A 55,949-nucleotide genomic window follows, 5' to 3' on the forward strand; every position below is an offset into this window, starting at 1 on the left:
GGCACTTCGGGTACTTCGGGTACTTCGGGTACTTCGGGTACTTCAGGCACTTCGGGTACTTCAGGCACTTCGGGCACTTCGGGCACTTCAGGCACTTCAGGCACTTCCGGCACTTCAGGCACTTCCGGCACTTCAGGCACTTCCGGCACTTCAGGCACTTCCGGCACGTCCTCCACCCCCATAGGCCGCGTGGTCACCAATGCCAGCAACCTCATTACCGCCGTCGGCACGACAGTCGCCGACACCGGCAGCAAAGTCACGGGCACTTCCGTGCCCGGGGTCGACAGCGGCACCACAGCAGGTCTGGGTAACGCGATCAGCGACCTGGGCAATGCCGTAAAAGCGCTGGGCAACGGCACCGCCGCGGGCCTCGGTAACCTGGGCAGCACGGCCAATCCGCTGGACCCGACGCTCGCGTCTACGTCAGGCGTAGTGTCGAACACGGCCGCCGCAGTGACGTCGCTTGGCGGCGCAGTCACGAGCCTCGGCAGCGGACAACTGGCGCCGCTTGCGCCGCTCACGTCGACAGTCGGCACGGTCGTCGGCGGCGTCGGCACTGGCTTGAACGCCGTGGGCTCGGGACTGAACCAGGTTGTCGCCAGCGCCCCTGTGCAGCAGGTCGAGAGCCAACTCAGTTCGGCGATCAATCCCATTACGCTCGCCGTCTCGAACACTACACAGACCATCGGCACGGCAACCGGGCTCGGCACGCCACTCAACACACTGCTGGGCAGCATCGGCCACGGACTGGATTCCGCCGGCGTCAGCATAGCCGGGGCCACTGGCGATCAGGTCGGCAAAGACGTCGGCACAATCGTGAGTCAATTGGGCAAGACCGTCACGAGTACCGGCGGACTCTTGACGGGAGCGACGATCAATCCGCTCGCGCCGCTCACAGGCATGCTCGGCCCCCTCGGCAGCGGCAGCGCAAGCGGCGGCGTCGTGGCCATTCCGCCCTTGACCGGCCTGATAGGCAACCTCGGGGCGCTGGGCGGCGGCACGGGCGCAGGAGCGGGCGCGGGCAGCGCAGGCGGAGTCACCGGCCTCCTTGCGCCGGTCACCACGCTTCTCGGCAATGTTCGGTCATTGCCCGGCGCGGGCGGGACGGGCGGCGCGGGCGGCATCGGCGGGACCGGCACCGCAAGCGGCCCGCTCGCCCCCGTCACCACGCTGGTCGGATCGCTGACTTCGGCGGTGAGCGCGGTCGGCGCGGTCGGCGCGGTGGGCGCGGTGGGTGCGGTGGGCGGATCGCAAGGCGGCACAGCGGTCAATCCGGTCACCGGCCTCATAACCGGATTGACTGGTGGCTCGCGCAGCAGCTCGTCGACCAGCACCAATCCGCTCGCGCCGGTGACAAACCTGGTCGGCGGATTGCTCGGCGGCGTGGCGCCCGCGAAATAAGTCGCATCCCTAAACAGTTTGATCCAGAAGCGAGCCACGCCCGAGCGTCGCTTATGTCATGACGACGAGGATGACATGACCCCCAGCATCGACACACTCGCCCGCGTCGACGACCCGGCTCCGCCATCGGCAACGCCGTTTTGGGTCGGCATATCGGGCATGCTGGCCGGTCTCGCGACGCTGTGGCTGGTGCGTGACAGCGCCGCGCTGGGCGGCGCTGCCCGCAGCGCCGTCGCCTGTCTCGCGATCATCGCAACAGTGGGCGCTTACGAGCTGTTTGTCGCGCGCGTCTACCTGCGGCCAAGCGCCGGCTTGGCGAATCGCGCACTGCGCTCGTTCAGCATCGCGCGTGTCGCGATGCGTCTCGCGGCTCTCGCCTGCGTCTATGCGGGCATAGGCGCACTCTACTGGCTATTGCCCGAATACCACGGTGCGTTCTACAGCCCGTTCTGGTCGCTGATCGCGACACTCGCGCCTTGCGTGACAATGGCAGCGCCTTTCTATTTCGCATGGATGGATACACACCAGCGCGAAATAAACGATGCCTACCTGGTGCTCGCACGTCTCCTGTTTCGCGGCGAACGCCCGTCCAACTGGCGGCCCCTGCGCGAAATGCTGGCGGGCTGGATGGTCAAGGCGTTCTTCCTGCCGCTGATGGTCGTCTATCTGTCCACCACTGCCACGCAACTCGAGGCATCGCTTCGCGACGCGCTCGCCGCGCCGTTTTCTCTCGCAACGTTTCGCTTCATGTACGACCTCTCGTTTGCAATGGACCTGATGTTCGGCACGGTCGGCTACGTGTGCACCCTTCGCATTCTGGACAGCCACGTGCGCAGCACGGAACCCACCACGCTCGGCTGGCTGGTTGCACTTGTCTGCTATCAACCGTTCTGGTCGCTGATTTCCAGTCAGTACATCCGTTACGAAGGTTCAATGTTCTGGGACAGCTGGCTGATCTCCATGCCGTTACTGCGGATCATCTGGGGCACCGCGATAGTGGCGCTCTTGTTGTGTTACGCCTGCGCCACGCTCTCATTCGGTTTGCGTTTCTCCAATCTGACCAACCGGGGCATCGTCACCTCGGGACCCTATCGCTTCACGAAACATCCCGCTTATATTGCCAAGAACCTGTCGTACTGGATGGTCTCTGTGCCGTTCATCGAGCCTCTGGGTTGGCGAGTTGCACTCATGCATTGCGCGGCGCTCGCCGCGGTCAACATGCTCTATTTCCTGCGGGCAAAGACGGAAGAAAGACACCTGATGAACGATCCGGATTACCGCGCGTACGCGCAATGGATCGCTAGAAACGGCCTCTTCGCGAAGATGGTTCGCGCGCTCCGCCACAAAAGAAACGCTAAAGCCGAAGCCTCTGCCAGCTCGAGGCTTCATTGGGACGAATAGGTCATGGGGAGGCAATTTGACCATGCAAAAAACCTTGGATAGCGTCGACAGCTACCTGGCTCAACTGTTGGGCCTTGCGCATAGTCACTCGAGCCAGCCGGCGCTACAGATTCCCCTCTCGGATGCAGACTGGGAGCGAGTCCAGAGCCTATTTCCGGAGCATACCTGCAAGCGCGGACGCCCCCGGCGCAGCGACCGCCAAATTCTCAACGCGATACTGTGGTTGCAGCAAACCAATGAAAAGTGGCACAGACTGCCTGGCACATTTCCGCCGCAGCAGACCTGCTATCTCCGCTACATGGGCGTGGAAGAAGTCGGGCGTGCTCGCTCAGGTGAACGAGCGCCTGCCTCATTGCAATAGCGGGTACGCCACCGGCTGCAAGAGCTAGCTCGATGTGAGCGGTGTGCATGTGTGCCTCACATCGCCCCGAGCTTGTCGAAGTTCGCCACGAACTCAGGCGCCACCTTGCCGTGGCGATTTATCTCAATTCCAGCAACGAAGTTTACCGATTTGCGCCATTACTCTCTCCAGTTTGCAAACCTACAATGCAATCACTGGCTGCGAACAACAAGGTCCGCAGCGCAATCAAGACGAAACTGGAGGTAGTTCATCATGAAATCACTTATTCAAGCCGTTGTTATCGCCACTGTGCTGGCCGCTCCTGTCGCTTCTTTTGCGCAGTCCAATCAGCCTGTGACCCGTGCCCAGGTGCGCGCAGAACTGGTACAACTCGAAAAGGCCGGTTATCAGCCGGGCCGCGCAGATCCCTACTATCCGCAAGATCTGCTCGCCGCACAACGCCGTGTCGACGCGCAAAACGGCACCGCGCAGCCCGCGGTGTCGAGCTACGGCGGTGTAGCAGCCGGTTCGAGCGAATCAGGCCGTGCAGTGAGCACTAGCGGTGCAAAGTCGATCTACTTCGGCAATTGAGGCACAACGACCCGCCGCTGGTCGCGCCGCCAACGCATAAGCTGTTTGATCCGCTGCAAATAAAACTGGCCCGCGACCGGTGGTTCCGGTTGCGGGCCAGTTCGTTATGTATACCTCCGTCATCGGCTGCCGATGACTTCGCCTGGATCTCATGGGTCCAGGCGCTTTTTGCCGCTCGCAGTGCCGGTCGTTGCGCGTGCAACGGTCTGATCCGCCGCTCAGTCGCGAGCAATCAGATCGCCCACTTTGCCACGGCCCGTGACCAGACAGCTCGACAGGAAATTCTCGCCCTGGCTGCTGGCGCCGGCTTCACCAAAGCCTTTCTTGAGCGCGTTCGCCTTGACGAGTTCCGCGCCCTGGTGGCAAGTGATGGTCCCCACTTCACCCGCCTGCGCGCGCATGAGCGCCCGGTCTGCCATCAGATAGCCGAGCAGCAGCACCACTGCAATATTGAACGCCTGTCTCATGGATTGTCTCCTCCTTCGAGGAGACTAACGCGAACCCTCCACGCGCGGTCTTAGGGGTTTCCCGATCGAGCACGTCTGCAGCGCCTCGGGGAGCACGTTCAGAGCACCTTTGCGCCCCCGCGGACCGGGTCAGAATCTCGCTTCGATGTCGCGGATACGGCGCTCTACCGATCGGCGCACCAGCGCATTCGACGGCACCAGCAGTAGAGAAGACCCAATGATCCGATACACCTGGTTTCGCGACACCTTGGAGACCTCTTGCGGATCGAGCCACGCAGCGTTGTCGACGAGCAGCACTAGCGTGTCCAAACCGATGAGAATCGGCCACAAGCAAGCCAGCCGCAAACGCACGGCAAACGCGGGAATCGCGAGCGTGTACTCGAGTGCCTCGCGGAAATGATCGAGCGTCTTGCGCAACAGCTCGACCATGAGCGCACGCGCGCGCTGCGAATTGGCCGGCAGCAGAAGATCCTGCGCGCTCAGGCCATGCTGAGCCAGCATCGTTTGCGGAAGGTAACAGCGGCCAATCCGCAGGTCCTTGCCGCAATCGCGCAATACGTTGGTCATCTGCAGCGCCTTACCGAAACGCACGCCGCGTGCCTTCATGTCCGCCGGCTGCGCCTTCAGCGTGCCGGGCATGTGAGCGTATGTCATGGTGGTCCAGAACTCGCCGACGCATCCCGCCACCAGATACGTATAGCGGTCAAGCTCGCCATATTCGCGCAGTGCGGCGAGGCGGCCCGAGCGTTCGTCCGGGAACGTGCGCAAGTCGAATTCCATGCCTTCGGTCAAGGTCGAAACGATCTTGCGCACGGCTTTGCGGTCGGACTCGCTCAACTGCGCCAACACGTCGAGCGCGGGGCCGAGCGATTCGAGCAGCACCTTTTCGTCCGACTGGCTTTGCTGGTCCGCCACTTCGGCGGCCATGCGCTGAAATAGCGCTCCGTCGCTTACCACGCCGTTGACCTGGTCGCGCAACGACAGCAGCAATTCAAGCCGCCGCGCGGGCGCAATCAGCGACGTATCGGCGATCGTATCGGCCGCACGCGCGAGCAGATATGCGAGGCCAATCGGATCGCGCATGCCTGCCGGCAACACGCGCAGCGTAAGGTAGAACGAGCGTGATACGCCTTTCAGGAGCGGGCCGAGAAGAAAGGCCCGGGTCGGAGTCGGCATGGTTGCGATGTCAGTATTGGCAAAATTCAGAGGGTGCCGAATTGTATACGGCAAGCCGCGCTAAGATGCGGCATAGCCCGAATCTCGCGCCGACAATGACCCGAAACCAGAACTCGACTCTCGACACCACCACCACGCGCACTCGCAGGCCTAGCCTGCGGCTCACCTATGTGATCGGCAGCCTCGACCGCATTTTGCGGCGCCGAATGAGCGAGGCACTCGCGCCGCTCGGTCTGACGCTCGCTCAATTTACCGCGCTGTCCGTGCTCGAAGCGAAGGGACAAGCTTCTAATGCGCAGCTCGCCGAGCGCTCGTTCATCACACCGCAATCCGCCAACGAAGTGATGAACGCGATGGCAAGCCGCAACTGGGTGAGCCGCGAGCCGGACCCCACGCATGGTCGTATCGTGCTGCTGCAACTGACCGACGAAGGGCGCACCGTGTTGCGTCAATGCGAGCAGGCGGTCAAAGCAATCGAAAAGCAGATGCTGGAGGGCATCGACCTGGAAGCCGCCGGTACGGTGCAGCGCCACCTCGAAACTTTCGTCCGTAATCTGCGCGGATAATCGCGGCACATGCATGAAGTCCGGCGACGACGCCATATGCAACTCACGGCACTACTCCTACGGAGTCGCACGCACGCTATCACTGATTTCGTGCGTTGCCTGTTCTCTCTATGTATAGTGGCAAGTCGCTGAGGGGCGCATCGTCTCAGCGCGTCTTTAAGTGGCTCAGCGCATACGTGTTTGTACTTTGTGCGCGCGACGAAAAACAGATCTTCAATTTTACGCGGGCCACATCGCGTCGTTCAGTCTGCATTTGAACGCCAGACTTCACTCTCGTTGCGCCTCGCTTGCTCCTGCATCCGCCGCACTACGAATGCCCGTGGCCACGCGCTCGTTGGACAAGTAAAATTGCGGGCATTCAACGCTCGATGTGCAGCCCGCCAGGCGACGCGGGACGGAACTCGGGAACGCACCTTGCTCGCCAGACCGGATTATTCATCGCATTGACGTTCGTGAGCGGCCGCCAGTAGCAGTTCAACCACATACCATAATGACCATGTACGAAACGCCGACTTCCCCTCGCGCCAACGTTGAAACGGGGGTGCCCGGCCTCGACGAGATTCTGGGCGGCGGTCTGGTCCAGGGCGGCGTCTATCTTCTGGAAGGCATGGCCGGCGCCGGCAAAACGATTCTGTCGAGCCAGATCGGTTTCCACCGCGTGAGCCGTGGCGAAAAAGTGCTGTACATGACGCTGATCGCGGAATCGCACGACAAGTTGCTCGGGCACCTCAGGGGGCTCTCTTTCTTCGACGAAAAAGCAGTGGCGCAGCAAATGCTTTTCGTCTCCGGCTATCACGAACTGATGCAGGACGGCCTGGACGGCTTTCTGAAACTGATCGCGTCAAGCATTTACGATTATCGTCCGAGCCTGATGATCATCGACGGCTTTCGCAGCGCACGCGAGTTCAGCGAGACTGAGCTGTCGCTGTCCAAGTTCATTCACGAACTGAATGCCCTCGTCGCGGCCATGAACTGCACGACGCTGCTGCTCGCGCCGCTCTCGGGCAACGAGCCGCATCCGGAACACACCCTCGTCGACGGTCTCATCGAGTTGAACCGTTATAGCGACGGCATGCGCCGCGCGCGCGAAATCGAGGTGCACAAGATGCGCGCGCGCAACCATCTGATGGGCAAGCACTTCTTTCGTATCGCCGAAAGCGGGCTACTCATGTTCCCGCGTCTGGAAGCACAACACGCGCTGCCTCAAGGACCGGTCGATCTGAAAACACGAGTCAGTTTCGGTTTGCCACGTCTGGATGTCATGTTCGGCGGCGGTCTGTCGCTAGGCTCGACCACGACGTTGATCGGGCCGTCTGGCGTCGGCAAGACCGTGTTGTGTCTACAGTTTCTCGCGGCCGGCATCGAGCGTGGCGAGCGCTGCCTTTACCTTGGCTTCTACGAAGGGCCGCAGCGGCTGATCGGCAAGGCCGAAGCCGTTTCTATCGCGCTCGACGAAGCATATCGCGACGGCCGGCTCGTCATTCAATGGCAGCCCGCCGTCGAGCTTGCCATCGACGAAATCGCCGCAAACGCACTCGCCACCGCGAAACAGATGGGCGCGACGCGCATGGTGATCGACGGCGTAGAAGGGTTTCGCGATTCGGCGCTGCGCATCGAGCGCTTTGGCCTCTTTCTGAATGCGATGCTGCACCAGTTGCGCGAAGCCGGCATCACGACGCTCGTCACTGAAGAGGTGGCGCTCTACCCCGACTACGGCCAGTCGAGAAGCACGCGTGTTTCGGCACTCACGGAAAACCTCGTGCTGTTGCGTTACGCCGAAACAGACGCGGGAGCGCGCCGCGCCATCTCCGTCGTCAAACAGCGCGAAAGCGCGCATGACCCGTCCACGCGCGAGTTGGTGATTTCGTCGCAAGGGCTCGACATTGTCGAAAGTCTGACCGGCCTCTCCGTGTCCTCGGCGTCCGGCCTGCTTGCAATCTCGCAGCCGCGGCGACCGGCCTAGCTCATGAAAACCATTCTGGTCGCGGACGACGAGTTCGACATCCTCACGGTATGGCGGCTGCTCCTCGAGCGTCACGGCTACTCGGTGCTAACCGCCTCCAATGGCGCCGTCGCACTTGAGCAGATACGCAGAACAAGGCCGGACATTATCGTGTCAGACTGCATGATGCCGGTCATGTCGGGGCTTCAATTGTGTGCGGCTCTTTACGCCGACCCGGATCTGCGCTCCATTCCCGTTATTTTGTGCAGCGCGGCCGCCGACATTCCAGTGCAGCCCAATCCGTTTATTGCATACGCACGCAAGCCCATAGCGTTCGATGCGCTTCTCGCGTTGCTGCAAAAAATGTCGGTATAGCGGCGCCCGCTCTACTGCGCCGCATCGCTCCCGCAGCGGTCAAACAGATTCGACCACCAGCGCGCCGACGTCTGCAATCGCCGCATTCGAGCGTGCCGCATTCCCAGCAGTCCCGGTCAGATAGACGGCCACCAGAATGGGGCCGCGTCCAGGCGGCCAAAGAATGGCCACGTCGTTCGCCGTGCCGTGATCGCCCGTACCGGTTTTGTCGCCCACGCCCCAATCTTTCGGCAGCCTGGCGCGAATCCGCGCGCCGCCGGTCTCGTTGGCCGCGAGCCAGGCAAGCAATTGCACTCTCGATGCCGAAGTCAATTGCTCGCCCATCACGAGCTCGCGTAAATTGCCGAGCATTGCATTCGGCGTGGTCGTATCGCGCGGATCGCCCGGCGTGGCCTCGTTCAGTGTGGGCTCATTGCGGTCCAGACGCGTGATGCCGTCGCCGAGACTGCGCGCAAATGCGGTCAATGCGGCGGGCCCGCCAAAAGTTTGCAGCAGCAGGTTCGCAGCGGTGTTGTCGCTGAGCGTGATTGCCGCCTTGCATAATTCGGCGATGCTCATGCCGGCGTTGCCGGTGCGCTCGCGGGTATGCCTGGACGTGGCCGGCGAATTCGGCACCAGTTCGCTTTGCGAGTAGACGATGCGACGCTGCAAGTTCTCTTCGCCACGATCGACCCGCGCCAGTACCGCGCCCGCGGCGAGCAGCTTGAATGTGCTGCACATTGGAAAGCGCTCGTCCGCACGCAGGCCGGCGTGCAGGCCCGAGGTGGTGTCGATGATCGACACGCCAAGCCGCCCGCCGCTTTGCGCTTCGATTTCCGTGAGCCGCGCGCGAATCGCATCGAGCCTGGCGAATTCTCGCCGCTGCCTTACCGCTTCCGCTCCTTTGAGCGACCCGGCATTTTTGCCCCAGGCGCCGCTATTGCCGAGCGCAACTCCAGCTATCGAAACACCCAGCATCGCGCCCGCGAATTTTCTTCTCGTGATCATTGCCGCTCCTTGTGTGAAGCCGCAACTATCGGTTTTCCAGCCCTCGCTGACAAACGATGATAAGTTAATGCGCTCACAAGAAAAACTTATGCCTTGGCCATGACACACCATGAGACCTTATCTTCCGCTTAATGCGTTGCGCGCTTTCGAATCGTCGGCCCGGCACTTGAGCTTCACGCGCGCGGCGCTCGAGTTGAACGTCACGCAGGCCGCCGTCAGTCAGCAGGTGAGAGCGCTGGAGGAGCGTCTTGGCACCACGTTATTCAAGCGCTTGCCGCGTGGCCTCGCGATGACCGACGAAGGCCTTGCATTGCGCCCCGTGCTGACCGATGCATTCGACCGTATAGAAGCGGTGCTCAAGCAATTCGAGGGCGGCCACTTTCACGAAGTGCTGACGGTCGGCGTGGTGGGCACATTCGCCGTCGGCTGGCTCATGCCGCGGCTAAGATCGTTTCGTGAAGCTCATCCGTTTGTCGAATTGCGACTCCTGACGAACAACAATCTCGTGGATCTCGCGACCGAAGGTCTGGATTTCGCGATCCGTTTCGGCGACGGCACGTGGCCCGGTTCACTCGCAACCTGCCTGCTCGACGCGCCGCTCGCACTGCTATGCACGCCGGAGATAGCAGAAAGACTGTCGACGCCCGCCGATCTCGTCGGCGAAACGCTGCTGCGTTCCTATCGCGCCGACGACTGGAGCAACTGGTTTGCCGCGGCTGGCATTGCGCCACGGCCCATTCGCGGGCCGGTGTTCGACTCTTCCCGCCTGATGGTCGAAGCGGCGATGCAGGGCGCGGGCATCGCGCTCGCGCCCGCGCTGATGTTCGGCCATGAGATCGAGACGGGGCGACTGGTGAGCCCGTTCGATATCGAAGTGCATGCCGGCAGTTACTGGCTTACCTGGTTGAAAGGCAAGCCAATGACGCCTGCCATGCTGCTGTTCAGTCAGTGGCTCGTCAAGGAAGCAACTGCGCACAGCCCGGCCTCGCACAGACCCGTGCGGCGATAGCCGTTCATCGCAGGACGTTCGGCTTGTGGCGGAAACACGTTCCAGGAACCGTCGCCGTGGCGGAAGAAGAAGATGGACAGCAGACCGCCCGGGCGCAACGCCTCGACACGCACGAAGCGCCGATGCTGTGACGCGCGGTGGCAGAACTCGACCACTCGGGCGGGCATGGAGGGCGTCGGCGCAAGCCATTTGTCGACGGCCCAGTGCAAGGTCTTTTCAGCGGCAGCCATGATGATCTCCTTCGTTCCCTTACCGATTCCGCTACGCGGCTCAAGCAACTTGTGCGGCGAACCGCCGGCTCTTCGCGCCGTTCTCGACGAATGCCTTCACAAGGCACATCAACACATGCACACCAGTGCGCGGATGGCGCAGGCTGCAATGCACCTGTTCGCTGCGGCTTTCGCCCAGCAGTACCCAGGCGCAGAAGTGTTCACAGTTGTTGGTCAGCAGGCGGTAACGGTTTTCGCCCAGGCGCGAGCGAGCGCGGCGCACCGCTTCCTCGCCGAGGTAGCGCGCGCGGGGCGTCGCGCGAATCGACAGCGGATGGCCGGCCGCGAAACGCTCGAGCTCGACTTCTTCAATCGGGCCGCGATGCGCCGACCCTGCAAAACCGGCGTAATGCACCACCCGGCCGTTGCCCACATAAATGCCGTGATGTTCATAGCCGCAGCGGGTCGAGACGAGATGCGAGCCGATCGGCAAGTCGATGGTGGATGACGATTCACCGCCGGCCCTGCTGCTCGCTTGAAGAGAGTTCGTGTTCATGGCTTGCCTCGTTCCGGTTCCAACACTGTTGCGAGGTCTTTTGCATCATCTGGGCCATGTGACGAAGAGCCTTTGTTGATAGGGGTTTCGGCGAAAAACCGCGGTTTGCCGCGCAGCGGATGTTGGCCGCGAACCGACAGAAAAAGTGCAGATGTGTTGGTGGCGTGCGCGCTTTTTCGGGCATGACAACGCGAGTGCAGGTGCTGTTCGAAACGTTCGCGATTTCGGCCAGAAGTGTTGGGCGTCACACCGGTCGCAGCGCAAGCATGTTGGCTCGCGCCCGACCTATCGCTTCTGTCGCGCGCTGCCAGGCAAGCCCGGAGTCGTCCGCTATCCCGCGCCAGTCATCGCATTGCCGGAAAGACCATCACGTAGCGCGCAAATTGGCACATCACTTGCACCGTTCCCGTTCAGATCCATTAAAGCCGCGCGCGTGGCGCGTGCGGTCAACCGGAGAACGACATGGCTTCTATTTCTGTGAACGACCTTTCGCTCAACCTGGCGCTCGACCGCAAGGCCATGGCTGCAATCCGCGGCGGCGGCGGTGCGCCGTGGGTGTATGGGTGGATTCAACCGTATGTGCGGGAAACACCGAGCATTGGACCGGTCGTGAACCTGTACGAGGTCTCCAACAACTTCTATGCTAACCAGATGATCAACCAGTTCCAGTCGGTCGACGTGCGCAATACCGGCGCGAACTCGAACATCAGTGTCTCTCCTGACGCCCGCAGCAGAAACGATATGGTGTAGCTGTTGTGACTTGCCCGAGCCAATTTCGCTGGACGTCGTCCGCGTGTTCTGACGCAGGACGCGTGCGCGAAATCAACGAAGACGCGTGTCTCGACGAGGCCGAGCTCGGACGCTGGGCCGTCGCCGACGGCATGGGTGGCCACGCGGTCGGCGACCTCGCGAGCCGCCTCGTGATCGACGCATTGAAACGGCTCGGCCCGCCTGTGAGCATGAAAGCGTTCATCGCGGACGCACGCGCGCATTTGCAGGTGGCGAATCATCAGCTGAGACAGGAGGCCGCGCGCCGCCAGGTGCAGCGTATCGGCAGCACGGTGGTCGCGCTTCTCGCATGCGACCGGTTTTGCGGTTATGTGTGGGCGGGCGACAGCCGCCTGTATCTGGTTCGCGACGGACAACTGCGTCAGCTCACACGCGATCACAGCCAGGTCGAAGCGCTCAAGTCGCTCGGCGTGATTACGGATGAAGAAGCGCGGCATCATCCGGCGCAGCACATGATCACGCGCGCCGTGGGCGCGACAGACCTGCTTGAACTCGACGACGACGCGATCGAAGTCGCGGACGGCGACATCTTCCTGCTGTGCAGCGACGGCCTGAGCAACGAGATCGGCGAGGACGATATGCTGGCGGTGCTGAGCGCGGAGGCCCACGGCAATGCGCCGGGCCAACTGGTTAGCCTCGCGCTGGAGCGCGGCGGGCGGGACAACATCACCGCTGTCGTGGTACGCGCCGAAGATCCTTACGCAGCGGACAAAACGCTATTGAATCCCTCGCCCTGACGTGGCGTGCGGTGGCGCGACAGGGGTGGCCCTCTTACGAAAGACGCCGCCCTTATACGTCGCCATCATCTTCATCGCGTTCCTCTGCGCCGTGTCTCGCAGACGCCGCCATATTGCGGTTGCGGAAGTCTTTCGAATGAAGTCCGTGCTTCTTCAGCAGCATCTGCAGATGCGAGCGGTTCATGTCGATGCGCCGCGCCAATTCCGCCACTGTGCCGTTCACTTCGCGCAGCCCTCGTTCCAGGAAGGCTTTCTCCGCGTCGTCGCTTGCGGCGCGCTTGGCGTCGCTTAGCGACATGAGGTTCGCTACGCTGATCGGCTGCTGTCCCGCGCCTTGAGCCCCGCCTTGCAAGGCACCCGCTGCCGGGCCCGGCGCGCCTGGGCGCATATCGGCAGGCAAGTGGTCGATATCGGCCATATCGCCCGCAAGACACGAAACGCGGTACATGACATTACGCAATTCGCGAATATTTCCGGGGTAAGCATAGTTCAGCAGGAAGTCCCGCAAACGCGGGGTTAATCTCACCGGCCGCCGTTTGAGCGTGCCGGCCGCCTCGTCGCCAAACCATGCAATGAGCAGCGGAATTTCGTCGCGGCGTTCGCGCAGCGGTGGCAACGTAACGTGAATTACGCTTAGCCGGTAAAAGAGATCTTCCCGGAACTTGCCCTCTTCGCTCAGTTTGCGCAGGTTTCGGTTGGTTGCAGCGACAATGCGCGTATCCACCGCAATCGTTTCGTCCGAACCCACGCGTTGAATCTCGTGCGCTTCCAGAACCCGCAGCAATTTCACCTGGCCCGCGAGCGGCAATTCGCCAATCTCGTCGAGAAAAATGGTACCCGTATGCGCGCTTTCGAATTTGCCTTTGCGGTCGTTCGCGGCACCCGTAAACGCGCCCTTGCGATGACCGAACAGTTCGGACTCGAGCAGGTTGTCCGGAATTGCGCCGCAATTCACGGAGATAAAGGGCTTGTCCGAACGCGAGCCGTTGGCATGAATGACCTTGGCCATCAGTTCCTTGCCTGTACCGCTTTCTCCGTCTATCAGAACCGGCAGGTCAGTCGGCGCGGCCTTCTCGGCAATTTCCAGCGATTCCAGCAGGCGCGGATTGTCGCCGAACGTACCTTCGAAAATGAAGCTGCGCTCGAGCAGCGCCTGCCTGCGCGCGCCGCGCGACTGCTCGGCGCGCTGCTCGGGTTCCGCCGCCACTGCCGCCTGCACGAAGCGCTCCTTGTGCGACAGCTGCATGACTTCATCGCGCAACGACGTGGCCTGCCGCAGCAGTTTGTCGATATCCGTGCGTTCCAGTCGCGACGACCAGCGCAGCGTCGAGCGCAAAATCTCAATTCGCTCGATCAATCCCGCGTATGAAATCGCTGGACTGATGTCTTCGATCTGGTCGAGTATCTTCATCATCACGCGCTCAGTTGTTTCTGCACCAGTTGGTAGTACATGCCACCGCGCTGGATCAGTTCTTCGTGACGGCCCTGTTCGACAATTGCGCCTTCATACAGCACAAGAATCTTGTCGGCACGCATGATCGTACTCAGCCGGTGCGCGATGATTACCGCCGTGCGGCCTTTCAGAATGTCGTGCATATTGCCGAGAATGTTGCTTTCCGACTGCGAATCGAGCGCGGAGGTGGCTTCATCGAATACCAGCAGGCGCGGGTCATGATAGAGCGCCCGAGCGATGCACAGCCGCTGGATCTGCCCGCCCGACAAACCGATGCCGCGTTCGCCCACAATCTGCTCATAGCCACGCGGCATCTTGCTGATGAACGCATGGGCGTCCGCCATTTTCGCGACTTCCTCTATACGGCGGCGGTCCGGCGCGTCGTCGCCGCTCGCAATGTTCTCGGCAATCGTGCCGGAGAACAGCAGATTGCTTTGCATCACGTAGCCGATCTGCGCACGGTAATACGCTTTATCGACCACGCTGAGGTCATAACCGTCTATCGACATCTTCCCTTCGCTCGGCGCATAAAAACCCACTAGCAGTTTCGCGAGCGTCGTCTTGCCCGAGCCGCTGCGTCCGACAATCGCCACCAGTTCGCCTGGCTTGATATCGAAGCTGATGTTTTCCAACACGTAAGCAGAGTCGTTTTCGCCATAACGAAAGTAGACACCGCTCAAGCTTATTTCGCCCTGCAGTTCCGGCAACATCACGCGTGAGGGCAGGTCTTCCGGTTTCTGTTCGGGCTCGATATCGAGTACATCTCCGAGCCGCTCCATTGCGACGCCCGCGTCGTTCAGCATGCTCCAGAGACCGACGAGTCCCATTAAAGGACCGAGCACGCTGCCCATGAACGCATTGAACGCAATCAGCTGGCCGATGGTCATTTCGCGCGCCAGCACGAGATTGGCGCCGACCCATAGAATGGCAATGGTGGTCGCCGCGTTCAGCAACTGGCTGCCGAGCCCGACGAGAATGTTGAAGGCGTGCGCCCGATATTGCACTTCGAGCGCTTTCGCGTATTTCTTTTCCCAGCGCAATCGCACGGGGCGCTCGATTCCCATGCCCTTCACGGTCTCGACGCCTGCGAGCGCTTCCATCAGGAACGACTTGGATTCCGTCGATGCAGTGAACACCTCGCGCGCGTAGTTCTTGATCTTCGGCGTCGCCAACGCGGTCAGCGCCATGATAGGAATGACAAATCCGATCAACACCAGCGTCATCTTCACGTTGTATACGAACATGATCGTGAAGTAGATGAATACCATCAGCAGGTTCAACGCAGTGGTCACCGTGGATTCGGTGAGAAACGCGCGAATGGTCTGGTTTTCCTGAAAGCGCGCGAAGATGTCGCCGGTCTTGCGTTTTGCGAAAAACGAGAACGGTAACGACAACGTGTGCTTGAAGAACTGCGACATCATGGCGAAGTCCATGTTGCGCACCATGAAATTCGCGAGATATGCGCGAATCGACGACATGAGTTGCGAGAACACGTTGGCGATAATGAGCCCGCCTATCAGCAGATGCAGCAAGCTCACGTTCTGGTGCACGATGACACCGTCAAGAATGTTCTGGATGATGAGCGGCGGAATCACCCCCAGCACCTGAATGACGAAGGTGGCGAGAAACAGGTGTCCGAGAATCTTGCGGTAAGGCTTCAGGTAACCGACAAAACGTATCCACGGCGAACGCGCGGCCGACATCTGCAGCATCTGGGGTCCGCCCGTAAACAGCAGACATGTGCCGCTCCAGCCGCGCTCGAAGTCTTCCACCGTCATCTTGCGAAAACCCAGTGCCGGATCAGCGACCCACACGTATTCGCTGGAAAGTCCGTACACCACCACGTAGTGGTAGCCCTCCCAATGCACGATGAAGGGCAAATCGAAACCGCGCAGGGAATCGAATGTGCATTGCACGCCGCGTGTCGTGAAGCCGAGCGATTCACCCGCGCGCGCGAGACTGTCCAGCGTCGCGCCCTGCGTCGTCACATTGGCGAGTTCGCGCAATTTTCCAAGCGTCATCGGAATGCTGTAGTGGCGGCAAATCATCGCGAGACATGCAGCGCCGCAATCCATTTCTTCCGCTTGCTCCACGAGCCGAAAGCGCTTGATGATCTTCTCGCCGAACTCGGGTTTGCTCTGCAAATCGAGCAGAAGGGGCAACTTGCGGCGTTGCTCGACCCGCTTCTGGCGTTGCAATTCCCGGTCGCCGTAGCGAATGCGTTCGTCCAGTACTTCGCGTAGTTTGGGATTGCGCTCGAGAATAAAGTGCACGGTCCGCTCGGGAATCACGAGAAGCCGCGTATCGGTCGACGCAATCGCCGAAGCCATTTGCTCCTGGCGCATCAAACACGCCTTCTCGCCGAATATCTCGCCTTCCCCTAACGTGGCGAGCGTATAGTCGCGCCCTTCTTCATGGCGGACAATCCGCACCTCGCCCTGCCGAACCACATATAAGCGCCGGTCGTCGCGTGCGTCCTGCTTGAGAATTTCCTTGCCCGCCGGCACGCGCTTGACGCCGACGCTGCGCACATATTCTTCAAGTTCGGCTTTGTTCAGCTTGCCGCGCAAATCGAACAACTGCGCGACAAAGCCGCCTGCGGAGTTGATCGCCACATAGCTCGCGACGAAGGCGAGCGCCGCCTGATTGCCGGCAATCACCGGTTCGATCGCGGCGCGCGGAATGAACAGCAACTCCGTTTTCGCGGACGCCCGCACCGACGCTTCATGCACGTACGTGCGCAGCATGGCGATGTCGGCGAAAATCTCGCCCGACTTGCGCACGCCCATGCTGGTTTCCTTGCCGTGCTCTTCGACAAAAATGCGCACCGAGCCCGAGCGGACTATGTACAGACCGTCGGCGGTCTCGCCGGCGGAGCACACTGTTTCGCCAAACGAATAGAAGCGCGCTTGCGCATATTCGGCTAGACGCTCGATCTCATCGCGCGAAAAGGGCGACAGTATTTCCACCGAGGCTAGAAACGCGGCGGCGGATGGCGCGGTCTGGGGTGCATCCATAAACGTGCGGACCTCGGTTCAGCTTCTAATGGTGGCGCCCGTTCAGCGCGCTTCGATCACATGTTCCTGCGCACGCGCAATCAGCCAGCTTTCGCGCAGAAGGCGGCGGACTTCCGCGGCCACGTCGGCGTCGAGCGTAGCCGGGTACTTGGCAGTCACCGCGAAAATCTCGAAGCAGGACCGATCCGCCGATGGAAACGGCCCGAGCAGATCGCCCACCGCGGCATTGAAAATCTTCGCCTCGATGTCGGGCTTCAACGAGCCGCGCAATACCTTGCCGATCACACCGCCCGCCTCGCGCGTATCGGCAATGGAATGCTCGCGCGCCATGTCGGCGAAGCTATCGGGATCGTCGTGCAAATACGAGATCATTTCCTTCGCCTTGCCTTCGCTGTCGAGCACGATGTGGCTCACTTCGATCGCGTCGAACTTGGGGGAGTTCAGCGCGAAGTAATCGCGAACCGCCGCCTCGTTGCCGACCTGGTCGAGCATCTTCTCCTGATACAGCCCATCCGTAATGAACGCCTCGAATTCGTCAAGGCTCACGTTGAGCACGTCGAGATACTGGTTCATGTCCGTCGCGCGGTGCAGGCCACGCACGCGGCGAAACTGATCGGCACGCTCCTGGATTTCGTCGGCGCTAACGACAATGCCCTGCTTCTTCGCCGCATGCACGGTCAGTTTGTCGCGCACGATCTGCTCGATGAGGCTTTCGAACTGGCCAGTCAGTTTCAGAAGACGAATGAACTCGGCCACATCCACGACTTCATCGTCTATTCTCACTATCGCGGTCATGTTGTCCGCTCCTTTGGTTAATGTGTGATTCGCGCGATCAGCCCGCCACCTGCCTGAAAGGATCGAGGCCCAGGTCGATCAGCCGGCGCTCGCGCACCACGATTTCCGCGCTCGCCGTCATGCCGTAACGCAATGGATAGCGAGCGCCGGCAATCTCGTAGTAGTTTTTATCGAGAATGACGCGGCCCTCATACACCGGCTGCTTGCTCTGCAACGAGGGCTTGGTCGCGGGCGAAATATAGACGAGGGTGCCGCCAATCAGTCCATAGCGCTGATACGGGAACGCGTTGAATTTCAGCTTGACCGGCAGTCCCTCGTGCAGGAACGCGCGGTCGTGTTCGGCAATTTCTATCTTCAACACCGGCTTGGCGTCTTTCGGCGCAATGCCTCCAAGCGGTGAGTTCGCCTGAATCTTGTCGCCGCGCTGTGTCGATATGACATCCGTGATCACCCCTGATACCGGCGCCAGAATCAGCAGGAAATTGTCCTTGTCGATGTTCTCGAAACGGATTCGGGCCGCGGCTTCCGATACGAGCCGTGCGCTTTGCAGTTGCAGGCGCAACTTGTCTTCCGCATCCGTAATGTCGCGCACGGCGGCGTCGTATTGAAGCTGCAGCTCGGTAGCTTGCTGCCCGCTCGTTTCCAGCTCCGCATTCGCCTTGGCGTATTCGTGACTCAAACGGAAGTCCAGCTCGGCAAGCTTCGATTGCGCGACACGGTACGCGTTGTCTGCTTCCATTGCCGCCGTTCGCTTTTGCTCCACCTGCAATTCGGCAATCCCGCCGCCGCCTGGCTGCGCAAATAGCCGCGAATAGCGGTCGAGTTCCTGGCGCGCCGCCTCGCGCACGCGCCGTGCGTTGTCGAGTACGCTGCGCGCTTCGTCGAGTTCGGCTTTCTGCCCTTCAGCGAGCTTGGTCGTGCCCTCGGACACGCGGTTCTCGTGCAAACGGGCTTCCACTTCCATTTGCGCCTTCAATGCAGCGGCCTTTCGCTCCATGAGCGCTTTCTTCTGCGGGAACTGCTTCCAGTCGCGCTCTGCATCTTCCAGTTTCAGCTGCGCCTGCAACGCATTGCTGGCCGCCTCGATGGCGCCGCGCGCATTCAGTCGCGCGAGTACATCGCCTTTCGACACGGGCTGGCCTTCCGCGATATAGAGGTCCGCAAGTTCGCCGTCGATAGGCGCATAAATGCGGCGCACCTCTGATTCGGGCGAAAGCGTGCCTTGTGCGCTGACGATCACATCGGCACGGCCCACGAACGACCACAGCAAACCCGCCACCACCAGAGCGACCATCGCCCATATCAGCGCGCGCGCAATCCGCACCGGCTCTGCGGTGAGTATCGCAATGCCTTCGACGCTATGGTCTTCCAGCGCCTCAGCCAGCGTTCTAGGGTGACTGTCGCGTTTCACTCTGCTCGCCTCCAATCAACGCCAGCTTCGCTTTCAGAAGCGCGGGGTCCAGCACCATGCGCAACTCGGTCAGCGAGCGGCGCTGCAAAGTTGTTTCTGCTTCGATATCTGCAAGCAGGCGGTCAAAGTCCGCGGGATGGTCCGCTTTCAGCTGCGAATAGATGCGCATGCCCTGTTGCGCGGACGCCTGAGCATCGGACAGCAGGCGCGCTTCGTTGCGAAAGCCCGGCGAAATTCCCGCTTCCAGCCGCTGCGTGCCGCCAATCGGACCGCTCGCGCGATACTGCTTCCACAGGCTCTGTGCGCGCAGCATCAGGTCTTGCGCACGCGAAAGCGCTTTATCGTGCAGCGCCGCGACGTCCTTCTCGATGGCCCGCGCGAACCACACGTCCGTCGACGGATCGAGGCTCGCATAGAAAGACAGCAGACGCTGGTCATAATCCTTGCCGCCGCGCGTTTTCTGCAGGTCGCTGTATTGATCGAGCAGCGCTTTCTTGTGCGCCGCTTCGGCGGCGAGTACATCGGACCAGGGCCCAGCGGGCATCGACTGCAATCCCGCCAGCGCCCGTTGCGCGTCGCCGCGCTGCCATGCAGCGGCAATTGCGTCGTGGCGGCGGACCACATCGTCCGACGGTAAACGAGTCGCGGCGAGTTGCCGGTATTGCGCCTGAAACGGCGGCGTGCCGAACCGCGCGGTCTTCATCAGCGCGAGCAAGGTGCTCAATTGACGACCGAGCGCGGCCTCCAGCAGAGCCGTGTATTGGCGCAAATCGTCGCGCACCTGATCGAGGCCCGCGAGACGCGGGTAGCGTTGCGCATAGTCGTCAAGTACGGACGGCAGCGCGGCCGGCTTGTCGCGCGCCAACTCGGTGCGAATGGTGCCGTCAAGCCGTGTTATGGCGGCCAGATACACTGAATCGTCGCTTTCGAGCTTGCGCAGATGACTCATGGCCTGCGCATACGGCTCCGCAAAAACGGGTACATACGAGGCGATTCTGTCGAGCGCGCGCTGGTGACTCTGCGAATCGTCGTGCCACCGTTGCAGCAGGCCGTCGATTGCCGCCTCGTCGCGATACATGCGGATCGGCGCCTCCACGCCGCCGCGCCCGGCAATGAAGCGTTCGAGATCGCCCACCCATTGCAATTCGCCCAATAGCGACGCGGCGTCGGCATTGTTCGCGGTCGACGACTTCATGTCCGCAAGCAGCGCGTCGGCCTGCTCGAACTGCGCCTTTTGCAGTGCATTGAGCCAGCCTGGAAGCTTCGCCTTAAGGAGCGCTTCGCTCGCCAGTGCACTGACTTTCGTATCCGCCGGATGGCTCGCCAGATAGCTCCTGGCCGATTGCACCGCGCTCGTATAGTCGCCGCTCGCGAGCAGGTTCTTCAGTTCGCGCTCGGACGAACCGCGCAAGTACAGCGTCAATGCGCCAGCGCCCAGTAATACGACGCCAACGCCGCCCCATAGCGCGATTTTCCGCGTGTTTGCGCGCTGGTCGCCTGCGAATGCTTTACTCAGTTCGCTTGCTACAAGACGCCAGCGGCGCTGCTTGCGCCTCGTCGCGCCAGCAGCGCGGCCGCTTTTCGACCCGTCGGCGGCGCTGGCGCGGGCGGCACCGCCATTCGCACTCTTTGCTGCATTCGCAGCCGTCGCTGTCGACGGCGCGTGTCTTGCTTGCACCGACGCCGCATGTGCCGCCTCATTGATTTCGTCTTCGCGTTGCCGCGCCGGATCAACGCAGAAGATGTCGAGAAACGAATTCGCTGCGCCAACGAAGGTGGTCTTGTCGGCGTCGGCGGCATCGGCGGCGGCGGGATCGAGCAACAGTTGCGTCACGGTCGGCTCGGCTTCAGGGGGTTTGTGCAGCGTCATCCTGTAGACGAAGTGGTCGCCGCCAAATGCAACCACATCGCCATCCACCAGCGGCTGGGCGGATTCGTCAAGACGTTTCCCGCCGACGAACGTGCCGTTCGTGCTGCCGAGATCTTCCAGGTAAAGCTCGTTGCCCTTCAGAAAGATGTGCGCGTGCCGACGCGAGATATAGTTGACCTGATGCGGATAGCGGTCTTTGTAGCGCGAAAATACCTGATCCGCCTTGCTGACGAGAAACGGAAACGCCTGCACTTCAATGGGCTGCAGCCCGAGGTCGTCGCGCTGCGGCACGAGCAGGAGACCCGGCGCACACGCGGCGTTGCTAGCCGCGACAATGCGCGCGCGCGGCTCGATGCTCACGCGATAACAGAGGTCGCCTCCAAAGCACAGTTCGTCGCCGGCCCGCACGCGGGCCGGCGTTTGCCGCACCGCGACGCCATTGACGGTGGTACCGTTCTTGCTGCCGAGGTCCGCCACGTACACCGCGCCCCGTTCGATAAAGATGCGTGCATGACGGCGCGACAGACGCGCGATGCGCTCAGCGGGGTAATCCGTGAACGGCGCTTCGCTGCGGCCGATAGCGAACAGACTATCGACAATCCGGATGGCGTCCAGCGCCGGACGCGGCCCGGACGCAAGGGGAGACAGCAGCACGTCGAAAACCGCTTCGGCTGTTGCGCGTGTCTCAGCAATCGGAATTTCGCCGTCGGCCATTTTATCCGGATCACTAATCGTTTACCCGCTGCGGCGAGAGCGCAACGGAATCAGCACGAAGGACGACGGCGATGAGATCTTGTTTTGCAGAGCCGTCCGAAACCCGGCTCCTCAAAGATTGTAAGTCACGCATAGCGAGTGTCAATTCTCAGTCGTCGGTTATCAAGCCGCGGAACGTCCGGCACGCAATGGAAAAAGACGCGGCGCGCGGCACGGCGGATTAGCTCAATGCTCCTTTACTTCCTGGTACTTTGTCGTGCTTGTGCTCTACTGCTCTTTGACTTGCGCCTGTACGTCGACACTCGGCCAGCCGCCGCCGAGCGCCTTATAGAGCAGCACTGTGTCCGACAGAATCAATTGATGATTGGCGAGTAGCGACAACTGCGCCTCCAGCAGCGTTCGCTCCGTCTCGAACACCTCGAGTTGCGACACCACGCCAAGCCGAAGTTGCGACTGGATCTGATCGGCCACGATCTGCAGACGGTCCACCTGTTGTTGCAGTTCTATCCGCTGCGCCTTATGCGCGTTCAGATTGACCAACGCGTTCTCCACCTCCTCGAACGCGCCCATTACGGTCGCGCGGTACTGCTGCTCCGCCACCGTCGACTGGGCCTGCGTTACTTTCACGTGCGCACGCACACCGGGGTCGAGAAGCGGGATGTTGATGCTGGGCATGAAGCCGTAGGTGAACGACTTCAGCAAGTCGGTCAGTGCGAAGCTCGCCGTGCCGCCGTGGCCGGTCAGGCTGATAGAGGGCAATTGCGCGAGCTTGGCCTGACCGACAAGGTCATAGGCTTCGAGCACGCGGAATTCCGCGGCCACGACATCGGGGCGCCGCGCGAGTAGCTGTGCAGGCAGGCCGTCGGGCACGCCAGGCAAGCGCACCCGCTGCTGCAAATGGCCTTTGGGCAAACGGAATTCGCCCGCCGGTACGCCGATCAGCGTGCACAGCGCGTTGTTCGCCAGATCGCGCGAGCGCCCCAATTCGAGCAGCTGATTCGTCAGCCGATTGATTTCTGCCTGCTGCCGCAATACCAGTGTCTGCGGAACAAGGCCACTGCGGCGCTGGCCTTCGTAAATGGACAGAATCTGGCGGTTGGTGACAAGCGTTTTCTGCTGCTGCTCGATCTGATCGTCGAATTGGAGAATCTGGAAATAGGTGCTCGATACGTTCGAGACGAGTTCGAGATAACCGGCACGCCAATCGGCTTCACTCGCGCGGAACTCGGCCTTCTGCGCCTGCACCCCTTTCTCTACTTTTCCCCAGATGTCGATGTCCCAGTTAACCTGGGTCGCCACGTTGTATTGCTTCGCAAACGTCTGGCCGGTGGTTTTCTGAAAGCTGGCGCCGCCGCCAAGATCCATGGTGGGGAGCGCACCCGCCCTGGCTTCGCCTATTTGCGTGCGAGCCACGTCGATACGCGCGGCCAGTACCTTGATGTCGAAGTTGCCACTGATAGCCCTGGCAATCAGCGAGTCGAGCGTGGGATCGCTGAAGCCCTTCCACCAGTCGGGCTCGATGGTGGCCGCCGCAAAGACCGGCGTGCCGTTCTGGCCGCTCCACGAGGTCTTGGCCGGCGTGTCAGGCCGCTTGTAGTCGGGCATGCTGACATCGACGCACGCGCACAAAGCGGCGGCGCCTATCGTTGCAGCGCAAAGTCCGCGCAACATCGCCAAAGCGGGGCGATTGACGAAGCGCCGAACAATCTCTGAATCAGGCAACGCTGACACGGTTTTCTCCGATGACGCCCACTTCACTGCCCGATGCAAGCGCACCATTCAAGTAAAGCATCTCCGGCGCCGCTTCACCATCGAAGCAGTGCATGAACATAGGCGTGGGAGATGTGTGATGAAGAGGTGTCGCGTGAAAAGAACGATTGATGTGCAGAGTTTTTGAGGGGACTGGCGGACGCGCGGGCCGGCAAGCTCTTGCGTCCGCCCGCGCCAGTTACGACACGAAGATGTTGTTGCTCGACGTGACGTGCGGATCGATCGTGGTCGTGACCCCGGCGACAAACGCCGCGTTGTTGCCGTTGGCGCTCTGGATGTTCATCGTCGTGCTGATCAGTTGAGTCGCATCGACCTTCTTGCTGTTGTTCGGCGCATAGACCGGCGCGAAATTCAGATACGACGACGACGGATACATGTAGCCGGTGCCGCCGCGTACGGCGCTCATCGCCTTGCTGTCGAGTTGTTCGGTGATGGACAGGTCTTTGATCATCAGCGTGTTCATGGCAAATCTCCTGAAGGGAAGGTCACAGTGTTTCGGTTGGGTTCGAGCAACTTGTCTGCTCGAGCATCACTAACGCATGGGCTGTGCCAGTTTTGCTTCAGGCTCCTAAGAAATGCGCTGGAGGGCCGTCGGCCAAGCCTTCTGGCGAAACGGCAACATCGTGACGCTGAGTGGGATGGCGATGAGTGGACATCCAGGTGATGGATTGCAGCCAACAACCGGCGCGAGATGGTTGGCTGCGGCATGACATCGGGTTGATCCGGGTCCGCGCGCGGCGTGCGCCTCACTCAACGCGCGATAACCGTGATCTTTTTCGAGTAAACCGGCGGATTGTGGGGAACGTGCATGTCGTCGCCCATCAGAAGTTGCAACGTATGCTTGCCGGGCGGCAACTGGATCATGGTTTCGGTTTCGCCCGCACCGAAATGCAGGTGATTGCGGTCCGAGGGTATCTCCTGGTCCATCGGCGGCAAGTCCACGTCGATCAGCAGATGATGATGTCCCGTGTTCGGGTACTTCACGCCCTTTGGCGCCACGCCCATATAACGCAAGCCGAACCACACGCGAAACGGTTTGTTGGCGGAAACGACCTGGCCGTCGTTCGGATAGCCGATATAGGCATAGGCACCGGAAGGCGAAGACGCCCCGGCCGCCACGGCGAAATCGGCCACGCCCCATGCCGCCGACGCCACCAGCGCCGCGATTGCGATGAGTTTGTACATGAAGGTCTCTCCGTACTCAGCAGGCCGCGTCGGATGCGCGGTACACGATAAACGCGCTAGTCTTTCTGCACGGTAATGGTGATCTTTTTCGAGTACACGGGCGGCGTATGCGGCACGTGATTGTGGTCACCAAGAATGAGTTGCAGCGTGTGCTTGCCTGGCGGCAACTCGATACGCGCATCCGTCTCGCCCGCGCCGAAATGCAGGTGATTGCGGTCCGACGGAATTTCCTGGTCGAAGGCCGGCAAGTCAGTGTCGATCAGAAGATGGTGGTGCCCGCAGTTGGGAAAACCGACGCCTTTCGGGCACACACCCATATTGCGCAAGCCCATGCGCACCCAGAGCTTGCCGCCGTGAATCACGGCGCCGTCGGACGGCCAGATGATGTACTCCTCCGCGCCGGCGGGCGATGCAGTGGTGTCCGCGAATGCCGGCAGTGGCAGCGCGGCGCAGGCAAGCGCCACGGCTAACAGTGTCCGCGAAGCCGCGCGCACTGCGCACCGCCGCGACATGACCTTGAAACTGGAGTGGGGGACAGCAGGGACGTTGGTTCTTCGCATGGCGCACTCTCCCGAAGAGCGGTCGTGACCACCTCGACTGCACAGGCAGCCGGGGCGATGGTGCTGCGATCGCGGGTGCGCGGGATGCGGCAGCCGCGTAGTTAAAACGACTGTGCCGCGTTGCTTTGTGAACCAGCTTAGGACGTAACTTGCGAAAAAGATACGCCACACTCGTTAACCGTATGGCGCACCCGGTGAAAGTGTTGGTTGTGGCCCGCCACGCGCGTGCTATGTTTGTTGATACGTTGCAACGCGGACAGCCGAACGCGCGTCGATACTTCGCCCTCTCCCGCGCCGCGGTATCGGCAAACGGCAACGAACAGCGGCGAAAGCGCGGTGCCCGGATGCCTATGTTCTGTCCGGAACAAACAGGATGCGAAGATGTGGCGAATATTCCTGCTGATGTGGATGGCCGGGGCCATTCTGGTGAATTGCGACACTGCATTTGCCGTGGCTGCGCGCGAGAGCACGGGCGCGGCGCATTCGGCCGCCCGGGCTGAGGAAGCCACCGCACCGTTCGTAAGTTTCCCACCATTGACACCGATGGCGCCGTTAGCACCGAACACACCGATGCAGGCTGGTGCTGCGCGTATCGCACTGGTTATCGGCAACGGTGCCTATGGTCCGCATGATCGCAGTGGCGGCGATCCGGCGGACATCATCGAGCAGAACGCGCCGCGCGACGCGCATGCGCTAGCGCACCGGCTAACTGCGCTCGGCTACGAGGTGACGCTGCTTGCGGACGCAACGTCGCTGCAAATGCAGCGTGCGATCGGCGAATTCCGCGAGCGCCTGCGTGCGGGCGGTGTGGGCCTTTTCTATTTCGCCGGTCACGGCATGCGCATCGGCACGCAAACGTTATTGATTCCCGCCGGGCTCGATATGCGTTCGCCAGCCTCGCCGATTCGCGAGGGCATCGACCTGGATAACGTCTTGCAGGCAATGCACGCGTCGGGCAACGGTGGACTCAATATCGCAATTGTCGATACCTGTCTCGACAATCCGTTCTCGGGCGACGTTGTCGCCGGCGCGGCCGCACTTCCGCCGCGCACGCTCGTTGCCTATGCAACGGCGCGCGGCGGCTTTGCAGCGGACGGCATGCGCCACGGCATCTATACGCATGCGTTGCTGCGCGCGCTCGACGAGACACCCACACAGCCGCTAATGAGTCTGTTTGCGAGCGTTGCGTCGCAAGTACGACTTGCGACGGGCGGGGCGCAGCAACCGTGGATTGCATCGTCATTGCCTGTTGCACCGGCTTTGGCACGCAGCACTCCCGTTGTATCTGCCGGACCGGTTGCGCATGAAGAGACTGTGGTGGCCCTGCACAGCCGGGGCATATTGCCGAAGGACAGCAGCGAACAATACGAAATCACCTTCTGGAATTCGATCAAGGACAGCAATTACCCCGCAGACTACGAAGCGTATTTGAAGGCGTATCCGAACGGGCGCTTCGCCACGCTCGCCCACGCGCGCATCGATCGCCTGCGGGCGGCGGCATCGAACGCAGCCGCTCCCGGCGCAGCGACGCCGCAGGCGTCCCCACCGCCGACACCGCCGCAGCAGTCAGCGCGGCCGGCGACATCCACCGCATCTGCACCTGGCGCGCCCGCGGCCTCCGCGACGCCGGATCGTCAGCGCGCCGGGTCGGCACCGCCTGCCGCAAGCATTACCTCGCCCTCCGCACCGTCCGCGCCGCCGGTGCCTGTGGCCGCACAAAAACCCGCTTCACGCGCTCCGGCTGCAGGCGAAAGCCGCGACTGCGCCGCCTGCCCAATCATGATCGCGCTGCCCGCAGGTTCCTTCTCGATGGGCAGCAACAGCGACGACCCGTCCGAGAAGCCCGTTCATCACGTGACGATTGGTGCGCCGTTCGCTATCGGCAAATATGAAGTGACCGTCGAGCAGTGGAACGCATGTGTAGCGGCCAATGCCTGTCCGAAGCTCACGCCCGAAACGAACGCCAACAAGGCAGCACCGGCGCGCGACCTGAGTTGGGACGACGCGCAGCAGTACGTGAAGTGGCTCAGCAAAACGACGGGCAAACCGTACCGGTTGCCCACCGAGGCCGAGTGGGAGTACGCGATACGCGGCGGCACCACGACCGCTTACTGGTGGGGCGACCAGATGCGCAAGGGCAACGCCAATTGCAAGGATTGCGGCGAACCGTGGCACAAGGAAGGCCCCGAAGCCGCGGGCTCGTTCGCGGCGAACCCATACGGCCTGTATGACATGAACGGAAGCGTGTGGGAATGGACTGCCGATTGCTGGCACAACTCGTATCAGTCCGCGCCTGTCGACGGCCGCGCATGGGAAAGCCCCAGTTGCGACATGCGCGTGATTCGCGGCGGCTCGTGGCGCGAAGGTGGCGGCTACATGCTAAGCGCGACGCGCTTCAAATACAGCGCGGGCGTGCGCCAGTCGCAAGATGGTCTGCGGGTGGTCAAAGACCTGAAGTGATTCGCGGCGCAATTGACCTCCGCGCGGCGCGCGTGTCACGGCGCATGCGGCTTTGTGGTGATCGGCGCGAAGTCCGCTACGATCCGCTCGCGGCCGTATTTCGCGGCGATTTGCGCGAGACGTGTGTCGAGGGCGCGCAGATAATCGGCGCGCGGTTCGGCCTCGGGACGCGGCTTGTCGAAGAGCGGCGCGGGCGTGATCAGCAATACCACCATTTCCGAACCGAACGGCCTTGAAATGACCCAGTCGCCCGCGCTGCCGACCGTCGCCGAATAATGCGGCGGAGCCTGGTTGTCCTTCGCGCGCGGGCTCGGCACCATATGCACGACATTGCCGTCGAGCTGGTAATAGTCCAGGTTCACATACGAGTCGTAGCCGGGCGTGCTGACGTCCACTACGAGGGGATCGCCCTCGCTCAATCTGCCGCCCGGCGGACGCACCTGCAGCCCCGCAACGTGCCCCGCTTGCCAGTTCTGCACCCAGTAAGGCGCAAGCGCCTTGAGCGTGGCGCATTTGTCGTCGGCCGTGGGCTCTACGTCGAGCTTCAGTGCATCGAGGCCGGGCAGTGCGGAGAGATCCTCTTTCAGGCGCGCCACGCCATAGCGCTGCGAGACGTAGCCACGGACCGTCAACGTGTGATCCTGCGTCGCCGCCGATAACGCCGAGCAGGGCACCTGCGCAAGCGCGGGCGTGACCGCCGCGAGCGTCAGCGCGGGCTTCTGCGTGGGCGGTGCCAGGGCAACGGGCGAGCTCGCCGACGGCGCGCTGGCTGTCGTGGTGCTGCTGGCCGTTGCAATTATCGGGCTTGCACTGGTGGCGGCCGCAGTTGCAGTCGTCGCAGTTGCAGTCGCCGCACTTGCCGTTGCCGCACTTGTCGTTGTTGTCCCTGCCGTTGCTGCGTTCGTCGGCGCCCGGCTCCCGCTCGCCGCGCTGTCGCTGCCACCCGCCACCGCAGACACGGTCTCACTTCCCTGCACCGACGACGAAGCCACCTCCCCCACACGCTGTTGCGAAGCACCCGCCGCCACCTCGGCTTCGGCATGCCGGTTAGGCGCCGCGCGCCACGCGAACACCCCCACAGCGGCCGAGCAGATCACCGCAAATCCTGCGAGCCCGGCCTTTGCCAACGTTCCCGACTTCTCCGCGCGAGCCTCGTTGTCGAATTCGGCGATGAAGCGCGCCACGCTCGGCATGCGCGTCGCGCGGTCAAACGAAAGCGCGGCCCGCAATGCGCGCCACTGCCGCGCATTGAGGTTGGACGGACGCTGCGGCTTGAATTCCGCGTTGCGCGCCTGGGTGGCGGACAGCCGGTCAAACGGATGATGTCCAGTCAGCAGTTCATACGTGATGCAGCCAAGCGCATAGATGTCGTCGCGCGGATCGGGCTCGCGATGCTCGATCATCTCGGGGCTCGCATAAGCAGGCGTCAGCGCGCCCAGGCTGCCCGGATCGAAAACGGTTGCATCGCTCTCTTCTTCCGGCCGTTGAAATACGCGAGCAATGCCGAAGTCGATTACCTTCACCTCGGCATTCGTCGTGAGAAACACGTTGGCGGGTTTGAAGTCGCAGTGCACAAAGCCGCGTTCATGCGCATACGCGAGCGCGCTGCACATGCCGCGCACGATAGGCAGCGCGGCTCGAACCGGCATGCCCTGATACCCCGGCGTGCGCAGCAGTTGACTGAGCGGCTTGCCCGACAGGTACTCCATGGTCAGATAGACGATGGGCCCGTCGCGGTCGAAGTCGTACACGGTGATGATGTTGCGATGCGCGAGCACCTGCGCCTTGCGCGCCTCGCGCTGCAAGGCAACGAGCGAATTCGGATTGCCGCGAAACTGGACGTTGAGCACCTTGATCGCGAGATACGGCTTGCGGTCCGACGCCTCGAGTTTGCGCAGATCGAGCGCCTTATACACCGTACCCATTCCGCCGACACCCAGACACTCTTCGAGCACGAAGCGGTTGTTCAGCGTATCGCCAATACCCTTGATCTGATCGTGCGTCCCAGTACCCGGAGAACTGGACGCGCTCGCCGGGGCACCTGCGCGCTCGCGCGCGCCCGGGACCACCGAGGGCAATTCAACCGTCGTCTGTATGCCGGTTTCTTCGCCGCCGGCCGCTACGTTCGACACGCGCAACTGCTCGATGCGTCGCCGCACTTCAATGTAAAGGTCTTCGGGCAGCGGCGCCTTGCGATGCGCCGCGCCGAGCATCTCCAGCAACTGCGTGGGACCGAGACGTTCGGTGACCAACGTGCTGTCGAGTTGAGCGACGAACTCGTCACGAGACAGCTCGCCGTTCTGGAAGTCGTGAATCACACGCGCAAGGCTAGCCATATTGTGCGAAGTGCCGCCGCTGCCGTAGACCCGTTCGCTTGCGATCAGGGTCGCTCCGGCCGATAGGAAAGCTGTCGTAACCAGTTACATGTGCCGCTTCGATACTAGCTCCCACCCTGTGCTTTCGCAAACCAGGATTGCCCCGCGCGAGGCATGCCGTGCGCCTGTTGCAGGTGATCCAACAGTATCCGGCGCGTTGTCGGGCGCACGCCACCATCCGGCGCGAGCATCGCGCGTTCAGCGGATAGAACGGAATCCGCCACAGCAGGCTGCAAGCCTTGCGGGGCAAGGCTCCGCCAACTTTATTAGGAACCTTGAATAAATCTGGCACAGGCCGTGCGTTAGTGACGCTCGAGCAGACAAGTTGCTCGAACCCAAGCGCAGAACCGTAACCTTCCCTTTCAGGAGACTCACCATGAACACGCTGATGATCAAAGACCTGTCCATCACCGAACAACTCGACAGCAAGGCAATGAGCGCCGTGCGCGGCGGCTTCGGCCCCTCCACGTCGTACTTCAACTTCAGCCCGGTCTACGCGCCCGACTACAGCAAGAAAGTCAACGCGACGCAACTGATCAGCAACGAGCTCAACATCCAGAACGCCAACGGCAACAACGTTGCTTTCGCCGCCGGCATCAGCTCGACGCTCAACCCGTCGGTCACCTCGAGCAACAACATCCACATGTAATGTGCGACGCGGCGAAGCGGCCGCCGTTGCGGGCCGTTTCGCCTCGCGCGAGGCGCCTCCTTTTTCCCTACACCTTTGGAGCGACACCATGTCATCTCTCATGATTTGCGATCTTTCCTGTACCCGCGAACTCGACCGCCGCGCCATGTCGGCGGTCTCGGGCGGCACCGGCAGCGGCGTGCCGGGCGTGCCTTCGGTAAGCGGCCTGAGCGGCATTGCCAATGTCAACGTCTCGGTGAACCAGAACCTCAACCAGCTGCAATACGTCAACGTCGCGGCGTTGAACAACGTGGGCGTGATCGGCGCCGGCATGGTTCCTCTGCACCTGAACGTCAGCCCTGCCCTGTGGGCGTCCAACACCGCTGTCGTGTGACGGCGTGCAGTAGCGAAGGACCGGGGGCTTCCCTACTGCCGCCTCGCCCGATCCGGCAGGCAGCTTGAAAACAGATTTCCTATACTCATAGTGCGACGAGACCTCAGTACACTTGACGACACCCGCGAGCGCGAACCGGACCATCGCACCGGTGCATCGCTCCGCTTTCCCGGCGAATACATCATGGCCAAGCTTCTTATCAAAGACCTCGCGGACAGCGTCGAACTCGACCGTGAGGCAATGGCCGCCATTGTCGGCGGCGCACGCATCGGCGCACGACTGACAAGCGCCGCGCCGCTCGTGCCGGCCTCGGCGCGGGTTGTCGAATACCCACCCGGCTTTCCGGCCGCGCATCGGACCATCGCGAAAGTGGCCGCAACTCGTAACACACGGCGCAGCTGAATCCGCATTCGATCGGGCAGTGCAGCGGCACGCGTCCTCGACGCGTGCCGCTTGCGTTTGTGCCCGTATGCCGTAACGAGCGAGGCTCAGACGCTGCGACGGCTCGGAAGTACCTGCAGACCAACACTCCACGCTCCTCCTGTGGGGCGCACCCGCACACCTCGCCTTAAATTTTTGCTGATCGCAATCTACGATTCGCGCAGACGCGGCGCGCATCCCTGCCTGGCTTTGCGTCTGCGGGCGCACGGCAGATCGGCTCTTCCCCGCGTGCAGATTGGCATACACCTCGCAGAAATCCGAGCGAGCACGCCGCCGTGCTCGCCTCACTACCCCAAGGAGTATCGCCATGAAATCCACCGTCATCATCAAGGATCTGCCCCGCAGCGCCGAAAGCGTTGCGCACGAAGTCACGCTCAGCGCCGAGCAGTTGAAACTCGTGCGCGGCGGCCGGTCGGTCGTCGTCACCGTCGACGGAGGCGCCCTCGGGCATGTCGACGACTTCGCGATTAACACCGCGATCTTCGAAGGCCGCATCAAGGGCACCTATCTGTAGGACGCTCCACATGCCAGTAATTGGAAACCGCCGCGCCACGGGCTGGCCCGCACGGCGCGGCGGTTCCATGCCGCACGCCGGCGACCTATCCTTGCTTTTTGTATCACTCGATATATAATCCGGTTCTATATCGACTGATACACAACCACCGACCGGTGGCAAAGGACATTCATCATGGCGCGACCCCGCGGATTCGATGAGGAAGAGGTGCTCGAAGCAGCCAGCGCAACGTTCTGGCTCAAGGGCTATGAGGCCACGTCCACGCGCGACCTGGTCAAGTGCACGGGTCTCACCCAGCCGAGCCTCTACAACGCATTCGGCGACAAACGCGGGCTCTATCTGCGCGCGCTCGAACATTATCTGGACCACTCGTTGCGCGAGCGCATCAGGCGCTTCGAGAGCACCATGCCGCCCGCGGAGGCCATTACCGGCTTCTTCGACGAAACGATAGAGCGGTCAGTCTCCGACCCGCACAAGCGCGGCTGCATGCTGGTCAATTCGGCGCTGGAAATGACATCGGACGACGAGGCATTCCGCAAACTCGTCGCGACCGAAATCGCCGAGATACGCGAGTTCTTCCACCGTTGCCTCACTGCGGCGCAAAAGAACGGCACGCTGCCGCAAACCATTTCCACCGATGACGCCGCCGCGCATCTGCTCGCCACCGTGCTCGGCATGCGCGTGCTCGCACGGGTCGATCCGCAGCGTGCGGTGCTCACCAGTGCGGTAGCGAGCGCGCTCGTGCTATTCGGCCTGCCGCCACTGCCGACAAGGCACAGCGACAGTTGAGCCCCGCGCCTGACAGGGCGCACCCGTTCGCACACTTTTGCAGTCTCACAGACCCCGGCGCTACGTCCTGCACGTTGGCCGGTAAAGGAACCGTCATGTCTACAGCGCCATCACTGGCTTCTTCGCCTTCGACATCGCTCGACGCTCGTGCGCTTTTTGCCACGCTCGCCGGACTGAGCGGCAGCCTCGTCGCAATCGGACTCGCGCGTTTTGCGTATACGCCGCTGATTCCATCGCTGATTCAGGCGCACTGGTTCACGTCGTCGCAAGCAGTTACATTGGGCGCCGCGAATTTCGCCGGCTATCTGATCGGCGCGCTGATCGGCCGACCGCTTGCGTCCGCATTGTCGAACCGGACCGCACTGCGCATGTTGATGGCGGTGGTTACCGCGGCATTTTTCGCATGCGCGTATCCGTTGTCGATAAGCTGGTTTTTCGTGTGGCGCTTGCTGTCGGGCATCTCCGGTGGCGCCATCATGGTGCTGGTCGCGACCTCCATTCTTCCGCACATTCCGGCACCGCGCCGCGGCTTCGTGAGCGGCATGATCTTTCTCGGACTCGGACTCGGTATTGCGGCCTCCGGCACACTGATTCCAGAACTTCTTCATTTCGGATTACGAATTACATGGTTCGGACTGGGCACGGTCGCGCTCATCCTCACAGCGGTGAGCTGGTTCGGCTGGCCGTCGACGAACCCGCCCGCGCCCGTCGCGGCACCCGCCCATCATCAGACTGCGCAAACCGCCACGCTCGGGCTGCGCGTGCTGTATGCGCAATACGCGGCCAACGCACTTGGTCTCGTGCCGGCAATGATTCTGCTCGTCGATTACGTGGCGCGCGGTCTGGGCCGCGGTGCAGGGATCGGCGCCAACTACTGGGTGCTGTACGGGCTCGCGGCCATCGCAGGGCCGGTGATCGCCGGCAACATTGCGGATCGTATCGGTTACGGCAAGGCTTATGGCGTGGCATTGCTGCTGCAAGCCGCCGCTGTTGCGCTGCTCGCGCTCTCGGGTAACGCGTGGGTGTTGGCCTTGTCGACGGTAATACTCGGCGTCTTCACGCCCGGCGTCGTCCCGCTCGCGCTCGGCCGCATTCATGAACTCGTGCCGCACGATCACACGGAACAGCGCGCCTCATGGAGCCGCGCGACCACGGCGTTCGCACTCTTTCAGGCGCTCGGCGGTTATGGGTACTCGTATCTGTTTTCGCATTCGCATAACAACTACGCGCTGATCTTTGCATGCGGCGCTGTTGCGCTGGCAGGCGCGTTCATCGGGGACTTGATCGCTTCACGCGTCGCCACACCGGACACTCCAGCGGTCTAAGTAAGAGCCCTGCGCTTTCTGCGTTGGGCACAACGCTTGCTCCGCATAGGTCACGACACTGTCTTGCGCCAGGTACTGTTGCACGTTCAGCATGCGTGCGCGACCTTCGCGCAAGACAGCGCCATCAACCAAGTGGAGGTCATACATGTTGGGAACTATTCTTCTGGTTGTGCTGATTCTTCTCCTTATCGGCGCGTTGCCGACCTGGCCACATAGCCGCTCCTGGGGTTATGCGCCTACGGGTGGTCTGGGCCTCGTGCTGATTGTCGTGATCGTGCTGCTTGTCGTCGGCGTCATATAGCCATTCGCTTGACGCAATCACACACGTAGATCAATGCGGACCTGGCCGCCGGGTTGCGATGCAGTTGAACTGCTCGCCTACCCGGCGGCCTTGCTACATCCGCACGTCGTCACAAACGCTAGTCAGCACCGAGGAATTGCGATGGAAAAGTTACTTGCCAATCAGTTCGCGCTGGTCACAGGCGCAAGCTCCGGCATTGGCTATGGCGTCGCGCAAGCGCTTGCCCATGCCGGCGCGTCAATTGCGCTGAATTATCATTCGCACGCCGAATCAGCGGAGGAACTTGCCGACGAGATCAATCAGTCAGGCGGCACGGCGTTCGCAGTACAAGGCGACGTGTCCAATCCCGAGGACGTGGAGGCCATGTTCGACGAATGCCGCGCCCGCTTCGGCACGCTCGATATCGTCGTTGCAAATTCCGGCCTGCAGAGGGACAGCGCTATCGCCGATATGTCGATGGACGACTGGCAAACCGTGCTCGGCACGAATCTGACGGGGCAGTTCCTCACTGCACAAGCCGCCGTGAAAGAGTTTCGGCGGCGTGGGCCGACCTCGGCATCGAAAGCACTGGGCAAGATTATCTGCATGAGCTCGGTGCACGAGGTCATTCCGTGGGCCGGGCATGTCAACTACGCCGCGTCGAAGGGCGGCGTGCAGATGTTTATGAAGTCGCTCGCGCAAGAAGTCGCGCCCGAGGGGATTCGCGTGAACTCCATCGCTCCTGGCGCCATTCGCACGAAGATAAATCGCGACGCGTGGGACACGAGCGCCGCAAGCACGAAGTTACTGCAATTGATCCCATACGGCCGTGTTGGCGAAGTGGAAGACATAGGCAAGGCCGCAGTCTGGCTCGCATCCGATGAAAGCGATTACGTTGTAGGCACAACCTTATTCGTCGACGGCGGAATGGCGCTGTATCCGGGCTTTATCGACAACGGCTAGCAAGACGCGGTGCGCAGGCATTCATCAGGCAAACGCTGCGCACGCCCCGGGCACGCGTCATGCTGAACCTCCGTCGTGTTCCAACCCGATACGAAAGGAGAGACATCATGCCTTATCTACTTGGCTGGCTTCTGGGTGTTCCGGTGATCGTGCTGGTGATTCTGTACCTCATCTTCCATTGATCATTCGAAACAGGCTTCATGGCGCGGCCCTTCTGTGGCCGCGCGTCTTTTCACGCAGCACTTCACGCGAGTGCCTTACATGCGTTCGGCCGGGGCGAGGGTTCGCTGCGACGTGGTAGCGGCGCAACTCGTTCTCATGCTGGCTTCGGTAAAAGCAGCGTTATACCGCTAGCGGCTTGTGGCCGCGCGTGGTCGCCGGGAGATAGGCGATCCGGACGGTTGTCCCGGGCACGAAGGCACCGTCAAAATATACCGGGACCCACGCTGGATAGGCTTCCTAATGCGCCGCGCGATCGGGCGACTAGCGGAAGGTTCTTCCGATAGAATCATGTCTGAACGAACAATCTTCCGGGGCGTCCCATGAGCACCAAGATCCGCGCGCTGGACAATCAGGACCGCAGAATCCTCCGCGCATTGCAAAAGAACGCGCGCGTGAGTAATGCGGAACTGGCCGAACTCGTCGGCATGTCGACCACCGCGTGCTGGAACCGCACACGTCAGCTCGAAAGCGAAGGCTATATTCGCGGCTACGTTGCGCTGCTCGACCAGCAGAAGCTCGGTCTTGCAGACATCGTGCTGCTCGAAGTCACGCTCGATCGTCACGATGACGACGCGCTCGCCCGCTTCGGCGCCGAACTCGCGACGCTCACCGAGGTCCTGGAGGCGTACCTCGTATCCGGCGATTATGACTATCTGGTAAAGGTCGCCGTAGACGGCACCGCGGGCTACGAGCGATTCCTGCGAGAAAAGCTATACAAGATCGCGGGCATTCGTCATAGCCGCTCCATGTTCGCGTTGCGCTGCATGAAGAGCATTCCGTCGGTGCAGGTCTAGTGCCGCGACTCGCAGTTCAGTCTGCGCGCAGCGGCTTTTGACACACGGCGAGCAGCGCGCCGCCCGCCAGCAGCAGTGCGGAATAGATGAGACCGCGAGCAAGGCCCGCTCCGTCCGATACCCAGCCAATTACCATTGGCCCCACAATCTGCCCGAACGCGAACACGATGGTGAAGGCACTAATGCCTTTGGCCCAATGGCTTGCCGGCAGATTGTGGCGCACGAATGCCGTGGTGGATGCAACGGCCGACAGGAACGTCGCGCCGAACAGCGCGCCGGATGCAAAAGCAATCCACGCTTGCGTGAAGAGTGCCGGCAACAGCGTCGCAACCGCTAGGAGCGCATTGAGCGCGGCCAATGCCTGACCGCCGCGCATGCGGTCGAGCAGGCCAGACCATAGACGCGCCGAGAACACCGTTGCCACACCCAGCAACAGATAAAACCCCGTGACAACAGCGGCACTCATGCCAGCGTTACGCAACAGCGCAACGATGAACGTCATATAGCCGATATAGCCGACGCCGAACAAGCCATACCCGGCGAGTACCCAGGCAAAGCCCGGCCAACGCGCGGCATCGCTCGTTCCGGCGCCGCGCGCACCCGGTGCCGCCACGGCGTGCAAGCGCCCGATTCTGCGCGCTGCGCCCACGGCCGCCACGGTAAAAAGCGCGCACGCGGCAGCCAGCGCGAACCACGCGAACTGCCAGCCATGTGCACGGTCGAGAATCGTCAACGGCACCAGTACGGACGAAGCGACGATGCCCCATCCGGTGCCGCCGTAGTACAGGCCAAGCACAAGCCCGGCATCGCGTGGTCTCGCCGATGCAAGCCGCGCGGCCAGCACACCGCCGCTGATAAAAATCGCCGCGCTGGCTACGCCGGTTATCACGCGGAGCAACAGCAGCAGATTTGTGTCGGCGACAAGACCGCTAGCAGCCATTAGCAACGCGGTAGCGCCGCAACCGGCCACGCATAGTGTGTCTGCCCGCCAGCGGCGTGCGAAATGCGGGAAAGCCAGCGCGCCGAGCAAATAGCCGAGCGCGTTGGCGGTGTTCATCGCGCCGGCTTCCGCGAAGGTCCAGCCGAGGTCCTGTTTCATCGACGGTAACAGCAGCGCGTAAGCAAAGCGTGCGAACCCCAGTGCTATCGCGCTTCCTAGCGATAAGGCAGCGGCGAGCATCAGCGTTGGCAAGCGTTGCGGGGCTTCGTCGGCTGCGGAGGAGGAATGCGCGGCTGCGCACGGATCTGTCGGCATAAGTTAATGTGCGTGAGCAGACATGGTTGCGAGGCGGTTTTATGTGTTCGGCTGCGAGTGCCCGGGGGCCTCGCCATCTTATCTGGAGACGCGGCGCGGGGCTGACAGTTAGTTGCATTCGCGGCGCACTGGCATGCCCTGAAATACTTGAACAACCGCGCTATGAGGCAAGCGGCGTCGACGACCACGCAACGCAAGCAGCATAGCCCTCTGGCGCAGCGATCCACTGCGCGGCTATGGTCCGCATATCGTCGGGAATCGCCTTGCGCAGCGTGACGCAACGGCCCTCGCGCGGCAGCACAGTCAAATGCTGCAAACCGCGCGCGATGCCCGCGCCCGTCGTCTTCACCAGCGCTTCCTTTGCGGTCCATGCGTCGTAGAACGCAGCCATTTGCTGCGAAGGAGCGAGGCGCTCGATCCACGCCGCCTCATCCGGGTCCAACGTCAACGCGATGATGGAGCGCCAGTCGAAGGTACTGACGCACTGCTCGATATCCACGCCCACGCGCCGCGCCGCCGAAATCGCGATCAGGCCGCACGCGCCTGCATGCGATACGTTGAAGTCGAGCGCGCTCGAGGCCGCGAGCCGCGGGCGACCGTTTTCGTCGACGCTCAGGCGGACAGCGCGAGCATCCGCGCCGCTGCGTTGGGCGAGCAACTCGCGCAACGCAGCGCGCGTCGTGGCAAAGCGCAGCGCGTCTTCGTGGCGGCGAAACCGCTGCGCCCTGTTGCGCTCTTCGTCACTAAGGGATCGAAACGCAGGCGCATCGAGCGATGCATCGAAAGACACGTCGACCCGCCACAACGACACATCGGGCGGGCCTTCATGCTGCAGCGGGACAGGCTCGAGAGTGGCAGACATCGCAAGAATGAGGCGCAATGGAATTCTGCGACTCTACACGATGGCGCTTTCGCATACTGCGCGACCTTCACACCGCCTTGCTTTCCTTCGGCACGCCAACCAGCAGCGCAATGCCGCTCGCGAACAACAGTATGGTCAGCAGATACAGCGCGTTGTCCATGCTGCCGGTGTGCGTCTTGATCTGGCCGATCACCCACGGGCTCACAATGCCGCTCGTGATGCCAATGCTGCTGATCAATGCAATGCCGCCCGCCGCCGCTGCACCCGACAGATAACTCGACGGCACAGTCCAGAAGATCGGCAGCGCCGCAAAAATCAGCACGGCGGCAAGCGAGAGAATCCCGAGCATCGCGGGAAAACTGCTTAAATGCAGTGTCAAAAGCGAAAGCGCGAGACCGCCGCCGATCGTGCAGACCGCAAAGTGCCGGCGACGCTCGCCGCGCCGGTCCGAATGACGCGCAATCAGAATGAGGCCGCCCGCGCCGATTGCATTCGGAATGACGCTGTACAAGCTGATTGCCAGAACATCGCGAATCCCGAAGTCGCGAATCATCAACGGCATCCAGAAGTTCAGCGTCAACGACGCGCAGGTCAGCGAGAAATAGATGAATGCGAACAGGTAGACGCGCGGATTGCGCAACGCCTGCATGAACGAATGGGATGAGTGCGACGCATGTGAAGATGCCGCGCCTTTCTCGTCGCGTTGCGCGATCAATTGCGCTTTCTCGTCAGCCGTGAGCCATTTGGCGTCCTGCGGTCCGTCGACCAGATAGACCGCGGCAATCAGCGCGAGAATGACCGCCGGCGCTCCCTCTATGACGAACATCCACTGCCAGCCGAACAGACCCAGCACGCCGCCCATATCGCGCATGATCCATCCCGACACGAGGCCGCCCAGCACGCCCGCCACCGCCACCCCAGCAAAGAAGATCGACAGCACTGCTGCGCGCCGCCGGGCGGGATACCAATACGTGAGGTACAGCACGATGCCCGGAAAGAAACCCGCCTCGAACACGCCGAGCAAAAAGCGCAGCATGTAGAAGTGCGCGGGCGTCGATACCATCATCATGCCGACCGAGGCCATGCCCCACAGCAGCATGATGCGCGTAAACGTTCGACGCGCGCCGAACCTGGCAAGCAGCAGGTTGCTTGGCACCTCGCAGAGCACATAGCCGATATAGAACACGGCCGCACCCAGCCCATACATGGCGTCGCTAAAACCGAGGTCGTGCTTCATCTGCAACTGCGCAAAGCCAATGTTGATGCGGTCGAGAAACGACACCACGTAGCATAGAAACAGGAACGGGATGATGCGCAGCGACACCTTGCGATACAGCAGATCGTCGTGCGCGGCGGCGCTCGAGGCCGGCTCGAGCGCCGGTGCGAGGGATTGACTCATCGGTTATCTCCAGACTTCAGGCGAGATGGGTCCAACGGACCCGGGGGTCCGGCGTGGTAAATCGCCGTGTTGTTGTGGGCGTTGCTGCTTCGCGTTGCTGCGCGGCGTTGCTGCTTGGCGTTGATGGGCCGCGTTGTCGCGCCGCGCATTTATGCCGCGCAGTTATGTGCAATTTGCGAGTGGACTTGCACGTCTGGCCGGCTGAGCGGCGCTGTGAATAACGCGCCGCCTCACAAGCCGCGCGCGCGTTCCTTCAACATGGATTGCGACTCAGGCGGCAAGCGGATGGACTTCGCCGCCTTCCGGCGACACATCCGCCACGCCTTCGCGCGCATGCCGGATTGCTTCGAGCAGCGTCGCGTGGTCGCCGATATGGTTGGCCAGCAACAGAATGAGCTGAGCGTTGGCCGACTGGCTGCGCGCGTCGTCGAGGTCGCGATGCATGTCGATCAGCGCCTCATAAAAATCGTCGGGCCGCGCGAGATTGGGTTGAGTGTTCAGTGCCACAGTGTGTCTCCAGATTCTATTTTTTGCATTCAGGCTGCAGTGTTCAGGCAGTGCCTTCCACACACAATGCGCGCTTAAATGCCTGCTCGACCTTTAGCGGTTCGAGTTGCCGCCAGCGCGCACACACGTGCTGGTCCGGCCGGATCAGATAGAACGTGCCGGGTTTCGCGTCATAGCGCGCGCTTGCAAGACCCTCGGCGTCGCGCAGAAGCGTGGTGCCCGCGATGCTTGCGGGCCGCGTTTCGCCGCGCGTGATGACTACGAGCTTCAACGGAATCGCGCTTGTGCGAAGCGCATCCAGCGCGGTTGCGGTTGCCGCGTCGATGCCTTCGTCGCCGCAAAAGAGCACGCCGGTAAATTGCTGGCCGAGATGCCGGAGCAGCCACGCCGGTTCGCCATGCGCCTGCACCGGCGCATCGACACACGGTGCGCCGGGCACCATGAGGCCCTCGAAACCGTCGCTATCCGCGGTATTGAGCGGCGAATCGCCCAGTACCGCAGGAACGGAGAGGCGGCCGCTGTTGGTCAACTGCCGCGCAAACGGATGATGGCGCGCGAGCTTCAGCACGGCGTCGCGAAACACGCGGCTCACCGGGCTTTTCGGCGTGATGAAATCCGTCGAGCGCGTGGAGTTGCGGATGTTTTCGTCGGCGGCATATTCGCGTTCGCTCGCATAGGTGTCGAGCAACGCGTCCGACGCCTTGCCTTCCAGCACCATTGCCAGCTTCCACGCGAGGTTTTCCGCGTCCTGCACGCCGCTATTCGCACCGCGTGCGCCGAACGGCGACACGCCGTGTGCCGAGTCGCCCGCGAACAGCACGTTGCCGTGCCGGAAGCGTTCCATGCGCAAGCACGAAAACGTATAGACGCTGACCCATTCCAGCTCGAACCTGGCATCTGGCCCGAGCAATGCGCGCACGCGCGGAATTACGCGCTCAGGCGTTTTTTCGAGCACCGGATCGGCGTCCCAACCAAGCTGAAAGTCGATTCGCCACACATTGTCCGGCTGACGGTGCAACAGCACCGACTGGTTCGGATGAAACGGCGGGTCGAACCAGAACCAGCGCTCGGTCGGAAAATCCGCTTCCATTTTCACGTCGGCGATCAGGAAGCGGTCTTTGAACGTCACGCCCTTGCTGTCGAGTCCCATCAGATTGCGGATCGGGCTGCGCGAGCCGTCGGCGGCAACGACATAGCGGCCACGCAATGCGTACTGACCGTTGGGCGTTTCTACAGTCAACGTGACGGCGGCGTCGCACGTGCCGGGTGTGCCGCTCTGCTCGATGCCGACTACTTTGCTTTTCCAGCGAATCTCGATGTTCGGCATCTCCTGCGCGCGCTCCAGCAGGAAGCCTTCAACGTAGTACTGCTGCAAGTTGATGAACGCGGGCCGATGATGGCCCGCCTCCGGCTGCAGATTGAACGTGTAGACGAGCTCGTCCTGGAGGAACACCTTGCCGACATTCCAGCTGATGCCCTTGTCCACCATGCGCTGGCCGCAACCGAGCCGATCGAAAATATCGAGCGAGCGCTTGGAAAAACAGATTGCGCGCGAGCCCGTGGACAGCGAACAGTCGTCGTCCACGAGTATCACCGGCACACCTTGTTGCGCGAGATCGATTGCAGTAGCGAGGCCCACTGGCCCCGCACCGACCACGATCACGGGATAGACCGTCTGCTCCCCGCCGTTGCGCGGGTCCTGCTCGCGGCACGGCTGGTATTCGAACGACAGCGTCTGGTAGTTGATGCTCATCTTGTGTCTCCGTCCATCCCCGCTTTGCTCTGATGGCTCTGCTGCGGTTCGCTTCTAAAGTTTTATGCCGCTCAGGCTTGCAACGCGTCCCACATTTCCTTGTCGCGCTGCGCGGTCCAGATGCGCGGATGGGTAATGCCGCTCGCTTCGTCGTACGCGCGCGAGACGTCGAACGGCAAACAATGTTCGTAGATGAACACATGGCCGAACTTCGGGTCCATTGCCTTGCGCGTGTGCGCCATAGCGGCCTTCAGGTCCAGCTTCTGCGCGACGGCTTCACGGCCTTGCTGCAGGAGCGTGGTCACGAAATCTTTCGTGTAGTCGAGGCCCTTGTTGACGTCTTCGGGCGTGGTTAGCGCGGGGCCGCGGCCCGGCACCAGTTTTTCGGCGTTGAGCGCACGCAGTGCTTCGAGCGTGGCGGGCCATTGTTCGAGTTGCGCGTCGCCGCAATAGCAGGCTGCGTCGTATTCGACCAGATCGCCCGAAAAAAGCACCTTTTGCGACGGCAGCCACACCACCGTGTCGCCCTTCGTGTGACCGGCGCCCAGATGCGCGATACGCACTTCCAGCTTGCCGAGGAACAGCGTCATTTCTTTTTCGAAGACGAGCGTGGGCCATGTCAGCCCCGGCACGGTTTCGACGCCGGCGAAAAGGCGCGGAAAGCGTTCGATCTCCGACTTCATGTCTGCTTCGCCGCGCTCGACGATCATCTCGTAGGTACCGCGGCTCGCAATGATTTCCTGCGCGCCTTCCTTGAAATACGCCGACGCGCCCAGCACGCGCACCGCGTGATAGTGCGAGAGCACGACGTATTTGATCGGCTTGTCGGTAACGCTGCGAATCTTCGCGATAAGGTCTTGCGCCATGGCCGGCGTTGCGGTGGTGTCGACGATCAGCACACCGTCGTCGCCAATGATCACGCCCGAGTTCGGATCGCCTTCGGCCGTGTAGGCGTAGGCGTTCTCGGACAACTGGGTCCACGTGACTTTCTTGACTTCCAGATCGGCCTGCGATGCGAATGCCTTTGCCATGCTCGTCTCCCTCATAAGTTGGACATGGGGCGAGACGGCCGGCCGCGCGCCGGGGCGCAAGCTGACATTATTGAAGGTTGTCTCGCCCCGATTTTGATTCTGTGACTGCGACGGTGTTGTCGGGGTAAATGTATCTTAGGACCGGGGCTCTTTATTTGTCAATAGCGAAATGTATCGCTATACGCAAATCTTGCAGCAGCTAACATGACGAGCAGGGACAGTCGCGGTGCGCGGTCCCGGTTCGGTTAACATGGACCTTTTTAACGGACAGGCGCGGGTGTGAGCAAAGCAGTGAAAGCAGCCGAAGGCGTGATGGGCAAAGGCCCGGGCGCCAACGAGACAGCGGAAGGCAGCAAGACGCAGCGCGGCATTCAGAGCGTCGAAGTGGGCGGACGACTGTTGCTCGCGCTGGCGCAGGCCCGCGTGCCGCTGGCACTGTCCGATCTGGCCGTTGCCGCCGAGCTGGCGCCGGGGCAGGCGCACGCTTATCTGGTGAGCCTGAGCCGACTCGGTCTCGTCAAGCGCGACGAGTTGTCGGGCCGCTATGAGCCGGGACCCTTGTCATTGCGGCTTGGGCTGCTGCATCTGGAACATCAGCCGGCGTTTCGTGCCGCCGTGCCGCGCGTGGCTGCGCTCGCTGAAGCAATCGGCTTTAGCGTGGCCATTTGTATTGCCGGGCCGCAAGGACCGACCATCGTCCGCTACGAGCATGCGGGTTTTCCGCTGCATGTGAATCTGCACGTGGGCACAGTCATGTCGCTGCCGGCGACATCGACGGGACGCGTGTTCTGCGCTTGCCTGCCGCGCGAAAAGCTCGAGGCGATGTGGGCAAACCAGTCGGGCGCAGCAGAAAGCGGGGCGAGCGCGCCGCGCGACGCCGCATTTCAGGCGTCGCTGGAAAGGATCCGCGCGCGCGGGCTGGAGTGCAGTGTGGACGCGCCGAGTCCCGGCATCAGCAGTCTGAGCGCGCCGGTGTTCGACGAGCACGGACATCTGGCGCTGGCGTTGACGGTGATCGGCTCGACCGGCGCAATCAATGCAGCCGCCGAGGGCCCGACCGCTCGCGCGCTCGTCGCCACCGCTCGCGAAATCGGCGCGCAACTCGCGCTTGAACCTTCATTGCTTGCATCGTCCGCATCGTGACCGAACACCCTTCTCCCGTTTCCGCGGATGCGAAACCGCAACGCGGCATCCAGTCGCTCGACAGCACCGGAGAGCTGCTGGCCGCGCTCGTCGCGGCGGCGCGGCCATTAAGCTTGCGCGACCTCGCAGCCGCAGCGGGTATGCCGCCGGCAAAGGCGTTCCCGCATCTGGTGAGCCTCCTGAAAACCGGCTTGCTAAGCCGCGATGCGTCCGGTTGTTTCGAGGCCGGGCCGCTCGCGCTGGAACTCGGTTTGATCAACCTGCAGCGCCTTTCGCCGACGCGCGAGGCTGAGCCCGAAGTGGTGGAACTGGCGGCATCCACTGCGATGAGCGTCGCAATGGCGGTGCTCGGTCCGCTCGGGCCAACTGTGGTGCGGCTGGAGGAATCGCCGCGTCCATTGCATGTGAGTTTGCGCGTAGGCACGGTGATGTCGCTGGTGAACACGGCGATCGGGCGAGTCTTCGCGGCGCATATCGCAGACGACGTGCGCGCCGGGCTGCTCGCGCAGGACCCGTTGCGCCTCGCAGGGGCGAACGAAGCCGATATTTTCGCGGACCAAGGCACGCCGCCGGCGCTGAAAAAGACCTACGCGCAACGCCTTGCCCAGATCCGCGCGGACAGCATCGACACGGCGCTGAGCCGCCCCGTACCGGGCATCGACACACTCGCTGCGCCGGTGTTCGATCACACCGGCAGCATCTGCCTGGTGCTCGCGCTGATGGGGCCGAGCGGCAGCTTCGACAGCGCCGTGACAGCCGGGCCCGCGCAGACGTTGCGCACGGCAACGCTGCGCCTGTCGCGCCGGTTTGGGTGGATGGGGTGAGCTACGGATTCGCGAGCGGTAGCGCAGGCCGCAGTGGCAACCCAGGTCACAGCCACAGCCGCTGCCAGGCTCACAGCCGCATCCACAAACCCCGCGGCGCAGGCGCTAGTTAGTCCGCCTTCCTAATCGCCCGTTTGCGGCTCATGCGACGACAACCGCGCCTTCGCATGCCGCATCTTCTCCAGCGTCTTCGGGCCGGCCTTGAGCGCGACGCCAATGGCGAGTGCGTCCATGATGCACAGATGCACGAGCCGCGACACGCCCGGCGTATTCGGATCAATCGGGCTGGGTACGCGCAGCAGCAGCGCAATGTCGGCGAGCCATGCGAGGCGCGAGCCGACATTGGTCAGCGCGATGGTGGTCGCCCCGCGTTCCTTTGCGATCTGAATGCTTTCGTTCACCTCGACGCTGCGCCCCGAGTGCGAAATACCGAAGGCCACGTCGCCTGGCTCCATCATGCCCGCGTACAGGCGTTGCAAGTGCGCGTCGGTAAAAGCGCTGGCCGCGATGTCGAGGCGCAGCAAGCGCAGCGCTGCGTCCTGCGCGACGAGCCCCGACCCGGAGCCGACGCCAAAGAAGAACACACGCCGCGCGCTAGCGAGCGCCGCAATCGCGCTTTCCACCACGGCGGGGTCCAACGCGCCGCGCGCGTGCGTGATGCCCTCGACCGCGGCTTCGCCTACTTTGTCCATCAACGTTTGCACGTCGTCGTCCCGCCCAATTGCGGCGGACGAATACGGCAGTCCGCCCGCCACACTCTGCGCGAGTTGCATCTTGAAGTCACGCAGACCGTGCGCGCCGATGGCCCGGCAAAAGCGCGTAACCGAAGGCTCGGAGACGTCCGCGCGCTGCGCGAGTTCAGTGATGCTCGCGCGCATCGCAAAGTCGACGTCGTTCAGCACCATGTCGGCGACCTTGCGTTCGGCGGGCCGCAAACTGACCAGTGCGCTGCGGATGTGGGGAATCAAGTTCGGTGCGGACACCCGGTGTTCCTCAAGGGTTAGATGAATCCGCGTCGTTCGCAGCTTCAATCGGCAACACGCGGCTCAGACCAGCCTGCGTCCACTCTCCGTATCGAACAGGTGAATGTGAGCCGCGGGCAGGCGCAGCGTGACGCGCTCGCCCGGCTGCATCTCCGAGCGTTGACGCGTCGTCACGCACCACGTGTTGCCGCCTATTTTCCCGTACAAGTGCGTCTCTGCGCCAGTCGGCTCGATTACCTCGACCTGCATGGTGACGTCGGGCGTCTGCGTGACGGTTTCAATGTGCTCGGGGCGCACGCCCAGCGTCACCTTCGCGCCGGTTGTGGCCGACGCAGGCGCGCCTTCCAGCACGATCTCGCTGCCGTCCGCGAGCTTCAATGCGAGCCCCGAAGCGTGCGCGTGCTTCACCACGATGCCCTCTGCGAAATTCATTGAAGGCGAGCCGAGGAAACTCGCGACGAACAGATTCTCCGGACGGTCATACAATTCGAGCGGACGCCCGATCTGTTCGATTCGCCCCGCGTTCATCACGACGATGCGATCGGCCATTGTCATCGCTTCTATCTGATCGTGCGTCACGTAAATCACCGTGTTTTTCAGGCGCTGATGCAGTGCCTTGATCTCCGTGCGCATTTGCACGCGCAGCTTTGCGTCGAGATTGGAGAGCGGCTCGTCGAACAGAAACAGCGACGGCTCGCGCACCACCGCGCGGCCCATCGCGACGCGCTGGCGCTGGCCGCCCGACAACGCGCGCGGCAGGCGCTCGAGATAGCCGCTGAGGTTGAGCATCTTCGCGGCGGCCTCGATGCGCGGCTTGAAACTGGCCGGCGCTTCCTTGCGGATTCGCGGACCAAATGCGATATTTTCGTAGACCGAAAGATGCGGATATAACGCGTAGCTCTGGAACACCATCGAGATATTGCGCTGCTGCGGCGGCAGATGATTCGCGCGCGTTTTGCCGATCAGCAGATCGCCGCCGCTGATTTCCTCGAGCCCCGCCACCATGCGCATGAGCGTGCTCTTGCCGCAGCCCGACGGACCGACCAGCACGACGAACTCGCCGTCGTCGATGTGCAGGTCGATGCCGTGCACCACCTGCGTATCGCCGTAGCGTTTGTAGATGCCGCTCAGTTGCACTGCTGCCATGCTGTCCTCATCGTGTGCGGGTTTGGGTCAAAGCGATTCGAGCGTCAGTTCTTGCGCCATCAAGCGGTTGCCGGCCATCAAGCCGCCGTCGACCGGCAGCGCGACGCCGGTAATGACGCGCGCCATGGGGGAAGCGAGAAACAGTACGGCGTCGGCGATATCGTCAGGCGTGGCGAAATCGCGTAACGGGTACCACTTCTTCAGGTCCTCGAAGACTTGCGGGTTCTTTTCCACCCGCGCCTGCCACGCCTGGGTCTTCACGGTGCCTGGACACACGATGTTCGCGCGGATGCCATAACGGCCCAGTTCGAGCGCGAGCGCCCTGGTATAACTGATCAAGCCGGCTTTTGCCGCGCTGTACGCGGGATGGCCAAGCGCGGCCATGCCGTTCACCGAGCCGATCAGCACGAGCGCGCCGCGCGCGCGTTCGATCATGGAAGCGCGCACGGCCTCCACCGTGTGATAGGTGCCGTTCAGGTTGAGATGGATATCGCGCTGCCAGCTGGCGACGTCCGTCGTGGCAAGCGTAAGCCCTTCGGCGGCGCCCGCGTTTGCGACGAGCACATCCACCGGGCCGCGCTTGACCACGGCGGCGGACACGGCCTGCTGCACCGCGGCGGCGTCGCCGAGATCCGCAACCAGCGGGGTTATGCGCGATTCACCGAGCTGCTTTCTCAGGCGATCGAGCGCGGAGGCGTCGATGTCGAGCGCCAACACGGTATCGCCTTCTTCGACGAAACGCCTGCACAACACACTGCCAATGCCGCCACAAGCGCCGGTTATCAACACCACTCGATTCATTTTGACCTCGCATTCGCAGACACGGCGCGCTTCGCATTACGTGTAAATTTCTTACAGCAGCGTAGGGTAGCCACCGGCCCGTGTCCCGCATAGTGGGCAACAGGCAGGCAGCGCGCACTGAGAATCTCCCTGTTTTACGGGCATCTTATGCACAAACCCGCGCGGTTAAAAATATCGCAGACCCTACGTGACAACCCATTTTTAGCCGTGTAGGATTTTTTCAAACAATTCAACACACAGCGGCCGGCGACGGCAGCGAACCTGTTCAGGAGAGAGAAATGTCGTTGCATGCCCGTGCTTCCCTCGCGCTCGGCAAAGTCGCCGTGGCGCTCGCGTTTGCAGGTATCGCCGTAGCGGCTCATGCCGACACGGTCCGCGTGACCGTTGCGCACTACAGCGACGCAACCGCTCCGTACTTCGAAAAGATGGCGCGCAACTTCGAGAAGGCCAATCCCGGCACCACCATCAAGATCGAAGACGTGAACTGGGACACGCTGCAGCAGAAGCTGCAGACCGACATTTCCGGCAACGCTAACGCAGACCTCGCGATTGTCGGCACGCGCTGGCTGCTCGACTTTGTGAAGGACGACGTGGCCGAACCGCTCGACGGCTACATGGACGCCAATTTCAAAGGACGTTTCATCGGTCCGTTCCTCGCGCCCGGCGAGATTAACGGCAAGGTCTATGGCCTGCCCATTGCAGCATCGGCGCGTGCGCTGTACTACAACAAGGACCTGCTCGCCAAGGCCGGCTATCCGGATGGTCCGAAAACCTGGAACGATGTGATCGAGGCGTCGAAGAAACTGAAGGCGCAAGGCGTTGCCGGCTTCGGTCTGCAAGGCAAGGAAATCGAAACAGACGTGTACTACTACTACGCGCTGTGGACCAACGGCGGCGAGGTGGTCGGCAAGGACAACAAGGCGGCGTTCAATTCGCCAGCGGGCGTGAAGGCGGCCACGCTGTATAAATCGCTGATCGACCAGGGCCTGACGCAGCCGGGCGTGACCGGCTATAGCCGTGAAGACGTGCAGAATCTGTTCAAGCAGGGCCGCGTGGCAATGATGATTTCCGCGCCGTTCCTTGCAAAGCAGATCAAGAAGGAAGCACCCAATCTCAAGTACGGCATCGATCCTATTCCGATGGGCAGCACGCACGCCACCTATGCGGTCACGGATTCGATCGTGATGTTCAAGAACTCGAAAGTGAAGAAGTCCGCGTGGAAGTTCCTCGACTATCTGTTCACGAAGGAACCGCGCGTCGAGTTCACGACCACAGAAGGCTTCTTGCCGACCACCAAGGCGGAATCCACCGATCCGGCGTTCAATGATCCGGATACCAAAGCATTCGTTGCCTTGCTGCCCACCGCCCGCTTCGCGCCTACCGTGACGGGCTGGGAAGACACGGCCAAAGCCGTGACCGACGCTATGCAGTCCATTTATCTGGGCAAGGCGAAACCGGCAGATGCGCTGAATGCGGCGGCCAGCCAGGCCAACAAGTCGTTGGGCCATTGATGCACGCGGCGCGCTGACCTGCGCTGACCTTGCGCTCACCGCTGCACGGCAGTTGCGCCGCCCTGATTGCAATTTCCGCCGCGGCAACGAGCGCGGCGCGCAATCGGCCCTCACGCTGGCTGCCTCCGACTAACCGGCCCATTCCGACGCGCCTGCACGCCTCATGCGGGCGCGTCTCACGATCGAGCACGTATGAGCCGTTCCGCTTCTTCACGTCTGCAAGCGCCCTGGCTGCTGATTGCGCCGAGCCTTGTGCTGGCGCTTTTCATCATCAGCTATCCGATTTTCAACATCGTGTGGCAATCGCTGCACGAGGTGTCGCGTTTCGGCGCGATTCGCGACTTCAGTGGCTTGCAGAACTTCTATTCGATCTTCGGCGACCCCACGTTCGTGGCGGCCGCGCGTCGTACGATTGTGTGGACGGTGTTCGTGGTCGGCGGTACGGTCGGGATTTCGGTGCCGGTCGCATTGGTGCTGAATCAGGACTTCTACGGGCGCGGCGTCGCACGAACCATCGTCATGCTGCCGTGGTCCGTTTCGCTGACCATGACCGCGGTGGTCTGGCGCTGGGCGTTCAACGACGACTACGGCATGGTCAACGTCACGCTTGAACGCCTCGGTTTGATTGGCGGTCCGATTCACTGGCTGGCAACGCCTGAGCTCGCGTTTCCCGTGGAAATCGCAGTGGGCGTGCTGGTGTCGATTCCGTTCACCGTGACTATTCTGTTAGGCGGCCTGTCTTCGGTGCCCGGCGACATCTACGAAGCGGCGCGCATTGACGGCGCGAGCGCATGGCAGCAGTTTCGCAAGCTGACGCTGCCATTGCTGCGGCCCTTCATCAATATGGCCATTCTGTTGAACGTGATCTACGTGTTCAACTCGTTTCCGATTATCTGGGTCATGACGCAGGGCGGCCCCGACAACAGCACGCATATTCTCGTCACCTACCTATACGAACTCGGCTTCAGGCTCGGCCGACCGGGCGAGGCAGCCGCAGTGTCGCTGATCATGCTCGTCATGCTGTTCGTTTTTTCGATGGCGTACTTGCGCCTGCAGCCGGCCAAAGAAGGAGAACCGTCGTGACGCTCAGCGCGAAAGCCAGACGCTCGCTGTGGTGCTGGATTGCCTTGTCGCCGTTGGTGGTGGTGGTGCTGTTTCCGTTCGCGGTCATGCTGTTCACCGCACTGAAACCGGCTTCTGAGATTTTCGTTTATCCCGCGCGCTGGCTGCCGGTGCATTGGCAGTGGAGCAACTTCGCCGACATGTGGCAAGCCGCCAATTTCGGCGTGGCGCTGCGCAACAGCACGGTTATCAGTCTGCTCTCCACGCTCCTCGCGCTCGCGGTCAGCTTGCCCGCCGCTTATGCATTGGCGCGCTTTCCGTTTCGGGGGCGCGGAACGTATCGCCAGTTCCTGCTCGTCACGCAGATGCTCTCGCCAATTCTGCTGGTTGTCGGCCTGTTCCGCCTCGCCGCGATGATTCCTTATGGCGACGGCAATCTCGTCGACTCGAAAATTGGCGTGATCGTTTCGTATGCGGCCTTCAACATCGCCTTCGCTGTCTGGATGCTGTCTTCGTATTTTCAAACGGTGCCGCGCGATCTGGAGGAATCAGCATGGCTGGAAGGATGCGGACGAACCCGGGCGGTTTTCAAGGTGTTTCTGCCGCTTGCCGTGCCCGCCATTGTGGTCACCGCGATATTCACGTTCATCAACGCGTGGAATGAATTCGCGGTGGTCTACACGCTGATCCGCTCGCCCGAGAACAAGACGCTTACCGTGCAGGTGACCGATATGGTCGCCGGCAAGTATGTTGTGCAGTGGCATCTGGTGATGGCCGCGACCCTTTGCGCGACGTTGCCGGTTTCGGTGGTATTCGCGTGGTTGCAGCGGTATCTGGTGAAGGGTCTGGCGCTTGGTGCAGTAAAGTAGTTTCAAGCGCACAGCGCTGACGGTGGGCAGCTTCAGCGCTGTCGCGGCCGTTATTGCAGTCAGCGCATGGGGCGCTGACCTCGAACAGCCTTTGTCCCGTTATTGCGCGCCGCGGACAATGCGCAGATCGCGCTCTGCCGCGTCGCCCAACACTGCCAGCGCTTTTTTGTAGGCGTCGCTGTCATACGCGGCGACCGCTTCTTCGTACGACGGGAACTCGATCACCACCGTCCGCTCCTTCAGGCCCTGCTCACGCACTTCGTCGGCGACGCCGCGCACGAGAAACTTGCCGCCGGCGGCCGTTACTGCCGGTGCAGCCAATTGGCCATAGGCCGCCAGCTTCGACGCATCGTTGATCTTGCGATACGTGGTTACCCAATACCCCTTGCTCATTTGACGCTCCTCGTGGTTGATGGTCATGAGAGAAGCAGGAGCGTAACAGAGATTGCGCGAGGGCAGCCACGGCCAATCCGGCCAGTGTCCGTCGACCCGGCGGGCCGGTTCGTCCGGGATTGACCCCTGCGGATTGCGCCACCTGGCCGAAAAAGATGGCCCAAAACGTTGAACCGCCGCGGATGACAAACCCGTCAGTTCTATAGAAACTCTTCTTACGATTCACGCGGTGTGTCGACGGTCGACCGTTCGCGTTTGAAACGCAGCGACCTGCCGTTCACGGTCAGGCAACGAGTCGTCGTTTATCATGGACCCGTGCCTTTGCAATGAAGCTTTAGTTTAGATATGACCAATACCGGAAAGACGCTGATCGTCGGCCTCGTGCTGGCGGACCTCGTGATCTGCGCCTATTTGCTCTACCCGCGCGAGGAAAAGAAGTCGGCGGCAGCACCCGAAGCGGTGCTGAGCGCCCCTGACGGCAGCAATTCTCGCCCAGCCGAAAATCATGTCATTGCGGGTAGCATCGTGCGTCCGACGTCGCCCGACATGGCTGCGGCTGCCAATCCCAACGCGAATACCAGCAGCGCGCAAAGCGGCACGAAGACGAGCCGCGTGGACGTGCGGCCGCCTTCTGCGGCACCGGCGGTTGCAACGCAGCCGGCCATGCCTGTGGCGCCCGCCGTACCGGCAGCGCCTGTCAACGGCCTCGCGAATGCACCCGCCGCGGACATGCAAACGCAGACGCAGCTTCCGCAGGTTTCTCACGTTCCGCAAGTGGCGCAGCCGGTGCAGTCCGTGCAGCCTGCGCAGCAGCCGCAGGTACAAGCGCAGGCACAAGCTCAACAGCAGCCGTCGCAACCGCCATCCCAACGCTCTTACGCAAGGTCCAGAGCTTCACAGCACGCCGAAGATTCGCGCGGCCATGAAGATCTGCGTCGTCGCGGCTCGAGCGATGTGGGCGCGATGATGACCGAACTGCTCGTGCGTGAGTCGGCGAAACTCGATCCGTCGTTGCCTCCTCCGCCTCCCACCGACCCGGTCGACCTCAGTCGTCGCAGTACGAACCCTGTGGCGGCTGCAATGACCGACCAACTGGTCAAGGAGTCGGCGCGCGTGGCGCCCGCATCTGGCGTGCAAAAGCAGCCTGGCACGCAATAGACGCGCACTGCGTCACACCGTTGCGAGATCGACGGCGTCCGGATAGAGCATGCGCGAGGCGAGCTGCTCGCGCAGATACGCGTCGAACTCCTGCGCCACTTCCGGATGCCGCAGCGCGAACTCGACGGTCGCTTTCAGATAGCCGATCTTGCTGCCGCAATCGAAGCGTGTGCCCGCATAGCGGTGCGCGAGCACCTGCTCGTTTGCGAGCAACGCTTGCAGCGCGTCGGTAAGCTGATACTCGCCGCCCGCGCCCGGCGAAAGATTGCGGATATGCCGGAAGATCGCGGGCGTCAGAATGTAGCGCCCCACCACGCCGAGATTCGATGGCGCATCTTTCGGCGCGGGCTTCTCGACGATTGTCGACACCTTCAGCAAGCCGTCGTCCCATTCGCGGCCGCCCACCACGCCATAGGAACTGCTGTGCTCGCGTGCAATGGTTTCGACGCCGATCACCGAGCTATGGTAATGATTGAACACATCCACCATTTGCGTGAGCACAGGCGGTTCGCCGTACAACAGGTCGTCGGCGAGAATCACGGCAAACGGCTCGTTGCCCACCAGTTTCTCCGCGCATAGCACGGCGTGGCCCAGACCCAGCGCGTCGGCCTGGCGTACGTAAAAACAGTCGACGTTTGCCGGTTTGATGCCGCGCACGAGTTCCAGCAGCTTCTGCTTGCCGCGCGCTTCGAGTTCCGCTTCGATCTCATACGACTTGTCGAAGTGGTCTTCAATGGCACGCTTGCTTCGGCCTGTCACGAAGATCATTTCCGTGATGCCGGCTGCAATCGCCTCTTCCACTGCGTACTGAATCAGCGGCTTGTCGACAACCGGCAGCATCTCCTTCGGGCTTGCCTTCGTCGCGGGCAGAAACCGCGTGCCCAATCCCGCTACCGGAAACACAGCCTTTGTCACTTTCAACATAATCGACCCCATTGACATTGAATGCCTGCGGATTTGCGCCGCTTGCGGTTGGTGTCCGTCGCTTGCCGTCGCCCGCTCTCGCGTTACGCGATTCGCTTGCATCAGCAGAAGCGAACAGCGGATGAATCGACACGCGCACTCGCCTTCAGGCCATGCTGCGCATCATCAGGCAGCGCCGCGCTGCTTTGGCAACGCCGCTGTATTAGCGGTGTCGATGCTCACCCGCGACGCGGTTTGCGGCGACAGCAGCAACGCGTTCATCACGCGCAGACGCCACGCCTCGGGCGGCATGCCGTCTATCGACGTATTCAGCTTGACCTTGATCGACGAATCGAGAACCAGCCGCTCGCGCAGGCTATGGATAACCCATCGGTCCAGACGGCGCGTCAGGCCAAGACGCTCGAGGGCGTCCAGCGCCGCGCCCAGCGGTCTGGTCTTGCCGCCGATGCGCTCGGTCAGCGTGAGCGCAAAGTAACCGGTGGCCTGAGCGTTCGCGCCCTGCCCCGATGGCGAGAGCTCGACTGCAAGCCGCCCCTCGTCCATCGCGCGAAACAACGCGATAGCCGTAGCCATGTCGCCTTGATATTGTTCGCGCCAACCCGGCAGCCGTCCCGGCAAAAGCGAAGCCATGCCGACCGCATCTATGTCGAATGGCTCGTCGCCATAACCGGCGACGCGCACCGAAATGGCCGGGTAAACGATCCCGCTGTCTCCATACACGGGGGCACCGCCGAGTGCTTCGACAATGCGATCCGGCAGACCCGCTTCGCGCATCGGCAAGGCGCCGCTCAGCAACTCGGCCTGCGAGCCGGCGTCGAAAGCAAACAGAATGTGATCGCCGCTACGTGCAACCATGCCGCCTTCCACCGCAACGAGCTGGCGTGCGCGCTCGAGCACCGCGCGCCGCACGGTGGCTCCGAGCGAACGTTCGTAGGCGGCCTCGATCTGCCTCACGTTGAAGATGGACGCAACGAGGCAAATCGGCATTGCACCATCGCGCGATTCGCCTGGCCGCACGCCGAGACGGCTTAGCAGCGAAGTCAGCTGGGCGTCGTTGAGCAAACGATGCAGATCAGTCATCGCGGGCCTCGCCTTCCGCGATGCCGCGCGGATTCCCTGACGTAGTGTCGGCCAGACGCTCGCGCTCCGAATGACGGTATCCGGTAGGCGTCATCGCAAGATGCCGCTTGAACAGCTTGGCAAGCCGGTCGCCACTGCTAAGTCCTGTGCGGCGCGCGATCTTGTCCGCGGGCAACTCGGTTTGAATCAACATATCGCAGGCTTTCAGAAGCCGCAGACGCAACACGAATTCGGTAGGCGTCACGCCAATTTCCTTCTTGAAGCGCCGCAGAAAATTGCGCTCGCTCATGGCCGCACCACGCGCGACTGCGGCGATTGACACGCGCCCTTCCACGCCCACGCGCAGTTGCTGAGCGGCCGCGCGAATCGGCTCGCTCGCTTGCAACTCGGGCGCTTCAAATCCCTCGCCCCTTCGCGCCGTCATTCCGGTCCCAACTAGATCGCACGCACAATTCATATCGCTGCCCCTGCAACATGGCGAAATCCGCTTTTTCTGCAGTGCATCATAGGCGCTACCTTTCGCGCCCAATTTCAAGGTGTCCGATTGCATCCACCTATTGGCGGATGCGACCAAGTGCGTGGGGAAGGTTCAAGAGGAAGGTTCGCAGCATGCGGTAGCGAGCGGCACGGCGATGGCAGTCACGTCGTAGCTGCCGAGAGATATGCCGCGTCGGCAGGCACGCAAGGTTGCGTAGTCGACGACTACTCATCGCGCGTATTCGTCTGTATTGCGAAGCTTTTA

The 55,949-nt window shown here is 62.1% G+C and carries 55 protein-coding genes; 26 read left to right on the forward strand and 29 right to left on the reverse strand.

Annotation, left to right across the window (positions count from 1 at the left end):
• Positions 1-182, reverse strand: a 182-nt coding sequence (locus tag F757_RS37110; protein WP_442856681.1) for a hypothetical protein, incomplete at its 3' end; no start/stop codon positions are given.
• A 7-nt stretch (positions 183-189) separates the two neighbouring features.
• Here F757_RS37110 and F757_RS0131680 point away from each other — a divergent pair.
• From F757_RS0131680 to F757_RS0131690, 4 genes are all read left to right on the forward strand, one after another.
• A complete protein-coding gene (locus F757_RS0131680; protein ID WP_027214852.1) occupies positions 190-1,401 on the forward strand; it encodes a collagen-like triple helix repeat-containing protein in 1,212 nt (403 codons plus the stop codon).
• Between the two features lie 75 nt (positions 1,402-1,476).
• Positions 1,477-2,802, forward strand: coding sequence for an isoprenylcysteine carboxylmethyltransferase family protein (locus tag F757_RS0131685; protein WP_027214853.1), 1,326 nt, complete (start codon positions 1,477-1,479; stop codon positions 2,800-2,802).
• 22 nt (positions 2,803-2,824) lie between these two features.
• On the forward strand, positions 2,825-3,163 hold the full coding sequence (locus tag F757_RS34490; RefSeq protein ID WP_156923792.1) for a transposase: 339 nt from the start codon (positions 2,825-2,827) through the stop codon (positions 3,161-3,163).
• Positions 3,164-3,415: 252 nt separating this feature from the next.
• Entirely contained in the window at positions 3,416-3,733 is a 318-nt protein-coding gene (locus tag F757_RS0131690; RefSeq protein WP_027214854.1) for a DUF4148 domain-containing protein, read from the forward strand.
• Positions 3,734-3,951: 218 nt separating this feature from the next.
• Here F757_RS0131690 and F757_RS0131695 read toward each other — a convergent pair whose 3' ends face one another.
• On the reverse strand, positions 3,952-4,200 hold the full coding sequence (locus F757_RS0131695) for a hypothetical protein (RefSeq protein WP_027214855.1): 249 nt from the start codon (positions 4,198-4,200) through the stop codon (positions 3,952-3,954).
• 129 nt (positions 4,201-4,329) lie between these two features.
• Positions 4,330-5,376, reverse strand: coding sequence for a phytoene/squalene synthase family protein (locus F757_RS0131700; protein WP_027214856.1), 1,047 nt, complete (start codon positions 5,374-5,376; stop codon positions 4,330-4,332).
• A 65-nt stretch (positions 5,377-5,441) separates the two neighbouring features.
• On the opposite strand from F757_RS0131700, the gene F757_RS0131705 reads away from it, so the two are divergent.
• The 3 genes from F757_RS0131705 to F757_RS0131715 all read left to right on the forward strand — a co-directional run bounded on the left by F757_RS0131705 (position 5,442) and on the right by F757_RS0131715 (position 8,259).
• Positions 5,442-5,942, forward strand: coding sequence for a MarR family transcriptional regulator (locus F757_RS0131705; protein WP_027214857.1), 501 nt, complete (start codon positions 5,442-5,444; stop codon positions 5,940-5,942).
• A 490-nt stretch (positions 5,943-6,432) separates the two neighbouring features.
• Positions 6,433-7,905, forward strand: a complete 1,473-nt coding sequence (locus F757_RS0131710) for an ATPase domain-containing protein (RefSeq protein WP_027214858.1) — start codon at positions 6,433-6,435, stop codon at positions 7,903-7,905.
• Positions 7,906-7,908: 3 nt separating this feature from the next.
• Complete coding sequence (locus tag F757_RS0131715) at positions 7,909-8,259, forward strand: response regulator (RefSeq protein WP_027214859.1); 351 nt, start codon at positions 7,909-7,911, stop codon at positions 8,257-8,259.
• 39 nt (positions 8,260-8,298) lie between these two features.
• On the opposite strand, the gene bla is transcribed toward F757_RS0131715, so the two are convergent.
• Entirely contained in the window at positions 8,299-9,246 is a 948-nt protein-coding gene (bla, locus tag F757_RS0131720; RefSeq protein WP_027214860.1) for a class A beta-lactamase, read from the reverse strand.
• A gap of 109 nt (positions 9,247-9,355) precedes the next feature.
• Here bla and F757_RS0131725 point away from each other — a divergent pair, with 109 nt between their 5' ends.
• On the forward strand, positions 9,356-10,255 hold the full coding sequence (locus F757_RS0131725; protein ID WP_027214861.1) for a LysR family transcriptional regulator: 900 nt from the start codon (positions 9,356-9,358) through the stop codon (positions 10,253-10,255).
• Here the strand turns inward: F757_RS0131725 and F757_RS35575 are convergent.
• Both F757_RS35575 and F757_RS0131730 read right to left on the reverse strand, forming a co-directional pair.
• Positions 10,192-10,485 carry a hypothetical protein gene (locus F757_RS35575; RefSeq protein ID WP_084531101.1) on the reverse strand — a complete coding sequence of 98 codons (294 nt, stop codon included), beginning with the start codon at positions 10,483-10,485 and terminating at the stop codon, positions 10,192-10,194. The genes F757_RS0131725 and F757_RS35575 overlap by 64 nt on opposite strands.
• A 40-nt stretch (positions 10,486-10,525) precedes the next feature.
• Positions 10,526-11,020 (reverse strand): lecithin retinol acyltransferase family protein, encoded by a 495-nt coding sequence (locus tag F757_RS0131730; RefSeq protein ID WP_027214862.1) that lies wholly within the window; start codon positions 11,018-11,020, stop codon positions 10,526-10,528.
• A gap of 462 nt (positions 11,021-11,482) precedes the next feature.
• Here F757_RS0131730 and F757_RS0131735 point away from each other — a divergent pair, with 462 nt between their 5' ends.
• Entirely contained in the window at positions 11,483-11,770 is a 288-nt protein-coding gene (locus tag F757_RS0131735) for a hypothetical protein (RefSeq protein WP_013342362.1), read from the forward strand.
• A gap of 5 nt (positions 11,771-11,775) precedes the next feature.
• On the forward strand, positions 11,776-12,546 hold the full coding sequence (locus F757_RS0131740; RefSeq protein WP_027214863.1) for a PP2C family protein-serine/threonine phosphatase: 771 nt from the start codon (positions 11,776-11,778) through the stop codon (positions 12,544-12,546).
• 52 nt (positions 12,547-12,598) lie between these two features.
• Here the strand turns inward: F757_RS0131740 and F757_RS0131745 are convergent, their stop codons facing one another.
• The 9 genes from F757_RS0131745 to F757_RS0131790 all read right to left on the reverse strand — a co-directional run bounded on the left by F757_RS0131745 (position 12,599) and on the right by F757_RS0131790 (position 25,321).
• Positions 12,599-13,960, reverse strand: coding sequence for a sigma-54 interaction domain-containing protein (locus F757_RS0131745; protein WP_027214864.1), 1,362 nt, complete (start codon positions 13,958-13,960; stop codon positions 12,599-12,601).
• Positions 13,960-17,016: a peptidase domain-containing ABC transporter gene (locus tag F757_RS0131750; protein ID WP_027214865.1), complete on the reverse strand. Its 3,057-nt coding sequence runs from the start codon at positions 17,014-17,016 to the stop codon at positions 13,960-13,962. Before F757_RS0131750 ends, F757_RS0131745 begins: the two co-directional genes overlap by 1 nt.
• 42 nt (positions 17,017-17,058) lie before the next feature.
• Entirely contained in the window at positions 17,059-17,811 is a 753-nt protein-coding gene (locus F757_RS0131755) for a peptidylprolyl isomerase (protein ID WP_027214866.1), read from the reverse strand.
• A 37-nt stretch (positions 17,812-17,848) separates the two neighbouring features.
• Positions 17,849-19,222: an HlyD family efflux transporter periplasmic adaptor subunit gene (locus tag F757_RS0131760; protein ID WP_027214867.1), complete on the reverse strand. Its 1,374-nt coding sequence runs from the start codon at positions 19,220-19,222 to the stop codon at positions 17,849-17,851.
• The gene (locus F757_RS0131765) at positions 19,200-21,806 is read right to left on the reverse strand and encodes an FHA domain-containing protein (protein WP_027214868.1); all 2,607 of its coding nucleotides are present in this window, start codon (positions 21,804-21,806) and stop codon (positions 19,200-19,202) included. The genes F757_RS0131760 and F757_RS0131765 overlap by 23 nt, the downstream gene beginning before the upstream one ends.
• 267 nt (positions 21,807-22,073) lie before the next feature.
• Entirely contained in the window at positions 22,074-23,477 is a 1,404-nt protein-coding gene (locus F757_RS0131770; RefSeq protein ID WP_035467754.1) for an efflux transporter outer membrane subunit, read from the reverse strand.
• A 277-nt stretch (positions 23,478-23,754) separates the two neighbouring features.
• Positions 23,755-24,039 (reverse strand): hypothetical protein, encoded by a 285-nt coding sequence (locus F757_RS0131780; protein ID WP_027214870.1) that lies wholly within the window; start codon positions 24,037-24,039, stop codon positions 23,755-23,757.
• A 287-nt stretch (positions 24,040-24,326) separates the two neighbouring features.
• The gene (locus F757_RS0131785; RefSeq protein WP_027214871.1) at positions 24,327-24,761 is read right to left on the reverse strand and encodes a DUF4399 domain-containing protein; all 435 of its coding nucleotides are present in this window, start codon (positions 24,759-24,761) and stop codon (positions 24,327-24,329) included.
• 56 nt (positions 24,762-24,817) lie between these two features.
• A complete protein-coding gene (locus tag F757_RS0131790) occupies positions 24,818-25,321 on the reverse strand; it encodes a DUF4399 domain-containing protein (RefSeq protein ID WP_027214872.1) in 504 nt (167 codons plus the stop codon).
• 381 nt (positions 25,322-25,702) lie between these two features.
• Between F757_RS0131790 and F757_RS0131795 the strand changes: the two genes are divergently transcribed.
• Complete coding sequence (locus F757_RS0131795; RefSeq protein ID WP_027214873.1) at positions 25,703-27,781, forward strand: SUMF1/EgtB/PvdO family nonheme iron enzyme; 2,079 nt, start codon at positions 25,703-25,705, stop codon at positions 27,779-27,781.
• A gap of 35 nt (positions 27,782-27,816) precedes the next feature.
• On the opposite strand, the gene F757_RS0131800 is transcribed toward F757_RS0131795, so the two are convergent.
• Entirely contained in the window at positions 27,817-30,117 is a 2,301-nt protein-coding gene (locus tag F757_RS0131800) for a serine/threonine protein kinase (RefSeq protein WP_027214874.1), read from the reverse strand.
• A gap of 415 nt (positions 30,118-30,532) precedes the next feature.
• Between F757_RS0131800 and F757_RS0131805 the strand changes: the two genes are divergently transcribed.
• The 9 genes from F757_RS0131805 to F757_RS0131845 all read left to right on the forward strand — a co-directional run bounded on the left by F757_RS0131805 (position 30,533) and on the right by F757_RS0131845 (position 36,506).
• Positions 30,533-30,805 carry a hypothetical protein gene (locus F757_RS0131805; protein ID WP_027214875.1) on the forward strand — a complete coding sequence of 91 codons (273 nt, stop codon included), beginning with the start codon at positions 30,533-30,535 and terminating at the stop codon, positions 30,803-30,805.
• Between the two features lie 88 nt (positions 30,806-30,893).
• Positions 30,894-31,178 (forward strand): hypothetical protein, encoded by a 285-nt coding sequence (locus F757_RS0131810; protein WP_027214876.1) that lies wholly within the window; start codon positions 30,894-30,896, stop codon positions 31,176-31,178.
• A 183-nt stretch (positions 31,179-31,361) separates the two neighbouring features.
• Complete coding sequence (locus F757_RS0131815; protein WP_027214877.1) at positions 31,362-31,580, forward strand: hypothetical protein; 219 nt, start codon at positions 31,362-31,364, stop codon at positions 31,578-31,580.
• Between the two features lie 346 nt (positions 31,581-31,926).
• Positions 31,927-32,133, forward strand: a complete 207-nt coding sequence (locus tag F757_RS0131820) for a hypothetical protein (RefSeq protein WP_027214878.1) — start codon at positions 31,927-31,929, stop codon at positions 32,131-32,133.
• Positions 32,134-32,307: 174 nt separating this feature from the next.
• Positions 32,308-32,922 (forward strand): TetR/AcrR family transcriptional regulator, encoded by a 615-nt coding sequence (locus F757_RS0131825; RefSeq protein ID WP_027214879.1) that lies wholly within the window; start codon positions 32,308-32,310, stop codon positions 32,920-32,922.
• Positions 32,923-33,017: 95 nt separating this feature from the next.
• Complete coding sequence (locus tag F757_RS0131830) at positions 33,018-34,247, forward strand: YbfB/YjiJ family MFS transporter (RefSeq protein ID WP_027214880.1); 1,230 nt, start codon at positions 33,018-33,020, stop codon at positions 34,245-34,247.
• Positions 34,248-34,392: 145 nt separating this feature from the next.
• Entirely contained in the window at positions 34,393-34,548 is a 156-nt protein-coding gene (locus F757_RS35580; protein WP_035467757.1) for a DUF3309 family protein, read from the forward strand.
• A gap of 141 nt (positions 34,549-34,689) precedes the next feature.
• Positions 34,690-35,490 (forward strand): SDR family oxidoreductase, encoded by an 801-nt coding sequence (locus F757_RS0131840; RefSeq protein ID WP_027214881.1) that lies wholly within the window; start codon positions 34,690-34,692, stop codon positions 35,488-35,490.
• 542 nt (positions 35,491-36,032) lie between these two features.
• Positions 36,033-36,506: an Lrp/AsnC family transcriptional regulator gene (locus F757_RS0131845; protein WP_027214882.1), complete on the forward strand. Its 474-nt coding sequence runs from the start codon at positions 36,033-36,035 to the stop codon at positions 36,504-36,506.
• Between the two features lie 16 nt (positions 36,507-36,522).
• Here F757_RS0131845 and F757_RS0131850 read toward each other — a convergent pair whose 3' ends face one another.
• The 6 genes from F757_RS0131850 to F757_RS0131875 form a co-directional block, all read right to left on the reverse strand.
• Positions 36,523-37,761 carry a YbfB/YjiJ family MFS transporter gene (locus F757_RS0131850; protein ID WP_027214883.1) on the reverse strand — a complete coding sequence of 413 codons (1,239 nt, stop codon included), beginning with the start codon at positions 37,759-37,761 and terminating at the stop codon, positions 36,523-36,525.
• A gap of 160 nt (positions 37,762-37,921) precedes the next feature.
• Complete coding sequence (locus tag F757_RS0131855; protein WP_027214884.1) at positions 37,922-38,623, reverse strand: 4'-phosphopantetheinyl transferase family protein; 702 nt, start codon at positions 38,621-38,623, stop codon at positions 37,922-37,924.
• A 67-nt stretch (positions 38,624-38,690) separates the two neighbouring features.
• Complete coding sequence (locus tag F757_RS0131860) at positions 38,691-40,022, reverse strand: MFS transporter (protein WP_027214885.1); 1,332 nt, start codon at positions 40,020-40,022, stop codon at positions 38,691-38,693.
• 270 nt (positions 40,023-40,292) lie between these two features.
• Positions 40,293-40,529 carry a DUF2783 domain-containing protein gene (locus F757_RS0131865; protein WP_027214886.1) on the reverse strand — a complete coding sequence of 79 codons (237 nt, stop codon included), beginning with the start codon at positions 40,527-40,529 and terminating at the stop codon, positions 40,293-40,295.
• Between the two features lie 43 nt (positions 40,530-40,572).
• On the reverse strand, positions 40,573-42,282 hold the full coding sequence (locus F757_RS0131870; RefSeq protein ID WP_027214887.1) for an FAD-dependent oxidoreductase: 1,710 nt from the start codon (positions 42,280-42,282) through the stop codon (positions 40,573-40,575).
• Positions 42,283-42,353: 71 nt separating this feature from the next.
• Positions 42,354-43,313: an MBL fold metallo-hydrolase gene (locus tag F757_RS0131875; protein ID WP_013342334.1), complete on the reverse strand. Its 960-nt coding sequence runs from the start codon at positions 43,311-43,313 to the stop codon at positions 42,354-42,356.
• 312 nt (positions 43,314-43,625) lie between these two features.
• Here F757_RS0131875 and F757_RS0131880 point away from each other — a divergent pair, with 312 nt between their 5' ends.
• The gene (locus tag F757_RS0131880; RefSeq protein WP_051376922.1) at positions 43,626-44,456 is read left to right on the forward strand and encodes an IclR family transcriptional regulator; all 831 of its coding nucleotides are present in this window, start codon (positions 43,626-43,628) and stop codon (positions 44,454-44,456) included.
• Positions 44,453-45,280, forward strand: coding sequence for an IclR family transcriptional regulator (locus F757_RS0131885; protein ID WP_027214889.1), 828 nt, complete (start codon positions 44,453-44,455; stop codon positions 45,278-45,280). The genes F757_RS0131880 and F757_RS0131885 overlap by 4 nt, the downstream gene beginning before the upstream one ends.
• 122 nt (positions 45,281-45,402) lie before the next feature.
• Here the strand turns inward: F757_RS0131885 and F757_RS0131890 are convergent, their stop codons facing one another.
• The 3 genes from F757_RS0131890 to F757_RS0131900 form a co-directional block, all read right to left on the reverse strand.
• A complete protein-coding gene (locus F757_RS0131890) occupies positions 45,403-46,263 on the reverse strand; it encodes a MurR/RpiR family transcriptional regulator (RefSeq protein WP_027214890.1) in 861 nt (286 codons plus the stop codon).
• Between the two features lie 63 nt (positions 46,264-46,326).
• Positions 46,327-47,409, reverse strand: a complete 1,083-nt coding sequence (locus F757_RS0131895; RefSeq protein WP_027214891.1) for an ABC transporter ATP-binding protein — start codon at positions 47,407-47,409, stop codon at positions 46,327-46,329.
• Positions 47,410-47,436: 27 nt separating this feature from the next.
• Complete coding sequence (locus F757_RS0131900) at positions 47,437-48,210, reverse strand: SDR family oxidoreductase (protein WP_027214892.1); 774 nt, start codon at positions 48,208-48,210, stop codon at positions 47,437-47,439.
• 278 nt (positions 48,211-48,488) lie between these two features.
• Here F757_RS0131900 and F757_RS0131905 point away from each other — a divergent pair, with 278 nt between their 5' ends.
• The 3 genes from F757_RS0131905 to F757_RS0131915 all read left to right on the forward strand — a co-directional run bounded on the left by F757_RS0131905 (position 48,489) and on the right by F757_RS0131915 (position 51,652).
• Entirely contained in the window at positions 48,489-49,721 is a 1,233-nt protein-coding gene (locus F757_RS0131905; RefSeq protein ID WP_027214893.1) for an ABC transporter substrate-binding protein, read from the forward strand.
• A 192-nt stretch (positions 49,722-49,913) separates the two neighbouring features.
• Positions 49,914-50,804, forward strand: a complete 891-nt coding sequence (locus F757_RS0131910) for a carbohydrate ABC transporter permease (protein ID WP_027214894.1) — start codon at positions 49,914-49,916, stop codon at positions 50,802-50,804.
• Complete coding sequence (locus F757_RS0131915; protein ID WP_027214895.1) at positions 50,801-51,652, forward strand: carbohydrate ABC transporter permease; 852 nt, start codon at positions 50,801-50,803, stop codon at positions 51,650-51,652. The genes F757_RS0131910 and F757_RS0131915 overlap by 4 nt, the downstream gene beginning before the upstream one ends.
• 99 nt (positions 51,653-51,751) lie before the next feature.
• Here F757_RS0131915 and F757_RS0131920 read toward each other — a convergent pair whose 3' ends face one another.
• Positions 51,752-52,045: a DUF1330 domain-containing protein gene (locus F757_RS0131920; RefSeq protein WP_027214896.1), complete on the reverse strand. Its 294-nt coding sequence runs from the start codon at positions 52,043-52,045 to the stop codon at positions 51,752-51,754.
• 345 nt (positions 52,046-52,390) lie between these two features.
• On the opposite strand from F757_RS0131920, the gene F757_RS0131925 reads away from it, so the two are divergent.
• Positions 52,391-53,203: a hypothetical protein gene (locus F757_RS0131925; RefSeq protein WP_027214897.1), complete on the forward strand. Its 813-nt coding sequence runs from the start codon at positions 52,391-52,393 to the stop codon at positions 53,201-53,203.
• A gap of 12 nt (positions 53,204-53,215) precedes the next feature.
• Here F757_RS0131925 and galU read toward each other — a convergent pair whose 3' ends face one another.
• From galU to F757_RS0131940, 3 genes are all read right to left on the reverse strand, one after another.
• Positions 53,216-54,127, reverse strand: a complete 912-nt coding sequence (gene galU / locus F757_RS0131930; protein ID WP_027214898.1) for a UTP--glucose-1-phosphate uridylyltransferase GalU — start codon at positions 54,125-54,127, stop codon at positions 53,216-53,218.
• Positions 54,128-54,292: 165 nt separating this feature from the next.
• Entirely contained in the window at positions 54,293-55,207 is a 915-nt protein-coding gene (locus tag F757_RS0131935) for a hypothetical protein (RefSeq protein ID WP_027214899.1), read from the reverse strand.
• Positions 55,200-55,631 (reverse strand): helix-turn-helix domain-containing protein, encoded by a 432-nt coding sequence (locus tag F757_RS0131940; RefSeq protein WP_442856683.1) that lies wholly within the window; start codon positions 55,629-55,631, stop codon positions 55,200-55,202. The genes F757_RS0131935 and F757_RS0131940 overlap by 8 nt, the downstream gene beginning before the upstream one ends.
• Positions 55,632-55,949: the final 318 nt, after the last annotated feature.

Origin of the sequence: Burkholderia sp. WSM2232 (assembly GCF_000472545.1) — a bacterium.
Taxonomy (GTDB): Bacteria; Pseudomonadota; Gammaproteobacteria; order Burkholderiales; family Burkholderiaceae; genus Paraburkholderia.

Excerpts from the sequence above, each read along its gene's own strand:
- bla (WP_027214860.1), bottom strand. The coding sequence starts at position 9,246 with ATGATCACGAGAAGAAAATTCGCGGGCGCGATGCTGGGTGTTTCGATA.
- galU (WP_027214898.1), bottom strand. The coding sequence starts at position 54,127 with ATGTTGAAAGTGACAAAGGCTGTGTTTCCGGTAGCGGGATTGGGCACG.
- F757_RS35580 (WP_035467757.1), top strand. The coding sequence starts at position 34,393 with ATGTTGGGAACTATTCTTCTGGTTGTGCTGATTCTTCTCCTTATCGGC.
- F757_RS0131705 (WP_027214857.1), top strand. The coding sequence starts at position 5,442 with ATGCGGCATAGCCCGAATCTCGCGCCGACAATGACCCGAAACCAGAAC.
- F757_RS0131800 (WP_027214874.1), bottom strand. The coding sequence starts at position 30,117 with ATGGCTAGCCTTGCGCGTGTGATTCACGACTTCCAGAACGGCGAGCTG.
- F757_RS0131905 (WP_027214893.1), top strand. The coding sequence starts at position 48,489 with ATGTCGTTGCATGCCCGTGCTTCCCTCGCGCTCGGCAAAGTCGCCGTG.
- F757_RS0131730 (WP_027214862.1), bottom strand. The coding sequence starts at position 11,020 with ATGAACACGAACTCTCTTCAAGCGAGCAGCAGGGCCGGCGGTGAATCG.
- F757_RS0131895 (WP_027214891.1), bottom strand. The coding sequence starts at position 47,409 with ATGGCAGCAGTGCAACTGAGCGGCATCTACAAACGCTACGGCGATACG.
- F757_RS0131880 (WP_051376922.1), top strand. The coding sequence starts at position 43,626 with ATGGGCAAAGGCCCGGGCGCCAACGAGACAGCGGAAGGCAGCAAGACG.
- F757_RS0131935 (WP_027214899.1), bottom strand. The coding sequence starts at position 55,207 with ATGACTGATCTGCATCGTTTGCTCAACGACGCCCAGCTGACTTCGCTG.
- F757_RS0131750 (WP_027214865.1), bottom strand. The coding sequence starts at position 17,016 with ATGGATGCACCCCAGACCGCGCCATCCGCCGCCGCGTTTCTAGCCTCG.
- F757_RS0131870 (WP_027214887.1), bottom strand. The coding sequence starts at position 42,282 with ATGAGCATCAACTACCAGACGCTGTCGTTCGAATACCAGCCGTGCCGC.
- F757_RS0131860 (WP_027214885.1), bottom strand. The coding sequence starts at position 40,022 with ATGAGTCAATCCCTCGCACCGGCGCTCGAGCCGGCCTCGAGCGCCGCC.
- F757_RS0131875 (WP_013342334.1), bottom strand. The coding sequence starts at position 43,313 with ATGGCAAAGGCATTCGCATCGCAGGCCGATCTGGAAGTCAAGAAAGTC.
- F757_RS0131790 (WP_027214872.1), bottom strand. The coding sequence starts at position 25,321 with ATGCGAAGAACCAACGTCCCTGCTGTCCCCCACTCCAGTTTCAAGGTC.
- F757_RS0131845 (WP_027214882.1), top strand. The coding sequence starts at position 36,033 with ATGAGCACCAAGATCCGCGCGCTGGACAATCAGGACCGCAGAATCCTC.
- F757_RS0131940 (WP_442856683.1), bottom strand. The coding sequence starts at position 55,631 with ATGACGGCGCGAAGGGGCGAGGGATTTGAAGCGCCCGAGTTGCAAGCG.
- F757_RS0131910 (WP_027214894.1), top strand. The coding sequence starts at position 49,914 with ATGAGCCGTTCCGCTTCTTCACGTCTGCAAGCGCCCTGGCTGCTGATT.
- F757_RS0131785 (WP_027214871.1), bottom strand. The coding sequence starts at position 24,761 with ATGTACAAACTCATCGCAATCGCGGCGCTGGTGGCGTCGGCGGCATGG.
- F757_RS0131825 (WP_027214879.1), top strand. The coding sequence starts at position 32,308 with ATGGCGCGACCCCGCGGATTCGATGAGGAAGAGGTGCTCGAAGCAGCC.
- F757_RS0131695 (WP_027214855.1), bottom strand. The coding sequence starts at position 4,200 with ATGAGACAGGCGTTCAATATTGCAGTGGTGCTGCTGCTCGGCTATCTG.
- F757_RS0131715 (WP_027214859.1), top strand. The coding sequence starts at position 7,909 with ATGAAAACCATTCTGGTCGCGGACGACGAGTTCGACATCCTCACGGTA.
- F757_RS0131735 (WP_013342362.1), top strand. The coding sequence starts at position 11,483 with ATGGCTTCTATTTCTGTGAACGACCTTTCGCTCAACCTGGCGCTCGAC.
- F757_RS0131690 (WP_027214854.1), top strand. The coding sequence starts at position 3,416 with ATGAAATCACTTATTCAAGCCGTTGTTATCGCCACTGTGCTGGCCGCT.
- F757_RS0131710 (WP_027214858.1), top strand. The coding sequence starts at position 6,433 with ATGACCATGTACGAAACGCCGACTTCCCCTCGCGCCAACGTTGAAACG.
- F757_RS0131765 (WP_027214868.1), bottom strand. The coding sequence starts at position 21,806 with ATGGCCGACGGCGAAATTCCGATTGCTGAGACACGCGCAACAGCCGAA.
- F757_RS0131925 (WP_027214897.1), top strand. The coding sequence starts at position 52,391 with ATGACCAATACCGGAAAGACGCTGATCGTCGGCCTCGTGCTGGCGGAC.
- F757_RS0131900 (WP_027214892.1), bottom strand. The coding sequence starts at position 48,210 with ATGAATCGAGTGGTGTTGATAACCGGCGCTTGTGGCGGCATTGGCAGT.
- F757_RS34490 (WP_156923792.1), top strand. The coding sequence starts at position 2,825 with ATGCAAAAAACCTTGGATAGCGTCGACAGCTACCTGGCTCAACTGTTG.
- F757_RS35575 (WP_084531101.1), bottom strand. The coding sequence starts at position 10,485 with ATGGCTGCCGCTGAAAAGACCTTGCACTGGGCCGTCGACAAATGGCTT.
- F757_RS0131815 (WP_027214877.1), top strand. The coding sequence starts at position 31,362 with ATGGCCAAGCTTCTTATCAAAGACCTCGCGGACAGCGTCGAACTCGAC.
- F757_RS0131805 (WP_027214875.1), top strand. The coding sequence starts at position 30,533 with ATGAACACGCTGATGATCAAAGACCTGTCCATCACCGAACAACTCGAC.
- F757_RS0131850 (WP_027214883.1), bottom strand. The coding sequence starts at position 37,761 with ATGCCGACAGATCCGTGCGCAGCCGCGCATTCCTCCTCCGCAGCCGAC.
- F757_RS0131820 (WP_027214878.1), top strand. The coding sequence starts at position 31,927 with ATGAAATCCACCGTCATCATCAAGGATCTGCCCCGCAGCGCCGAAAGC.
- F757_RS0131795 (WP_027214873.1), top strand. The coding sequence starts at position 25,703 with ATGTGGCGAATATTCCTGCTGATGTGGATGGCCGGGGCCATTCTGGTG.
- F757_RS0131855 (WP_027214884.1), bottom strand. The coding sequence starts at position 38,623 with ATGTCTGCCACTCTCGAGCCTGTCCCGCTGCAGCATGAAGGCCCGCCC.
- F757_RS0131920 (WP_027214896.1), bottom strand. The coding sequence starts at position 52,045 with ATGAGCAAGGGGTATTGGGTAACCACGTATCGCAAGATCAACGATGCG.
- F757_RS0131770 (WP_035467754.1), bottom strand. The coding sequence starts at position 23,477 with ATGTTGCGCGGACTTTGCGCTGCAACGATAGGCGCCGCCGCTTTGTGC.
- F757_RS0131755 (WP_027214866.1), bottom strand. The coding sequence starts at position 17,811 with ATGACCGCGATAGTGAGAATAGACGATGAAGTCGTGGATGTGGCCGAG.
- F757_RS0131700 (WP_027214856.1), bottom strand. The coding sequence starts at position 5,376 with ATGCCGACTCCGACCCGGGCCTTTCTTCTCGGCCCGCTCCTGAAAGGC.
- F757_RS0131745 (WP_027214864.1), bottom strand. The coding sequence starts at position 13,960 with ATGATGAAGATACTCGACCAGATCGAAGACATCAGTCCAGCGATTTCA.
- F757_RS0131685 (WP_027214853.1), top strand. The coding sequence starts at position 1,477 with ATGACCCCCAGCATCGACACACTCGCCCGCGTCGACGACCCGGCTCCG.
- F757_RS0131840 (WP_027214881.1), top strand. The coding sequence starts at position 34,690 with ATGGAAAAGTTACTTGCCAATCAGTTCGCGCTGGTCACAGGCGCAAGC.
- F757_RS0131725 (WP_027214861.1), top strand. The coding sequence starts at position 9,356 with ATGAGACCTTATCTTCCGCTTAATGCGTTGCGCGCTTTCGAATCGTCG.
- F757_RS0131780 (WP_027214870.1), bottom strand. The coding sequence starts at position 24,039 with ATGAACACGCTGATGATCAAAGACCTGTCCATCACCGAACAACTCGAC.
- F757_RS0131830 (WP_027214880.1), top strand. The coding sequence starts at position 33,018 with ATGTCTACAGCGCCATCACTGGCTTCTTCGCCTTCGACATCGCTCGAC.
- F757_RS0131810 (WP_027214876.1), top strand. The coding sequence starts at position 30,894 with ATGTCATCTCTCATGATTTGCGATCTTTCCTGTACCCGCGAACTCGAC.